The sequence below is a fragment of the Mycobacterium paraseoulense genome, assembly GCF_010731655.1.
GTDB classification, from domain to species: Bacteria; Actinomycetota; Actinomycetes; order Mycobacteriales; family Mycobacteriaceae; genus Mycobacterium; species Mycobacterium paraseoulense.
Genome location: NZ_AP022619.1, coordinates 4,747,862 through 4,804,744, shown reverse-complemented (window position 1 = coordinate 4,804,744; position 56,883 = coordinate 4,747,862). Strand labels below are relative to the sequence as shown.

56 protein-coding genes (2 of these 56 only partly in view) are annotated in these 56,883 nt (G+C 68.7%); 17 read left to right on the top strand and 39 right to left on the bottom strand.

Annotated elements, in window-relative coordinates; all coding sequences use genetic code 11:
- The 5 genes in view from G6N51_RS22365 to hemL are tightly spaced (at most 47 nt apart) and all read right to left on the bottom strand, a layout consistent with a single transcriptional unit that may run on beyond the window.
- Window positions 1–1,445 carry the 5' portion of a cytochrome c biogenesis protein ResB gene (locus G6N51_RS22365; RefSeq protein ID WP_083172251.1) on the bottom strand. Its footprint begins 136 nt before the window's first position, so only the first 1,445 of its 1,581 coding nucleotides appear in the window; the start codon lies at window positions 1,443–1,445; its stop codon lies off the left edge, out of view.
- Between the two features lie 47 nt (window positions 1,446–1,492).
- On the bottom strand, window positions 1,493–2,272 hold the full coding sequence (locus G6N51_RS22360; RefSeq protein WP_083172254.1) for a cytochrome c biogenesis CcdA family protein: 780 nt from the start codon (window positions 2,270–2,272) through the stop codon (window positions 1,493–1,495).
- Window positions 2,269–2,862 (bottom strand): TlpA disulfide reductase family protein, encoded by a 594-nt coding sequence (locus G6N51_RS22355; protein WP_276056064.1) that lies wholly within the window; start codon window positions 2,860–2,862, stop codon window positions 2,269–2,271. The genes G6N51_RS22360 and G6N51_RS22355 overlap by 4 nt, the downstream gene beginning before the upstream one ends.
- Entirely contained in the window at window positions 2,859–3,467 is a 609-nt protein-coding gene (locus tag G6N51_RS22350; RefSeq protein WP_083172257.1) for a histidine phosphatase family protein, read from the bottom strand. Before G6N51_RS22350 ends, G6N51_RS22355 begins: the two co-directional genes overlap by 4 nt.
- Window positions 3,467–4,798, bottom strand: a complete 1,332-nt coding sequence (gene hemL / locus G6N51_RS22345) for a glutamate-1-semialdehyde 2,1-aminomutase (RefSeq protein WP_083172259.1) — start codon at window positions 4,796–4,798, stop codon at window positions 3,467–3,469. Before hemL ends, G6N51_RS22350 begins: the two co-directional genes overlap by 1 nt.
- A gap of 201 nt (window positions 4,799–4,999) precedes the next feature.
- Between hemL and G6N51_RS22340 the strand changes: the two genes are divergently transcribed.
- Entirely contained in the window at window positions 5,000–5,395 is a 396-nt protein-coding gene (locus G6N51_RS22340) for a nitroreductase family deazaflavin-dependent oxidoreductase (protein WP_083172262.1), read from the top strand.
- 26 nt (window positions 5,396–5,421) lie between these two features.
- On the opposite strand, the gene G6N51_RS22335 is transcribed toward G6N51_RS22340, so the two are convergent.
- Window positions 5,422–6,606, bottom strand: a complete 1,185-nt coding sequence (locus tag G6N51_RS22335) for an FAD-binding domain (RefSeq protein ID WP_083172264.1) — start codon at window positions 6,604–6,606, stop codon at window positions 5,422–5,424.
- A gap of 110 nt (window positions 6,607–6,716) precedes the next feature.
- Between G6N51_RS22335 and G6N51_RS22330 the strand changes: the two genes are divergently transcribed.
- Window positions 6,717–7,274, top strand: coding sequence for a SpoIIAA family protein (locus tag G6N51_RS22330; protein ID WP_232078452.1), 558 nt, complete (start codon window positions 6,717–6,719; stop codon window positions 7,272–7,274).
- On the opposite strand, the gene G6N51_RS22325 is transcribed toward G6N51_RS22330, so the two are convergent.
- The 3 genes from G6N51_RS22325 to G6N51_RS22315 form a co-directional block, all read right to left on the bottom strand.
- Window positions 7,162–8,547, bottom strand: a complete 1,386-nt coding sequence (locus tag G6N51_RS22325) for an amino acid permease (protein WP_083172465.1) — start codon at window positions 8,545–8,547, stop codon at window positions 7,162–7,164. The two genes, G6N51_RS22330 and G6N51_RS22325, sit on opposite strands and share 113 nt — an antisense overlap.
- A 20-nt stretch (window positions 8,548–8,567) precedes the next feature.
- Window positions 8,568–9,308: a class I SAM-dependent methyltransferase gene (locus tag G6N51_RS22320; RefSeq protein WP_142274987.1), complete on the bottom strand. Its 741-nt coding sequence runs from the start codon at window positions 9,306–9,308 to the stop codon at window positions 8,568–8,570.
- A 207-nt stretch (window positions 9,309–9,515) separates the two neighbouring features.
- Window positions 9,516–10,670, bottom strand: a complete 1,155-nt coding sequence (locus tag G6N51_RS22315) for an LLM class flavin-dependent oxidoreductase (RefSeq protein ID WP_083172269.1) — start codon at window positions 10,668–10,670, stop codon at window positions 9,516–9,518.
- 412 nt (window positions 10,671–11,082) lie between these two features.
- On the opposite strand from G6N51_RS22315, the gene G6N51_RS22310 reads away from it, so the two are divergent.
- Window positions 11,083–11,949, top strand: a complete 867-nt coding sequence (locus G6N51_RS22310; RefSeq protein ID WP_276056065.1) for an alpha/beta hydrolase — start codon at window positions 11,083–11,085, stop codon at window positions 11,947–11,949.
- Between the two features lie 407 nt (window positions 11,950–12,356).
- Window positions 12,357–15,674 (top strand): helix-turn-helix transcriptional regulator, encoded by a 3,318-nt coding sequence (locus G6N51_RS22305; RefSeq protein WP_083172274.1) that lies wholly within the window; start codon window positions 12,357–12,359, stop codon window positions 15,672–15,674.
- Here G6N51_RS22305 and G6N51_RS22300 read toward each other — a convergent pair.
- Together G6N51_RS22300 and G6N51_RS22295 are read right to left on the bottom strand one after the other, a co-directional pair.
- A complete protein-coding gene (locus tag G6N51_RS22300; protein ID WP_083172469.1) occupies window positions 15,671–16,357 on the bottom strand; it encodes an Rv0518 family GDSL lipase in 687 nt (228 codons plus the stop codon). The genes G6N51_RS22305 and G6N51_RS22300 overlap by 4 nt on opposite strands.
- 91 nt (window positions 16,358–16,448) lie before the next feature.
- Entirely contained in the window at window positions 16,449–17,687 is a 1,239-nt protein-coding gene (locus G6N51_RS22295) for an acyltransferase family protein (protein WP_083172277.1), read from the bottom strand.
- Between the two features lie 314 nt (window positions 17,688–18,001).
- On the opposite strand from G6N51_RS22295, the gene G6N51_RS22290 reads away from it, so the two are divergent.
- On the top strand, window positions 18,002–18,433 hold the full coding sequence (locus G6N51_RS22290) for an STAS domain-containing protein (protein ID WP_083172279.1): 432 nt from the start codon (window positions 18,002–18,004) through the stop codon (window positions 18,431–18,433).
- Here the strand turns inward: G6N51_RS22290 and G6N51_RS22285 are convergent.
- From G6N51_RS22285 to G6N51_RS22255, 7 genes are all read right to left on the bottom strand, one after another.
- Window positions 18,420–18,683 carry a hypothetical protein gene (locus tag G6N51_RS22285; RefSeq protein ID WP_083172281.1) on the bottom strand — a complete coding sequence of 88 codons (264 nt, stop codon included), beginning with the start codon at window positions 18,681–18,683 and terminating at the stop codon, window positions 18,420–18,422. The two genes, G6N51_RS22290 and G6N51_RS22285, sit on opposite strands and share 14 nt — an antisense overlap.
- Window positions 18,680–19,192: a DUF3093 domain-containing protein gene (locus G6N51_RS22280; RefSeq protein ID WP_083172283.1), complete on the bottom strand. Its 513-nt coding sequence runs from the start codon at window positions 19,190–19,192 to the stop codon at window positions 18,680–18,682. Before G6N51_RS22280 ends, G6N51_RS22285 begins: the two co-directional genes overlap by 4 nt.
- Window positions 19,193–19,247: 55 nt before the next feature.
- Complete coding sequence (gene hemB, locus G6N51_RS22275; RefSeq protein ID WP_083172286.1) at window positions 19,248–20,228, bottom strand: porphobilinogen synthase; 981 nt, start codon at window positions 20,226–20,228, stop codon at window positions 19,248–19,250.
- Between the two features lie 60 nt (window positions 20,229–20,288).
- A complete protein-coding gene (locus tag G6N51_RS22270; protein ID WP_083172288.1) occupies window positions 20,289–21,947 on the bottom strand; it encodes a bifunctional uroporphyrinogen-III C-methyltransferase/uroporphyrinogen-III synthase in 1,659 nt (552 codons plus the stop codon).
- Between the two features lie 23 nt (window positions 21,948–21,970).
- Window positions 21,971–22,915, bottom strand: coding sequence for a hydroxymethylbilane synthase (hemC, locus tag G6N51_RS22265; protein ID WP_083172471.1), 945 nt, complete (start codon window positions 22,913–22,915; stop codon window positions 21,971–21,973).
- Window positions 22,916–22,928: 13 nt separating this feature from the next.
- On the bottom strand, window positions 22,929–24,299 hold the full coding sequence (locus G6N51_RS22260) for a glutamyl-tRNA reductase (RefSeq protein ID WP_083172291.1): 1,371 nt from the start codon (window positions 24,297–24,299) through the stop codon (window positions 22,929–22,931).
- A gap of 102 nt (window positions 24,300–24,401) precedes the next feature.
- Window positions 24,402–24,671 carry a glutaredoxin family protein gene (locus G6N51_RS22255; protein WP_083172294.1) on the bottom strand — a complete coding sequence of 90 codons (270 nt, stop codon included), beginning with the start codon at window positions 24,669–24,671 and terminating at the stop codon, window positions 24,402–24,404.
- 59 nt (window positions 24,672–24,730) lie between these two features.
- Between G6N51_RS22255 and G6N51_RS22250 the strand changes: the two genes are divergently transcribed.
- From G6N51_RS22250 to G6N51_RS22220, 7 genes are all read left to right on the top strand, one after another.
- Window positions 24,731–25,039: a WXG100 family type VII secretion target gene (locus tag G6N51_RS22250; protein ID WP_083172296.1), complete on the top strand. Its 309-nt coding sequence runs from the start codon at window positions 24,731–24,733 to the stop codon at window positions 25,037–25,039.
- Entirely contained in the window at window positions 25,032–25,322 is a 291-nt protein-coding gene (locus tag G6N51_RS22245; protein WP_083172473.1) for a WXG100 family type VII secretion target, read from the top strand. Before G6N51_RS22250 ends, G6N51_RS22245 begins: the two co-directional genes overlap by 8 nt.
- Window positions 25,323–25,326: 4 nt before the next feature.
- Window positions 25,327–27,882 (top strand): glycohydrolase toxin TNT-related protein, encoded by a 2,556-nt coding sequence (locus G6N51_RS22240; protein ID WP_083172299.1) that lies wholly within the window; start codon window positions 25,327–25,329, stop codon window positions 27,880–27,882.
- Window positions 27,883–27,908: 26 nt separating this feature from the next.
- On the top strand, window positions 27,909–28,589 hold the full coding sequence (locus G6N51_RS22235; RefSeq protein ID WP_232078450.1) for a hypothetical protein: 681 nt from the start codon (window positions 27,909–27,911) through the stop codon (window positions 28,587–28,589).
- Between the two features lie 237 nt (window positions 28,590–28,826).
- Window positions 28,827–29,735, top strand: a complete 909-nt coding sequence (locus G6N51_RS22230) for an HAD family hydrolase (protein ID WP_083172305.1) — start codon at window positions 28,827–28,829, stop codon at window positions 29,733–29,735.
- 44 nt (window positions 29,736–29,779) lie between these two features.
- Window positions 29,780–30,289, top strand: coding sequence for an FAS1-like dehydratase domain-containing protein (locus tag G6N51_RS22225; RefSeq protein ID WP_083172307.1), 510 nt, complete (start codon window positions 29,780–29,782; stop codon window positions 30,287–30,289).
- A 10-nt stretch (window positions 30,290–30,299) separates the two neighbouring features.
- Window positions 30,300–31,229, top strand: a complete 930-nt coding sequence (locus tag G6N51_RS22220) for a cyclopropane mycolic acid synthase family methyltransferase (RefSeq protein ID WP_083172309.1) — start codon at window positions 30,300–30,302, stop codon at window positions 31,227–31,229.
- A gap of 100 nt (window positions 31,230–31,329) precedes the next feature.
- Here the strand turns inward: G6N51_RS22220 and G6N51_RS22215 are convergent, their stop codons facing one another.
- The 9 genes from G6N51_RS22215 to G6N51_RS22175 all read right to left on the bottom strand — a co-directional run bounded on the left by G6N51_RS22215 (window position 31,330) and on the right by G6N51_RS22175 (window position 38,840).
- Window positions 31,330–32,418, bottom strand: coding sequence for a lysophospholipid acyltransferase family protein (locus G6N51_RS22215; protein ID WP_142274988.1), 1,089 nt, complete (start codon window positions 32,416–32,418; stop codon window positions 31,330–31,332).
- Complete coding sequence (locus G6N51_RS22210; protein ID WP_083172313.1) at window positions 32,400–33,527, bottom strand: SDR family oxidoreductase; 1,128 nt, start codon at window positions 33,525–33,527, stop codon at window positions 32,400–32,402. The genes G6N51_RS22215 and G6N51_RS22210 overlap by 19 nt, the downstream gene beginning before the upstream one ends.
- 50 nt (window positions 33,528–33,577) lie before the next feature.
- A complete protein-coding gene (locus tag G6N51_RS22205; RefSeq protein WP_003402602.1) occupies window positions 33,578–33,679 on the bottom strand; it encodes a 30S ribosomal protein bS22 in 102 nt (33 codons plus the stop codon).
- A 157-nt stretch (window positions 33,680–33,836) separates the two neighbouring features.
- The gene (locus G6N51_RS22200; protein WP_046185670.1) at window positions 33,837–34,091 is read right to left on the bottom strand and encodes a cell division/environmental response transcriptional regulator; all 255 of its coding nucleotides are present in this window, start codon (window positions 34,089–34,091) and stop codon (window positions 33,837–33,839) included.
- 139 nt (window positions 34,092–34,230) lie between these two features.
- The gene (proC, locus tag G6N51_RS22195) at window positions 34,231–35,106 is read right to left on the bottom strand and encodes a pyrroline-5-carboxylate reductase (protein WP_174814336.1); all 876 of its coding nucleotides are present in this window, start codon (window positions 35,104–35,106) and stop codon (window positions 34,231–34,233) included.
- Window positions 35,107–35,133: 27 nt separating this feature from the next.
- A complete protein-coding gene (locus G6N51_RS22190) occupies window positions 35,134–35,976 on the bottom strand; it encodes a thioesterase family protein (RefSeq protein WP_083172318.1) in 843 nt (280 codons plus the stop codon).
- Between the two features lie 15 nt (window positions 35,977–35,991).
- Entirely contained in the window at window positions 35,992–36,834 is an 843-nt protein-coding gene (locus G6N51_RS22185) for a sugar phosphate isomerase/epimerase family protein (RefSeq protein WP_083172321.1), read from the bottom strand.
- A gap of 24 nt (window positions 36,835–36,858) precedes the next feature.
- Complete coding sequence (locus G6N51_RS22180; protein WP_083172323.1) at window positions 36,859–37,827, bottom strand: hypothetical protein; 969 nt, start codon at window positions 37,825–37,827, stop codon at window positions 36,859–36,861.
- Window positions 37,824–38,840 (bottom strand): Ppx/GppA phosphatase family protein, encoded by a 1,017-nt coding sequence (locus G6N51_RS22175; RefSeq protein ID WP_083172326.1) that lies wholly within the window; start codon window positions 38,838–38,840, stop codon window positions 37,824–37,826. Before G6N51_RS22175 ends, G6N51_RS22180 begins: the two co-directional genes overlap by 4 nt.
- A 128-nt stretch (window positions 38,841–38,968) precedes the next feature.
- On the opposite strand from G6N51_RS22175, the gene G6N51_RS22170 reads away from it, so the two are divergent.
- On the top strand, window positions 38,969–39,754 hold the full coding sequence (locus G6N51_RS22170; protein WP_083172329.1) for a hypothetical protein: 786 nt from the start codon (window positions 38,969–38,971) through the stop codon (window positions 39,752–39,754).
- 6 nt (window positions 39,755–39,760) lie between these two features.
- On the opposite strand, the gene G6N51_RS22165 is transcribed toward G6N51_RS22170, so the two are convergent.
- Window positions 39,761–40,483 (bottom strand): FadR/GntR family transcriptional regulator, encoded by a 723-nt coding sequence (locus tag G6N51_RS22165; RefSeq protein WP_083172331.1) that lies wholly within the window; start codon window positions 40,481–40,483, stop codon window positions 39,761–39,763.
- A 42-nt stretch (window positions 40,484–40,525) separates the two neighbouring features.
- Here G6N51_RS22165 and G6N51_RS22160 point away from each other — a divergent pair, with 42 nt between their 5' ends.
- The 3 genes from G6N51_RS22160 to G6N51_RS22150 are packed head-to-tail and all read left to right on the top strand — an operon-like array spanning window position 40,526 to window position 43,685.
- Window positions 40,526–41,488 carry a hypothetical protein gene (locus G6N51_RS22160; protein WP_083172334.1) on the top strand — a complete coding sequence of 321 codons (963 nt, stop codon included), beginning with the start codon at window positions 40,526–40,528 and terminating at the stop codon, window positions 41,486–41,488.
- Entirely contained in the window at window positions 41,485–41,814 is a 330-nt protein-coding gene (locus tag G6N51_RS22155) for a hypothetical protein (protein ID WP_083172337.1), read from the top strand. The genes G6N51_RS22160 and G6N51_RS22155 overlap by 4 nt, the downstream gene beginning before the upstream one ends.
- Window positions 41,811–43,685, top strand: a complete 1,875-nt coding sequence (locus tag G6N51_RS22150) for a GMC family oxidoreductase (RefSeq protein ID WP_083172340.1) — start codon at window positions 41,811–41,813, stop codon at window positions 43,683–43,685. The genes G6N51_RS22155 and G6N51_RS22150 overlap by 4 nt, the downstream gene beginning before the upstream one ends.
- Here the strand turns inward: G6N51_RS22150 and G6N51_RS29715 are convergent.
- The 10 genes from G6N51_RS29715 to G6N51_RS22095 form a co-directional block, all read right to left on the bottom strand.
- Entirely contained in the window at window positions 43,627–43,902 is a 276-nt protein-coding gene (locus G6N51_RS29715) for a PPE family protein, SVP subgroup (protein ID WP_408632575.1), read from the bottom strand. The genes G6N51_RS22150 and G6N51_RS29715 overlap by 59 nt on opposite strands.
- A gap of 17 nt (window positions 43,903–43,919) precedes the next feature.
- The gene (locus G6N51_RS29490; RefSeq protein ID WP_083172345.1) at window positions 43,920–45,155 is read right to left on the bottom strand and encodes a PPE family protein; all 1,236 of its coding nucleotides are present in this window, start codon (window positions 45,153–45,155) and stop codon (window positions 43,920–43,922) included.
- Between the two features lie 160 nt (window positions 45,156–45,315).
- On the bottom strand, window positions 45,316–48,273 hold the full coding sequence (locus tag G6N51_RS22135) for an MMPL/RND family transporter (protein ID WP_083172348.1): 2,958 nt from the start codon (window positions 48,271–48,273) through the stop codon (window positions 45,316–45,318).
- Window positions 48,270–48,692, bottom strand: coding sequence for an MmpS family transport accessory protein (locus tag G6N51_RS22130; RefSeq protein WP_083172350.1), 423 nt, complete (start codon window positions 48,690–48,692; stop codon window positions 48,270–48,272). The genes G6N51_RS22135 and G6N51_RS22130 overlap by 4 nt, the downstream gene beginning before the upstream one ends.
- 902 nt (window positions 48,693–49,594) lie before the next feature.
- Window positions 49,595–50,278: a two-component sensory transduction protein RegX gene (regX, locus tag G6N51_RS22120; protein WP_007167631.1), complete on the bottom strand. Its 684-nt coding sequence runs from the start codon at window positions 50,276–50,278 to the stop codon at window positions 49,595–49,597.
- A gap of 49 nt (window positions 50,279–50,327) precedes the next feature.
- Window positions 50,328–51,548: a sensor histidine kinase gene (locus G6N51_RS22115; protein ID WP_142274990.1), complete on the bottom strand. Its 1,221-nt coding sequence runs from the start codon at window positions 51,546–51,548 to the stop codon at window positions 50,328–50,330.
- Window positions 51,549–51,701: 153 nt separating this feature from the next.
- On the bottom strand, window positions 51,702–52,451 hold the full coding sequence (locus G6N51_RS22110; protein WP_163750797.1) for a phosphoglyceromutase: 750 nt from the start codon (window positions 52,449–52,451) through the stop codon (window positions 51,702–51,704).
- 30 nt (window positions 52,452–52,481) lie between these two features.
- Window positions 52,482–53,000: a type III secretion system chaperone family protein gene (locus G6N51_RS22105; protein WP_083172362.1), complete on the bottom strand. Its 519-nt coding sequence runs from the start codon at window positions 52,998–53,000 to the stop codon at window positions 52,482–52,484.
- A 46-nt stretch (window positions 53,001–53,046) separates the two neighbouring features.
- Window positions 53,047–54,348, bottom strand: a complete 1,302-nt coding sequence (gene mshA / locus G6N51_RS22100; RefSeq protein WP_232078448.1) for a D-inositol-3-phosphate glycosyltransferase — start codon at window positions 54,346–54,348, stop codon at window positions 53,047–53,049.
- Between the two features lie 29 nt (window positions 54,349–54,377).
- Window positions 54,378–55,628 carry an ROK family transcriptional regulator gene (locus G6N51_RS22095; RefSeq protein ID WP_174814413.1) on the bottom strand — a complete coding sequence of 417 codons (1,251 nt, stop codon included), beginning with the start codon at window positions 55,626–55,628 and terminating at the stop codon, window positions 54,378–54,380.
- A 241-nt stretch (window positions 55,629–55,869) separates the two neighbouring features.
- Here G6N51_RS22095 and G6N51_RS22090 point away from each other — a divergent pair, with 241 nt between their 5' ends.
- A complete protein-coding gene (locus tag G6N51_RS22090) occupies window positions 55,870–56,619 on the top strand; it encodes an SDR family NAD(P)-dependent oxidoreductase (RefSeq protein WP_083172369.1) in 750 nt (249 codons plus the stop codon).
- Here the strand turns inward: G6N51_RS22090 and G6N51_RS22085 are convergent.
- Window positions 56,616–56,883, bottom strand: the 3' portion of a protein-coding gene (locus G6N51_RS22085) for a L,D-transpeptidase (RefSeq protein ID WP_083172371.1). Its footprint extends 1,055 nt past the window's final position; only the last 268 of its 1,323 coding nucleotides appear in the window; its start codon lies off the right edge, out of view; it ends in the stop codon at window positions 56,616–56,618. The two genes, G6N51_RS22090 and G6N51_RS22085, sit on opposite strands and share 4 nt — an antisense overlap.

The following is a 56,883-nucleotide window of genomic DNA, read 5'->3' as shown; positions in this document are numbered from 1 at the left end:
CCACCCAGTTCGACGTTCACCGTACCGGCCGCCTCGCCGCCGGCCTCAGCGAGCCTGACCCACACCCGGCGCCGGCGCACCAGCAGCGATACCAGCAGCCCGGCCATCATCGTGATGGCGAAGATCAGCACCCAGCTCTGCCCGGGGTCGTGGGAGACCTGCAGGTTGACGAACGGCACGGCGCCGTCGAAGCGGACGACGGTGCCCGCCGCCGGGCCCCGATCGATGCGGACTTCCTGACCCGCGCGCAGGTTGACGCGCTTCTCCCTGGTCAGCCGGCCCTGCTGGATCAGCCGGGGATCCAGCGTGAACAGCGATTGGGGCCGCCCGGTGTCCAGCCCGGTGTCGCCGCGGTAGATGTCGACGGCCACCGCGGGGGCGTTCAGGGCCGGGAAGCGCGACGACAACAGCGTGCCGTCGAGCTGCTCGGTGGGCGCGAGCAGGCCCTGGATCGCGATCTCGTGCTGGCGGCGCTCGGCGGCGCCTGCGTAGCTGCCGGCGGGCGGGTCGATGCGCACCACCCCGGACGAGAGCAGGGTCTGCGGGTTGTCGGGTCGCCATTGCACGGTCGACGTGCGCGTCTGCCCGTCCGGGAAGGTCACGGTGAAGGTGGGCGCGTAGCCGTGGCCCTGCAGGTAAACCCGGTCCCCGCCGACGCGCAGCGGGTGGTTGACCTCCAGCAGATAATGCCGCCAGCTGTTGGCCGCCAGGTCGTGCCCGGCCTGATAGTCGATGTCGGCGGCGAACGAGGTGGCCTGCCCCGAGGGCAGGTAGTGCGCCTGGAAGTCGTTGACGCGGACGCAGATGGGATTCAGCGACGTGCCGTCGACGGTGTTGCCCGCGCGGAACGAGTCGAACGCGGCCGGCGAGGCCGAGCAGAAACCCGGGCCGGAGTCGGCGATGACGATGACGTTGCCCTCGTAGCCGAACAGCTTGCCGACGGCCACCGCGACCAGCAGGCCAAGCAGCGAGAAGTGGAAGACGATGTTGCCGAATTCGCGCAGGTAACCCTTCTCGGCGGACACCTCGACGGCCTCGCCCTCGTGCCGGATGGCCGTCCGCCAGCCCCGCAGCCTGCCGGTGATCGTGTTGGCCAGCGCGTTCAGCTCGTCGGCCCCGGCTTGGATCTGCGCGCGGGCGTGCTTGGGCAGCCGGGCCAGGTTGCGCGGCGCGGCCACCGGGGTGGCGCGCAGGCTCCGCGCGTGCTCGATCATCCGCGGGGTCAGGCAGCCGACCAGCGAAACGAACAACAGCACGTAGATGGCGGTGAACCAGAAGCTGGAGAACACGTTGAACGCCTGCAGCCGATCCAGCCACGGCCCGATGACCGGGTGGGCCTTCAGGTAGTCGTCGACCTTGCCGGCGTTGAGGCTGCGCTGCGGCAGCAAGGCGCCGGGTATGGCGCCCAGCGCGAGCAGGAACAGCAGCACCAGCGCGGTGCCCATCGAGGTCAACGCGCGCCAGGTGTTGCGGCCCCAGGCCAGGACTTGCCTCAAATCGGCAGCCTCACGTCGGACACGAAGGCGTCGCGCAGCCAGGAGACGAAGTCGTTCCACACCCCGGTCACCAGCAGGGCACCGACCGCGATGAGCAGCGCGCCGCCGAAGACCTGGATGGCCCGGGTGTGGCGGCGCAGCCAGCCGAGGGCGCCCACGGCGCCCGCCGAGCCGAAGGCCAGCAGCACGAACGGGATGCCCAGACCCAGGCAGTACGCGATCACCAGGACGATCCCGCGGGCCACGCTCGCGCCGTCGGTGGCCGAGGCCACGGTGATCACGCCGGCCAACGTCGGCCCCAGGCACGGGGTCCAGCCCAGGGCGAACACCGCGCCCAGCAGCGGCGCCCCGGCGACCGTGGTCAGCTGCCGCGGGCTGAACCGGGCCTGCCGCTGCAGGGTGGGGATGAGGCCGACGAAGACCAGCCCCATGACGATCGTCAGCACGCCACCGGCCCGCTGCAGCAGCAGCTGGTTGGTGATCAGCGTGGTCGTCATCCCGAGAACCGCGACGGTGCCCAGCACGAACACCGTGGTGAACCCGGCGACGAACAGCGCCGCCGAGCCGGCGACCCGCCAGCGCGCCGAGGGTGGAGCCTTGATCGCGCCCGGTGGCGGCTGCTCGTCCACGCCGACGACGGCCGCCAGGTACGACAGGTAGCCGGGGACCAGCGGCACCACGCACGGCGAGGCGAACGACACCAGCCCCGCCAGCAGGCAGACGGCGAGGGCCACCAGAAGCGGTCCGGCGGCGGCGATCTGGGTGAACCCGGTCACTCGCGGGCCACCTTCTGCACCACGGGCTGCAGGTCGGCGGCCAGCAGTTCGCGCAGGAACACCGCCGCCACCCGGTGTTCGCGGTCCAGGACGAGCGTGGACGGGATCACGGTGGTGGGGTACTTGCCGCCGAACGCGATCAGCGTGCGCATCGCCGGGTCGTAGATGGAGGGAAACGTGACGTGGCGGTCGTTGACGAAGTCCAACGCGGCCTGCCGGTTGGCGTCGCGCACGTCGATGCCGAGAAAAGAGACCCCGGCGTCGCGGGTGGCGTCGTACACCTGCTGCAGCTGGCTGACCTCGGCCCGGCACGGGCCGCACCACTGCCCCCAGATGTTGATGACCACGACGCGGCCCGCGAAGATCCGGTCGTCCAGCGACAGCGGGTGCGCGGGGTCCGCCAGGTCCGGCCCGGAGAGCGCGCCGGGGTGACCGCGGCTCGAGGGCGGGTTGTAGTAGATATCGGTCTTCCCGCCGGGCGAGACGAATTCGAAGGTGCCGCCCTGAGCGACCGCGTCCCGGCCGGAGGAACAGCCGGCAAGCAGGGTCGTCAGCACGACCCCGGCCGCCACCAGTCGCGGGGGGATCAAGGCGCCGCCGGTTCGGCGTACTCGACGGTGACCAGCCGGTCGCCCTCGTACACCAGGGTCGTGATCGAGCACAGCCCGCATTCCCGTCGGCGCGGGTCGTGCCACAGCCGCTTGCCGGTCAGGTGCAGCCGCAGCGTCCACACCGGCAGCTGATGGCTGACGCACACCACCTCGCCGCCGGCTGCCCGGGCGCGGGCCTTGTCCACCGCGGTGGTCATCCGCGCCGCGATCTCGGCGTACGGCTCGCCCCACGACGGGGTGAACGGGTTGCGCAGCTGCCACCAGAACCGCGGGTCGCGCCAGGCGCCGTCGCCCGGGCCGACGCGGCGGCCCTCGAAGAAGTTCGCCGACTCGATCAGGTCATGGTCGGTGTCCACGGCCACGTCGTGCTTGGCGGCGATGGGTGCGGCGGTTTCCTGGGCCCGCTGCAGCGGGGAGGCGACCACCGCGACGATGTCCCGGCCGGCCAGCGCATCGGCGACCGCGGCCGCCTGATCACGGCCCCGGTCGGACAGGTGGAATCCGGGCAGCCGGCCGTAGAGGACGCCGCTGGGGTTGTACACCTCGCCGTGGCGCACGACGTGGACGCGTGTTTGCTCGGCCATCAGGGCTTGTCCTCTCCGGCGGATGCGCGGGCCGCGTTGGGCAGGGCGTCGGCGATCCGGTCGAATGCCGCGTCGTCCAGCGCCGCCGAGACGAACCAGGCCTCGAAGGCGCTGCACGGCGGGTAGACGCCCGCGTCGAGCAGGGCGTGGAAGAACGGCGGGTAGCGCCACGTCTGGCTGGCCCGCGCGGACGCGAAGTCGGTCACCATCGCGTCGGAGAAAAACACGCTGAGCATGTTGCCCGCCCGCGAAACCTGATGCGGCACACCGGCACTGGTCAACGCCTCGGCCAGCAGGCCGGCCAGCCGGTCGGCGTTGGCGTCCAGGGCGGCGTAGACGGCCGCGTCCGCGGCGCGCAGCGTCGCCAGGCCGGCGGCCACGGCGACCGGATTGCCCGACAACGTGCCGGCCTGATACACCGGCCCCAGCGGCGCCAGCCGCTCCATCACCTCGGCGCGCCCGCCGAACGCGGCGGCGGGCAGCCCGCCGCTCATCACCTTGCCGAAGGTGAACAGGTCGGCGGCGACGGGATCGATTCCGTACCAACCACTTCGGCTTACCCGGAACCCGGTCATCACCTCGTCGACGATCAACAGGGCACCGTGCTCGGCGGTGATCGCGCGCAGCGCCGCGTTGTAGCCGGCCGCGGGTGGGACGACGCCCATGTTGCCGGGGCTGGCTTCGGTGATGACCGCGGCGATCTGTTCGCCGAATTCGGCGAAGGTCTGCCGCACCGCGTCGGTGTCGTTGTACGGCAGGACGATGGTGTCGGCCGCCGCCGCGCCCGTCACCCCGGGCGAGGACGGCAGGCCGAGCGTCGCCACCCCGGACCCCGCGTCGGCCAGCAGCGCGTCGACGTGGCCGTGGTAGCAGCCGGAGAACTTGACGATCTTGGGCCTGCCGGTGAACCCGCGGGCAAGCCGGATCGCGCTCATCGTGGCCTCGGTGCCGGAGTTGACCAGCCGGACCCGTTCGACGGGCGCCACCCGACTGATGATCTCGGCGGCCAGCTGGCTCTCCGCCGGGGTGGGCGCCCCGAACGACAGGCCGGACGCGGCGGCGGTGGCGACGGCTTCGACGACGGCGGGGTGCGCGTGCCCCAGGATCATCGGGCCCCAGGAGCAGACCAGGTCGGCGTAGCGGTTGCCGTCGGCGTCGGTGAGCCAGCACCCGTGCGCCTCGGTGATGAAGCGCGGCGTCCCGCCCACCGCGGTGAACGCCCGCACCGGCGAGTTCACCCCGCCGGGGATGACGGCGCACGCGTCCTCGAACAGCCGGGCCGACGCCGCCGTCGTCGCGGCGTGCGCGGTCGCCCGGTCACTGCTACCCATGACAACCAGTGTCCCAGCCTCCGCGTCCGGTTCAACTACAGGGTGTAGCAGGAGGGCCAGCCATCGCCTTGCCGGTCGGCTACCCTCGCGGCGCGCTGGTCCGCTTCGTTACCTGGCGAGTCGCCCCCGTTAAGCCACTGGACCCGGTTGTCGCGAAAAGTTGGGTTGATGCCGGGCGGCGCGGGCGAGTTGGATAACGGTATGCAGATGCCGCAGGGACTGGCCCGGTTCAACCGCCACGTCACCAATCCGATTCAGCGGCTGTGGGCCGGCTGGCTGCCGCCGTTCGCGATCGTCGAGCACGTCGGCCGCCGCTCGGGCACGCCGTACCGCACGCCGGTGAATGTGTTCAGCACCGAGGTCGACGGTAAGCCCGGGGTGGCGATCCTGCTGACCTACGGCCCGGACCGGGACTGGCTGAAGAACCTGACCGCCGCGGGCGGCGGCCGGATGCGCCGCAACGGCAAGAGCTTCGGCCTCGCCGACCCGAGGGTGGTCTCCAACGCCGAAGCGGCGGAGCACGTAAGCCCCGGCGTGCGAGGGATTTTCGCCAGGCTGCCATTCGAGCAGGCGGTGCTGCTCACCAAGACAGAGTGAACCGGGCGGTAGGCGCGACGGCGAAGTCACCCGACGTACTCGGGCAACGCGATGTCATCGCGGAATTCGCGCCGGACGATCCAGTCGGCCAGCGGCGTAATGTTCAGCAGTCTGGACGCCTGATTGCGGGTCCACAGGCCGAGCGCCGTCCTTGGCGCGAACATGGCGCCGAATCCGCGCGCCGACCGCTGCCTGGCCTCCACGATCGGACGCAACCGTTGCTCGTACCGACGAAATGCATCCTGATGATCCGCTCCCGCGGCACTGATCTCACCCGCCAGGATGTAGGCCTGCACCATCGCCAGACCCGCACCCTCGCCCGCCAGCAGCGAGACCGCCGCCGCGGCATCGCCGATCAGCACGACCCGGCCATTCGACCAGCGGTCGAGGATGATTTGGCTCGCGCGGTCGAAGTACACATCGGCGGCCGCGTCGACATGGCGCAGGATCTCCCGGCATTCCCAGCCGGCGTCGCCGAATACCTGCCGCAGGGCGGTCTTGGCCTGCGACACATCCTGTGGATCCGGACCGCTCATCCGGTCAGCGGTGAAAATGAAGAAGAGCAGGGTCTTTTCGCCGCGCATCGCGAATCGCGCGATCATGCGCCCAGGCATCGTGTAAGCGAGGTAGACGAGTTCATCACGCGGCTGGTAGCCGTCGGCTTCCAACGCGGCGACCCGGTAGCCGAGGTCGGTCTCACATCGAGACTCCTGGCCAAAGACCAGATTCCGCACCGGCGAATGGATACCCCCGGCACCCACGAGCAGGTCGAATTGTCGTGATTGGCCGCTCTCGAGCGTGACCCGCACACCGGAGTCATGCTGGGTGACGGCCGAGACACTCTCTCCGAAAAGGGTTTCGACATGGTGGTCGATCAAGCCGTAGATCGCCGCCGCCAGGTCCCCACGGGACACCGTGACGAACCGGCCATCGAGGTTGCGCCGAAACGATTCGGTCGAAAATCCGCCCAACCGTCGCGAATTCTCGTTCACGAGTCGCACTTCCTGCACGACATATCCTGCGGCCTGCAATTCGTCGGCAAGGCCCATGCGTTCGGCGACGGCATAACCGCCACCCCAGAAGTCCACGACGTAGCCGCCCGTGCGGAGCCGTGGCGCCTTCTCGATCAGTGTCGGCTCGTGGCCGTACCGCCATAGCCAGTAGGCAAGTGTGGGCCCGGCGATGCCGGCACCGACGATGGCGATTTTCATGCGCACCCTTCCAGCCGACGGCGTTGCGGCAATAATATTACTATGCAATAGTTGCTATGGACAATGATTGATCCCGGGAGGGGTTCGTCGTGCTGAAGGAACTTTCTGGCATGCCAGCCGGCATTCAGGCGCTGGAGGCCGACGGCACGGTCACGGCAGCAGATTACGAGCGGGTCTTCGCGCCGCTGGTCGATCGGGCGCGGCGAACCGGAACTCGGCTGCGGCTGCTCTACGAGTTCGGCCCGGGATTCCACCGCATCACACCGGGAGCGTTGTGGGCGGACGCGCGACTCGGGTGGGACTACGTGCGATTGCTCGACGGCTGCGCCGTGGTGACTGACATCGGCTGGGTTCGGGCACCCAGCGGTGCAATCGGCAAGTGGATGCCGGTGCCGGTGCGGTTGTACGCCAACGCCGAACGCGACGACGCCGTCGCCTGGCTGACTCTGCTACCCGCGCCCGCCGAGGTGTCCGCCCTCGACATGGCCGAGGCCTTCTTCGGCGGAACGGGCGCTGCCCTGCTCAGCCTTGGCAAGCTCGCCGTCTCCACCGGCGTCAAGAGTCGACGCCACGGCGCCCGCGAAACGCAATACGCTCCAACGGTATTCGGCTGCGGGCTCGGGCGGCGAAGTACACCCCGACCACCACCGCCCACGACAGCAGGCTGAGCCACAGCTGGCTGCGCGCCGAGCGGTCGAACGCCATCTGCACCAGCACGGCGGTGATTCCGGCGAGGGTGAGGATGGACAACACCGGGAAGAACCACATTTTCACCCGCAGCTTTTCGGCGGGGGTGCGACGGCGCAGGACGATCTGCGACGCCGCGATCAGCCAGTAGACGAACAAGATGATGGCGCCCGATGAGTTGAGCAGGAAGAGGAACACGGTGTTGGGCGCGACGCGCGCCATGACGACGCAGCCGAAACCCACCGCCGAGGAGCACAGGATGGCGATGTGCGGAACGCCACGTCCGCTCAGCCTGATCAACCGCATCGGGGCCTGGCCCCGGTCGGCGAGCACGAACAGCATGCGCGACGCGGTATACAGCCCGGAGTTCAGGCACGACAGCACCGCGGTGAGCACCACGGCGTTCATCACCTGATCGGCACCGCGCAGCCCCAGGTGGCTCAGCGCGGCCACATACGGCGAGGCGCCGAGTTCAACTGAGTCCCAGGGCAATACGACTACCAGCAGGAAGACCGAACCGACAAAGAAGACGCCGATCCGCGCGACCACGGACCTCGTCGCCTTCTGGACCGCGAGTTGCGGGTCCCGGCTTTCCGCGGCGGCCACGGTGACGATCTCGGCGCCGACCATCGAGAAGATCACCACCACGATGGCGGCGAAGACGGCCCCGGCGCCCTTGGGCAGGAATCCACCGTGCGACGTCAGGTTCGCCAAGCCCCCGGCATGGCCCGGCACCACGCCCAGGACGAACGCGGTGCCCACGACCAGGAAGATCACGATGGTCGCGACTTTGATTCCGGCGAACCAGAATTCGAATTCGCCGAACGACGAGACCGAGAACAGGTTGGTCAGCGTCATCAAGACCATCAGGCACAGCGACAGCAGCCACAGCGGCGCGTGGAACCAGTAGTTGAGGACTTTCCCGCCCGCGACCGCCTCAAAGCCGACCACGATCACCCAGAAGTACCAGTACAGCCAGGCGACCGAAAACCCCGCCCAGCCGCCCAGGGCTTTGGCCGCGTAATCGGCGAACGATCCGGTCGACGGATCCGCGGCCGCCATTTCACCCAGCATGCGCATCACGAGCACGATCAGCAGCCCGCACAGCGCGTACGTCAGGAATGCCGCCGGGCCGGTGTCTTTGATCACCACACCGGAGCCGACGAACAAGCCGGCGCCGATGACGCCGCCCAGCGCGATCATGCTGAGTTGGCGCTGCGACAGCCCTTGGCGTAATTGCGGAGTGCTGCCCATGCCGACCTTGCCGCCGGCCTTCAGTCCAGGCGGGTGGCCACCACGGACCACACCGGGAGGTGCACCCGGTGGTCTTCCAGCAGTGGGTCGATGACGCCCAGCCGGTGCACCAGCGGCCGCATCCGCTGCAGAATCTCGCCCTGCTCCTCGGACGCGAACGTCTTCATGGCGTCGAACGTCTCCTTGAGGAAGCGGGCCTGGTAGGTCGTGCCGCCGAGGTAGTCGATGCGCCATCCGTTGGCACCGAACACTCGCTCGAAGTTGTCGGCGGGTATGGCGGTCCACTGCAGGCCGTTGACGTTGTGGGGGCTGAACTCGAACATGTACAGGCGCGCGCCCGGCTTGGTGGCCCGGTGCAGCGCCTGCGCGTACCTCGTCTGGATGACCCCGTCGTTGAGGAAGACGTGATAGAAGGCGCTGTCCACCACCGTGTCGAACCGGCCTTCGAACCCTTCCAGCTTGGTGGCATCGGCGACCTGGAAATCGACCTGGACTCCGGCCCGCTGGGCATTGCGCTTGGCGCGCTCGATGGCCGAGGGCGAGTCGTCGATCCCGGTGGCCGAATACCCATGCGCCGCAAAGTGAATCGCGTGATAGCCGGGGCCCGTACCCGGATCGAGGACCTCGCCGCGGATGGCTCCGTACGCCACCAACTGCTGCACCGCCGGCTGCGGCCCGCCGATGTCCCAGGGGATCCTCCCATCGGGATGCGCCGCCTCGTCGTACAGCGGCTCGAAACCGGCGACGTTCGCGTCACTCATTGGCTACTCGCTTCCTCGCGGCTCCCCGACGGGAACGACAATAGTGCGAAGTCGGCTCAAAGATGTAGGTCTTGCTCGCGGATCAGCGCCGTGGCGGGCACGCCGACGATGGCGGTCCGAGCGGGGATCTCTCCCTGGGAAAGAACACCTTGTTGAACACCGGCCCCGCCGCGGTCGCTACGGCGTTGCCGCGGGGCGGCCATGGCCTCAGTGGGCCGAGGCGACCGCGAACGGCGTCGCGGATGCCGGATGCGACTGGCGGTTGGGCCGGTTAGGATGGCGCCACAAGCCCTTTCGCTCCAGCAACGGCAGCACGCCCTCGCCGAACCAGTAGGCCTCTTCCAGGTGCGGATATCCCGACAGGATGAAGTGGGTGATGCCGAGCTTGGCGTATTCGGCCAGCCGTTCGGCGACCTCGGCGTGCGATCCGACCAGGGCGGTGCCCGCGCCCCCGCGGACCAGGCCCACGCCGGCCCACAGGTTGGGGCCCACCAGCAGCCGGCCGCTGTTGCCGCCGTGCAAGTCCAGCATGCGGCGCTGGCCCTCGGATTCGCTGCGGGCCAGGCTGGCTTGCACCCGCTCGACGTCTTCCGGGTCGACGGCGGCCAGCAATCGGTCGGCCTCGGCCCACGCCTGCTCGGAGGTGTCGCGGCTGATCACATGAATCCGCAAGCCGTACTGCAGGATTCGGCCGGCGTCCACGGCCAGCCCACGGATCCAGTCGAGCTTCCGCGCCACCGGGCCGACGGGCTCCCCCCAGGTGAGGTAGACGTCGCAGTGCTGGGCCGCGACCGGGCCGGCCGGTGCCGACGAGCCGCCGAAGAACACCGCGGGCACCGGATCGGGCGGGTTGTTCAGCCGCGCGCCCTCGACGCGAATGTGCTCCCCGGCGAAGGTGACCGGCTCCGGGGACGTCCACAGTTGGCGCACCACGTGCAGGAACTCGGCGGTGCGCGCGTACCGCGCCTCCTTGCCCAGGAAATCGCCGTAGGCCCGTTGCTCGTGCGGTTCGCCGCCTGTGACGACGTTGAGCAGCAGCCGCCCGCTCGAGTGGCGCTGGAAGGTCCCGGCCATCTGGGCGGCCAGGGAGGGGCTCAGCAGCCCGGGCCGGAAGGCGACCAGAAACTTCAGCGTCTCGGTGGCCTCGACCAGCATCGCCGTCGTCAACCAGGCGTCCTCACACCACAATCCGGTGGGGGTGAGCACCGCCTCGAAGCCGTTGTCTTCGGCGGCCGCGCAGATCTGATGCAGGTACTTCAGGGTGGCGGGCCGGTCGCCCGACATCGGCGTGCCATGTCCGCCGGCCACCAGGTTCCGGGAATCGCCGTAGGTCGGCAGAAACCAATGGAACGCCAGAGTCATCCTCAATCCTCTTTCAATCCACGACGCGAAGCGCGAAAGCTCCATCCTGCGGAACTGCCGCCGTGCGCGCGAGGGTTGGAACCGTCGAGATTGCATCCCCGCCCGGCGGCCGCGGCGCTATGGCGGGCGGGCGGTGGGCGGGGCGAGGCGATGTCCCCGCCGACACGCCGTTCATCGGGTGGAATCATGTTGCAGCGCAAGGGATAGCTTCACCTTTTCCGCGGTGCGATCACACCCGTCGCCGGCTGCGCCGGCGGCCCTAGCACGATGCCGCCCGGCCCGCCCCCGGGCGCTGATCCGGTGCAGCGCAGATAACCGGTTCATGACCAATGGATCACGCCAGATCACACAATGCTTCCATTTCGGCGTGGCTCGGGCGGGAATGCCCGGTCAGCGCGGCATTATTGCGATCATGCCTGACCTGACACGCCGGGCGGTGCTGCGGATGGGAGCCGGCACCGGCCTGGGAGCCGCTGGCGTGTTCGCCTTGAGTGCCCTGCTCGACCCGGTCAGACCGCTAGCCGCGACGCTGCCGCAAGCGCCCGCGCCGTTCGAGCCCTCGGCGGCGAGCAGCAACTTGCCGACCAAGCTCACCGGTTCGTTCGTCTCCGCGGCCCGCGGCGGGGTGAAGACGAACTATGTGATCGCGTTGCCGCCGGGCCAAACCGGGACGCTACGCCCGGTGATCGCCCTGCACGGCAAGGACGGCGACGCGAACATGATGCTCGACTGCGGCGTCGAGAAGGGCCTGGCCCAGCTGGTCAAGGAGGGCAAGCCGCCGTTCGCGGTCGTCGGTGTCGACGGTGGCAGCGATTCCTACTGGCACAAACGGGCCGACGGCACCGACTCGGGCGCCATGGTGCTCGACGAGCTGCTGCCGATGCTTTCGTCGATGGGTTTCGACACGTCCCGGGTGGGCTTCATGGGCTGGTCGATGGGCGGATACGGGGCGCTGCACCTGGGCGCCAAGCTGGGGCCGGCGCGGACCGCGGGCATCTGCGCCATCAGCCCGGCGTTGTACAGCTCGTTCGCCGAAAGCGCACCCAAGGCCTTCGACAGCTATGACGACTGGACGCAGAACAGCGTGCTGGGCGTGCCGGCGTTGTCGCAAATTCCGTTGCGCGTGGATTGCGGCACCTTCGACCGGTTCTATTTCGCCACCCGGCAATTCGTCAATCAGCTCAAAACGCCGCCGGCGGGCGGCTTCTCGATGGGCGGACACGACATCGGTTACTGGCGGGCCCAGTTGCCCGGCGAGCTCGCCTGGATGGCGACCTAGCGGGCAACGATGACCGTCCGGCCGAGCCAACTCCCCACCCGCCCAGAGCAGCGGGGGGCGAAGCGGACCGGATTTCGGCCCGACATCGAGGGTCTGCGGTCCTCCCGCTTCATCACCGGGCGCTGGCGGGTGGGTGAACGGCGATGAACCTCTGGTGCGCGACGAACGTCATATCAGTGAAGGGTTTTGGGAGGTTGTGGCAATGACTCCGCTGCTGCTGGTCTGCATTGCAGCCGCCGCTCCGGTCGCCGGGTTCGGCTTGCTGAACTTGCAAGCTCGACTCGAGCGATGGGACTACGAGCGGCACGCCGAGGACTGATCCACCCTTCCGCCGGGGTCGTAAATGCGCGTCTCGGCGCCCCGAGTCTGCGCGCTTTCGCTGATGTATTGCCGCTCACCGCGGTCGCATGCTGGCTAACATGATCGAGATCGACGCGTCGGCGGACGCGCCGCTGCTGGACTGGAGCGAGCAGAGCGTGAGCGAGCTGCCCACTGGGACCGTGACGTTGCTGCTTGCCGACGTGGAGGGCTCCACGCGGCTGTGGGAGACCCAGTCCGACACCATGACGGCGGCGCTCGAGCAGCTGAACCAAACCGTCAACAGTCTGGTCGCCGCCCACGGCGGGGTTCGGCCCGTCGAGCAGGGCGAGGGCGACAGCTTCGTCGTCGCCTTCGCCCGCGCCAGCGACGCCGTCGCCTGCGGGCTTCAACTCCAACTGGCCGTGCCGGCGCCGATCCGCATCCGCGTCGGGCTGCACACCGGCGAGGTGCAGTTGCGCGATGCCGGCAACTACGCCGGGCCCACGATCAATCGGACGGCGCGACTGCGCGACCTCGCGCACGGCGGGCAGACCGTCCTTTCCGGCGCGACGGAACAGTTGGTCGTCGACCGGCTACCGGCCGACGCCTGGCTGACGGACCTGGGCCTCCACCCGTTGCGGGACTTGCCGCGACCGGAACGCGTGGTGCAACTCAACCATCCCGGCCTGCGTAACGACTTCCCGCCCCTTCGCACGGCGAATGATGTTGCCAATGCCCGCCTTCCGGTCCAATTGACCAGCTTCGTGGGGCGTGGCAGCCAGATCAACGACATCGGCCAGATCTTGCGGGACAACAGGCTGGTGACCCTGACCGGCGCGGGCGGTGTCGGGAAGACGCGGTTGGCGGTGGAGGTCGCCTCGCACGTCGGCAACGAATTCCCCGGCGGGGTCTGGTTTGTCGATCTCGCCCCGGTCACCAATCCCCTGGTCGTGCCCGTCACACTGGCGCGCACCCTGGGGCTCGCCGATCAGCCCGGCCGCTCCACCATGGAGACGGTGGCGAAGTTCGTCCGGGACCGCACGATGCTGCTGGTGCTCGACAACTGCGAGCACCTGCTGGACGCCAGCGCGGCCCTCGTCGTCGCGCTGCTCGACGCGGGGCCGGACGTCACGGTCCTGGCGACCAGCCGGGAGCCGATCGGCATGGCCGGCGAACTGACCTGGCGCGTGCCGTCGCTGACGATGGACGACGAGGCCCTCGAGCTGTTCGCCGACCGCGCCCGCCGCACGCGGCCGGATTTCCAACTCACCGAGGCCAATTCGTCCACCGTCGCCGAGATCTGCCGACGGTTGGACGGCATGCCGCTGGCGATCGAACTCGCCGCCGCCCGAACCCGCACGCTGTCGCTGACCCAGATCGTCGACGGGCTGCACCACAACTTCCGCCTGCTGGCCGGGGGCGCGCGGACCGCGGTCCGCCGCCAGCAGACCCTGCGCGCCTCCATCGACTGGTCCCACGCCATGCTCACCGAGCCTGAACACATCCTGTTCCGCCGGCTGGCGGTGTTCATGGGCGGGTTCGACCTGGACGCCGCGCACGCCGTCGGCGCCGACACCGACGCGGAGCACTTTCAGCTCATCGACCTGCTCGGACTGCTCGTGGACAAGTCGTTGATCGTCACCGAGGAAGTCGACGGCATGATGCGCTACCGCCTGCTGGAGACCGTCCGCCAGTACGGCCTGGAAAAGCTGGCCGAGTCGGGCGAAGCCGAGGCCGTGCGCATTCGTCACCGCGATCACTACACCGCCGCCGCGGTGGCGTTGGAGGCGCGGATGCGCGGCGACGGGACGCCGTTGGTGCCGTGGGCCGAACTCGAGATGGCCAACCTGCGGGCGGCGCACGCCTGGAGTTGCGACGCCGGCGAGTTCGAGCCGGCATTGCGGCTCGTCTCCGCGCTGCAACGGCTGTGGGTGACGCGTGCGCGTTTCCGCGAAGGCTTGGCCGGGTTCGACGCCATCTTCAGCGACGAGCGGTACCGCGACGACCAGGTCGCCGCCGAGGTGTGGATACGAGCGGTCGCCGACGCCGGGCTGCTGGCGGTCTGGTACTCGGTTCCGGCCACCCTGGAGCGCGCCGAAGAGGCGTTGGCCGCCGCTCGGCAGGTCGGTGATCAGCGCCTCGTCGCCCATTGCCTGATGACCTGCTGCATGCTGGCGTTCAACGACACCGAGTTCACCGCGCCGCTTTTCGCCGAGGCGGCCGACCTGGCCCGCGCCTCCGGCGACCTTTCGGCGCTCTACCACGTGCGCGCCTATGAGTGCTTCGCAACCAACGTCATCGGCGATCCGGCCGCCTCGCAGGCGGCCGGCGAGGAGGGGCGCGACCTTGCCGAGAAGCTCGGCGACAGCTTCATGTCGCGGTACAGCCGAGTGTTCCTCGCCGGCGCGCTGGCTTATCAGGGCAAGCTGGCCGAGGCGCTGCGGGTGGCCCGCGCGCTGGTCGAGGAGGCACGGGCGGCACAGGATCTCCCGATGGAAACGTTCGGGCTGATGGTGCTGGCGCAGACGATGACGTTCACCGGTGACGCCGACGCCGGCCGCGCCGCCGCGCAAGCCGCCCTCGAAAAGGGTGCCGCCATGGGCGGGTTCCACGAGGACACCGCCTACGTGTCCCTGGCCAACGCCGAGCTGGCACGCGGGGACGTCGCGGCGGCCAAACAGGCCTGCGAGGCGGCCCTGCAGCACACCTCTGCGCTGAAAGAACTGTTCGTGTGGAGCCTGGTGCCAATGACCTACGCGATCAAGGGTTGCGGTGACCTGGTCGCCGCCCGTCGCTGGGCGGACGACGCCGTCGCGGCCGTTCCGGGGAGCCATCGAGTGATGGCGCTGACGGCGCGTGCGGGCGTCGCCGTCGCACAGGGTGAACCGCAGCAGGCCGAACGCGACCTGCACGAGGCCGTCGAAGTCGCCGAGCGCACGGGCGGATACCTGCACCTGCCCGACACCCTCGAACGCCTCGCCGGACTGGCCGCCGACACCAACCCCGAGCACGCGGCCCGGCTGTTCGGCGCGGCCGACGGCATGCGACGCCGGCACGGCGACGTGCGCTTCGCCGCCTTCCAAGCCGACTATGAAGCGTCGCTGCATCGACTGCGGGAAGGGTTGGCGGGCAACGCTTTCGATGCCGCGTGGGCGGAGGGCGACGCGCTGTCCACCGCCGAGGCCATCAACTACGCGCGGCGGGGCCGCGGTGCGCGCGGGCGACCGGCCAGCGGCTGGGAGGCCCTGACGCCGACCGAGCTAGACGTCGTGCGGCTCGTCAGCGAAGGGTTGCCCAACAAGGACATTGCCGCGCGGATGTTCATCTCCGCGCGCACCGTCCAATCTCATCTGACGCACGTCTACGCCAAACTCGCCGTGTCGTCGCGGGTGCAGCTCGCTCAGGAAGCCGCCCGCCACGCCTAGGTCGACAGCTGTGTGCGGATGAGCGGTGCGATCTTGTCCGCCAGGTATTGATGCCCCGCATCGTTGGGGTGCACGCCGTCGGCGCCGATCAGGTCGGGCCTGCCGACGAACCAGTGTTCGGCGATCGGGTCCACCCACGTCGCCCCCGCGGCCGCGGCGGCCGCCCCGACCGCGTCGCGCACCTGCAGCATGGGAAGGGGCACATCGGCGGTCGGCCACGGCGGGCCGATCACCAGGAACCGGGCAGACGGCGCCAAACGGCGCGCCAGATCGAATGTGCTGCGGGCCTTTTCGGCGATGACACCCGGATCGATGGTCTCGTCGTTACGGGAGCCGAAGAAGACCACCAGCGCATCGTCGCCCTGCACGGCCCTGGCCGTCAGATCCTCGAACACGCTGCCGTGGTCGCCCGGCATGCCATAGCCGGCCCTGCCCTCGGCCGCGACGTCGGCCGAGATCCGTTCGCCCCGCACGGCGAGCTCTTCCCAGGCACGGGAGGTCCACGACCTCGGGCCCACCCCACCCTCGCCGGTGCCGGTCGTGTAGGAGTCCCCGACGACCGCCACGTGGTTCAACCGGAAATCCAGGGTCAGGGTGTCGTAGGTACGCACCTGAGCCGGGTATGCGATGCCGATACCCACCAAAAACGTCAGACCGATGACAAACGTGGCCAGACGACTCACCACTACCTCCCCCGTCAACGGCATCGTCATGTGCCACCGCGTTTTCATCGATTATCCGTCGGCCGGCCCAGGCCTGGCCCTAAGACAACCGTCACACCGCGCGAACCGAAACCGCTTCCAGCGAGCGGTCGATCGGATGAACCTTGCCGCTCGGCGACTCGTCGGGTTCGCTTCTGGCCGCGACGGCTTTGACATCGACCATCCTGCGCATCCAGCGTCGGGCGGGCTCTTCGACGAAGTGATACATCACGACGGAGATCACCACGGCGATCGCAAGCAGCCCAAGGACATTCCACTTCCAGGGATTGTCCTGCGGCCGCAACTCGAACTGCTCCACGGACCATCCCCACGCGGTGTGCACCAGCTCGTGAACCATGTACAGGCAGAACGAGATCTGCCCCCCGTACACCATCAGTCTGGTTGAGAGCACCCTCGGCAGGCTGCCGACGCCGATCGCGAGCGTGATCACCAACGGAATGAAAAGGATGTCGACCACCCCACCGCTGTCGTTCTCCACGACACCGGAGATGGGGTGCGCGTCGAACCAATAGAGGACACCCACCATGGCGGCCAGCAGGAGCAGTGACACATACCCGGCGGCGCGGCGGCCGCGATCGGTCAGCCGCAACCGGCGCACCGCGGCGCAGGCCAGCGCGCCGGCGGCGAACTGCGTGACGATCCGCGGCAACCAGCTCCACGGCGTGTAGAAGTGGCCACTGGCCAGCAACATCACCACGGGCGGCAACGCCGCAGCGAACGCCAGCACCATCAGGCTGCGCGCCCGCGTCGCCTGTTTCATCCGCAGAATCACCAGGACCAGCAGGCCGAAGAGCAGGTAGGCCAGCCATTCGGCACTGATCGACCAGGCCGGCCCGTCCCAACTGGAGTCGTCGAAGAACGGGACGAACCACAACTGCACCAGCAGGACCTGGCGCACATAGCTGATCGCGGTGAGCTGACCGGCGTCGGGCGACGGCACGTGACCGACGTGCAGGGTGAAGATCACCCACAGGGCGGCGAGGTGCAGGGTGACCAGGTACACCGGCCACACCCTGGCCAGCCGCAGCCAGAGGAAATGCAGGGTCGCACGCGTGGACCATGACCGGCCCATCCGGTCGAGGTAGTTCCAGGTCAGGACGAATCCACTGAGGATGAAGAACAGGTCGACGCCCTGGGCTCCGCAGTTGAGCACCGGCGCGAGGGCGTCGCGGAAATCGGGCCCCACGTCGCCAAGCATCGGCCGGAAGTGGAACAGCACGACCCACAGCGCGGCGACGATGCGCAGTCCCGTCAGGGCCTTGATCTCTCCCCTGATCTCTGCGCCGCGCACGATGCTCTTTCCGCCTGGACTCTGCTGTTCCGTTCGCCTACCAACTCGGCCGACCGGGCGATTTCACCAGCCCCCGCCTCGCAACCGGTAGCCATGGCAGCCTAGCAGCGCAATCGCCGCGACGCGCGGACGGTTGTGGTGTGGCACGCGGTCTTTCGCCGGAAATCGGCGCCCTGCGGCCTTTGCTCGAAGTCGTCCGAAACCGTGGTGAGAATCGCTTCTTAGCGAAACGTTAGGTGTGGCTTTCAGCCCCCTTAACCTTGGGGTTTAGCGTCAGAAGGCATAGCGAGCGGCACGGAGAATGAGGGGTGCCCATGACGATCGCCGATGTGCTGACACGAGAGCAGAACGGCATCTTCCACTGCGGCGGCGCCCGGGTGCGCGCTTATCGCCGTCAGCTGGCGACCGTGGTGACCATCCGGGGTGAAATCGACGCCTTCAATGCCGAGCAACTCGGCGAGCACATTCGTCGTTTCATCCTCGGCGAGGACCATGTGGTGCTCGACATGGGCGACGTGAGCCAATTCGCTGAGGCGGGCATTTCGCTCTTGGAAACTTTCGACGAGGATTGCCGCGCCGCGGGGGTGCAGTGGACCCTGGTCGCGAGCCCGGCGGTCACCGAATCCTTGGGCGTCGGCGGGACGGAATTGTCGGGCACCCGCTCGGTGCACGAGGCGCTGCACGACGTGGCCGACTCCATCGCCAGGCGTCGCCGGCTCGCCTTGTCGCTGCTCAGGACGTCCTGACGCGCCGCTCCCGGCGCCGCCTGGCGATCCCGACCACCGCGAGCACCCCGGCGCTCGACAGCAGCAGCAGGGTGAGCAACAGCAGCTGGGGGTCGTACACCGTCGAGGTGGTGTACGGCTGCCCGTCGGCGATGGGCGCCACCCCGACCGTGTGATGCGAGCGCGACCAACTCACGCCCGCGCCGACGAGCGCCGCGCAGGCCAGGCCGACTTCGACCAGGGCACGGGTGCTGCCGTATCGGGCGCTCACGGTGCGGACCCGGCGTCGTCGTCACGATCGGCGTCGGTGACATCGGCCGGTTCGACCCGCTCCTGAACCAGCGGAGTCAGCGCCGCGCGGAGCTCACGATGCCGGCGGGCCCACGCTTGTGCGGTGCGATCTCCGGTGAGCTTGAGGCCGATGCCGATCCGCCCGCGGGGCACACCGACCAATTCGCCGAGCGCCCGGGATGACTGCCACCGCGCCAGCTCCTTCCCGGACGCTTCGTGGTGTTCCGGTTCCGGGTACACCTTGAGGATCTCGCGCACCAGGATGGTCTCCGTGCCTTGCCGCAGGGCGTCCTCGGTCAGCTCGACCGAGACGTGGATCCGTGCCGCCTTGACCTGCAACCCGACGAAACCCGACACCAGCACCAAGAAGATCACCGGAATGAGGAAGGACACCGGGGCGCCGCTCCAGACCTCGATCAGGATCATCGCGCCCGCCGCGACCGGGCCCCATGACACCCACCACCAGCTGGAGCCGGGCTCGTAGAACAACCGCCTCGGTTCGGCGCCCCTCGCTGCAGTCTCGGAATTCAACGCAAGCCCCATCTCACGAAAGCCAACCGGCCGCGTCCGCGGCCCAATAGGTCAGCACGATATCGGCGCCCGCGCGGCGGATGCTGGTCAACGATTCCAGGGCCGCCGCTCGCTCGTCGATCCAATTGTTCGCGGCCGCAGCGCAAATCATCGCGTACTCACCCGAGACCTGATAGGCGGCCACCGGTACCGGTGAGATGTCGGCCGCCGCGGCGACCACGTCGAGGTAACTCATCGCGGGTTTGACCATGATGATGTCCGCGCCCTCGTCGAGGTCCAGGCGGATCTCGCGAAGCGCCTCGCGGAAGTTGCCCGACTCCTGCTGGTAGCTGCGCCGGTCCCCGGACAGGCTGGAACTGACCGCCTCCCGGAAGGGTCCGTAGAACGCCGAGGCGAACTTCGCGGCGTAGGCCAGGATCGCCACGTCGGTGTGGCCCGCGGCGTCCAGGCCGTCGCGGATGGCGGCCACCTGGCCGTCCATCATTCCGCTCGGCCCGACCACGTGCGCGCCCGAGTCCGCCTGCGCCACAGCCAATTTCACGTACCTGACCACAGTGGCGTCGTTGTCCACCCGGCCTCTGGCATCCAGGACACCGCAGTGGCCGTGGTCGGTGAACTCGTCGAGGCAGGTGTCGGCCATCAACACCGTGGCGTCGCCGAGGTCCTTGACCAGGTCCCGCAGGGCGAGATTGAGGATGCCGTCGGGGTCGGCGCCGGCCGACCCGGTCGCGTCCTTGTCCTCGTCACGTGGCACGCCGAAGAGCATCAGCCCGCCCACCCCGGCGGCGACGGCATCGGCGGCGGCGCTGCGCAGCGAATCGCGGGTGTGCTGCACGACGCCGGGCATCGAGGCGATCGGCCGGGGTTCGTCGATGCCGTCGGCGACGAACATCGGCAGGACCAGATGCCTTGGCTCCAAAGAGGTTTGCGCCACCAAACGACGCAACGCGGGAGTGCTGCGGAGCCGGCGCGGACGCTGCCGCGGGTAGGCCATCACAGGCTCCCGTGGCGACCCACTGCGCCCGGCTCCGCCGCGCTTGTGATCGCCACCGGCCTAGCGCCTGCGGCTCTTCTTACGCGGCGGTGGCAGCGCGCCCTCGGCGCGCAACCGCGCGGCGTGCTCGGCCAGGGCGTCCACCAGCGGACCGACGGCGGCGGTCTCGGGCTGCACGTCCACCCGCAGGCCGAACTCGGCGGCGGTCTCGGCGGTCTTGGGGCCGATGCAGGCGATGATCGTCCGCGCGTGCGGCTTGCCGGCGATGCCGACCAGGTTGCGCACCGTGGAGCTGGACGTGAAGCACACGGCGTCGAAGCCGCCGGTCTTGATCATCTCCCGCGTCTCCGCCGGCGGCGGGGCGGCGCGCACCGTGCGGTAGGCGGTGACGTCCTCGATCTCCCAGCCCCGTTCGCGCAGCCCCTCGGCCAGCGTCTCGGTGGCGATGTCGGCCCGCGGCAGCAGGACACGGTTCACCGGGTCGAAAATGCTGTCATAGGGCGGGAAGTCGTCCAGCAGGCCCAGCGACGACTGCTCGCCGGCCGGCACCAGCTCGGGGCTGATCCCGAACGCCCGGACCCGGTCGGCCGTCGACTCGCCGACACAGGCGATCTTCACGCCCGAGAACGCGCGGGCGTCCAGGCCGAACTCGCCGAACTTCTCCCACACCGCGCGCACCGCGTTGGTGGAGGTGAACACCACCCACTGGAAGCGGCCGTCGACCAAGCCCTTGACGGCCCGCTCCATCTGTGCGGGGCTGCGCGGGGGCTCGACGGCGATGGTCGGAACCTCGATCGGCAGCGCACCGTAGGCCGTCAGCCGGTCGCTCATCTCGCCGGCCTGGTCCTTGGTGCGGGGCACCAACACGGTCCAGCCGTACAGCGCACGGCTCTCCCACCAATTCAGCTTCGCCCGGCTGGCCACCGTCTTGCCGATGGTCACCACCAGCGGCCCGGTCAACGGGCCCGCCGGGTCCGTCCCGCCCAGCACGGCCGAGTCGGTCAAGCCGCCCAGCGTGGTTTCGATCGACCGCTGCTGGCAGGTGGTGCCGTGCGCGGTCACCACGCACGGGGTGGTCTCGGCCAGCCCGTGATCGATGAGGGCGCGCGCCGCGTCGGCCAGGTGCGACGTGGTGGCCTGCAGGATCAGCGGGCCGGGCGCCGCGGCCAGCGCGTCCCAATCCACCTGCGGGTCGCGGACGTCGGCGACGGTGTGCGACGAACCCAGCGGCAGCCCCGCATAGGTGGGCACGGCGCCCGTGGGAGCCAGGCCGGGCACGATCTCGATGTGCAGGTGGCTTCGCGCGACGGCGTTCACCTCGGTGATGACCGCGTCCACCGTCAGCGGGTCGCCGGCCACCAGCCGCACCACGTCGGCGCCGGCACGGGCCTCGGCGGTCAGCGTCTTGGCCACCTCGGCGGGCTCGCCCAGCGCCGGGCGGATGTCCGGACCGGCCGATATCACCGCGGGTTGCTCCGCACCGCCGGCGGCCCCGCCGTTCCCGGTCGCCGCGTCGGCGGGCGCCGCCGGGCCGGAAACCGGCGGCAGGTCCTTGCCGATCAGCGCCAGCACCGGCTCCGGCACGTCGGGGTCGGTGAACACCAGGGCGGCGTTCGCCAATACCGTGGCGGCCCGGGTGGTCAACAGTCCCGGATCACCGGGACCGGAACCCACGTACGTGATGCGTCCGGGTCTCGGCTTACGCCCTCGCGTCGTCATTGTCGCTCCCACGTCGTTCGAAATTAATTTCCCCGTGCCGGGTCCTGCCGCGCCTCGGCCATGAGTTCACGGGCGCCGAGTTCGAACAACTCCGCGGCGACCGAAACCCCCAGCTCTCGCGCCCGATCGGCGGCGCCGATGCCGGACGCGCGGATCACGTCGGACCCATCCAGCGCCGCCACGCACCCGCGCAGCGACAGCTCTTCGAAGACGCGGCCGTCCTCATCGATGGACTCGACCACCTCCGCGATCGCGCCCACCGGTGCGGAACAGCCCGCCTCCAGTTCGGCCAACAGGGCTCGCTCCGCGGTGACCGACGCACGCGTGTCGGCGTCGTCCAACTCCGCCAGCACTGCCGCCAACCCATCACCGGCGCGGCATTCGACGGCGAGCGCGCCCTGAGCCGGTGCTGGCAACATCTGCACCGGCTCTAGCGTCTCGGTGACATCGTCGAGGCGACCGAGCCGGGCCAGTCCGGCCCGCGCCACCACGATCGCGTCGAGATCACCATTGCTTACCCTGTTCAACCTGGTATCTAGGTTGCCTCGTAGGGGGCGGATTTCCAAACCGAGACCCAATGCTCTAAGCTGCGCCGCCCGCCGCGGGGACGACGTCCCCACCAGCGAACCGGGTGGCAACTCCGCGAGCACCAGCCCGTCGCGCGCCACCACCACGTCGCGGGGGTCGTTGCGGGGCGGTATCGCCGCCACCGTGAACCGCGGGTCTTCCGCCGTGGGCAAATCCTTGTGGGAGTGCACCGCGGCGTCCACGCGGCCGTCGCTCATGGCTTCGCGCAGCGCGGTGGTGAAGGCGCCGACCCCCAGGGTCTCGATGGGCGCCGACGAGCGGTCGCCGGCGGTGGTGACGATCACCAACTCCGCCGGATGACCGTTGGCGATCAAGGCGTCCCTGACGACGCCGGCCTGGGTGGTGGCCAAGAGGCTGCCCCGGGTGCCTATCCGGATCACGTTCGGCAATCGGCTACTCGACCGACGTTTCCGAAGTTCCCGCGTCGAATCCCGTTGATATGACGGGCAATTCGCCTGCGGCGACGGCGTCGACGGCGGTCTGGTCGAGTTCGAAGAGTTCGCGCAACGCCTCGGCGTAGCTGTCCCCGCCGGGGGCGCTGGCCAGTTGCTTGATCCGCACGGTGGGGGCGTGCAGCAGCTTGTCCACCACCCGGCGCACGGTGCGCGCCACCTCCTCGCGCTGGGCGCTCTCCAGGCCGGGCAGCCGGTTGTCCAGGCGCAGCAGCTCCGCCTCCACCACGTCGGCCGCGCGCTGACGCAGCGCGGTCACGGTCGGGGTGACCTCCGCCATCCGCTGCCCCGCCAGGTAGGCGGCGACCTCGGCCGCCACGATGTGGCGCGCGGCGTGGACGTCGGACGCCGCGGCGTGCGCCGACGGCTCGTGCTGCACGCGGTCCACGTCGACGACCCACACACCGGGCAGACCGGCGACGGCCGGGTCCACGTCACGCGGCATGCCCAGGTCGCAGATCACCAGCGGACGGGCCGTCTCGTCGCGGCGCGCGGCGGCCAGCGCGTGGTGCACGTCGGCCAGCGTGACCACCGGGCTCACCGCGCCCGTACAGCTGACCATGACGTCGGCGTCGGCCACCGCGTCGGCCAAGCGGTCGAGTGGCATGGCGTCGGCCCGCACACCGGCCTCACGGATCTTGCGGACCAACCGCTGCGCCCTCGACGACGACCGGTTCAAAACGTGCACATGCCCGATGCCGGCCCGGGTCAGGTGGGCCGCCGCCAGGGCGCCCATCGCGCCGGCGCCGACCAGCACGGCGGCCTTGTCGTCCAGGCCGCCCAGCCGGCGTTCGGCCATGCTCAAAGCGACCGACACCACCGAGGCGCCGGCCGCGTCGATGGCGGTCTCCGAATGCACCCGCTTCCCCACCGACAGCGCCCGCTGGGCCAGCTCGTGCAGCACCCGGCCGACGGTGCGATTGGTTTCGGCGGTGGCGTACGCGCGACGCACCTGGCCCAGGACCTGCTGCTCACCGATCACCGCGGAGTCCAGGCCGCTGGCCACCGCGAACAAATGCTCGACGGCGGCCTCGCTGTAACGGACGTACGCGTATTTGGTCAGGTCCCCCATCGACATTCCGGAGTGATCCGACAACACCTGCCCGATTGCGGCCAGCCCGCCGTGGAACGCGTCCACCACCGCGTAGACCTCGACCCGGTTGCATGTCGACAGCACCATCGCCTCGGTTACCAGCGGCGACTGCAACACCCGGTCGACGATCTTGCCCTGATCGGACTCGTCGATGGTGAGTTGTTCCAGGACGGAGACCGGCGCACTGCGGTGCGAAACCCCGAAAAGCAAGACGCTCACGGCAGCATCACCTGGCCAGCTCCCTTGCTTCCTCCAGTAATTGAACTGGTTTCCAAGGTAATCGTTGAACAGGTGGGCTACCAAATAATGGCCCGGTCGTCCTCATCGAGCGAGATCCGCACGCAGCCGGGCCTCGTCGAGGTCCCAGTAGCTGTGCTCGCGGCCGTCGAGCAGGATCACCGGCAGCCGGTCGCCGAACTCGGCCCGCAGCGCCGGGTTGCCGGCCGCCGCAGCGGTGTCGACGTCGGTCGTCGACAGGTCGAAGCCCAGCTCGGGCGCCAGTTCCGTCAGCCGGTCATGGACCCGCTCGCAGATGGTGCAGCCGTCGCGGGTCAGCAGCTCGACCCGTGGTCGGCCGGTCGCTTCAGTCATGGGCTCCAGTGTCGCATCGGTGACTTGTGAGCCCACCTACCAGGCGTTATGTTCCGGTTATGGCCGACGAGACGCTGCGCGTCGATCCGGTGGTGATGCAAAGCCACGCCGCCTCCATCGGTGGCGCGGCCCAGCACCTTTCGGCCGAGCTGGGCGCGCTTGACGATCAAGTGGGCCAGCTGTTGGGCGGCTGGCAGGGCGCGGCGGGGACGGCGTATGCCTCGGCGTGGGAGCTGTGGCATCGGGGCGCTCGCGAGGTGCAACAGGGCTTGTCGCTGTTGGCGCATCTGGTGGGCCAGGCGGGCGAGGGCTATCAGAGCAACGAGGCAGGGTCCGCCCAGGCGGAACGGGCGGTGCGTGGTGGCTGAGGCGTTTCGGGTCGACCCCCAGGGGTTGGCCGATGTGGTGCAGCGGATGGCGGCGTTTCAACGCTACGCCGAAGACATGATCACCGAAATCGATTCTCGTGTAGCGCGTTTGCACACCACCTGGACGGGCCAGGCCGCGACCGCCCATGCTGAGGCGCATCGGCACTGGGTGCGCGGCGAGGCGATGATGCGCGAGGCGTTGGCGCAACTCGAAAAGGCAGCCACGACAGCGCACGGCAACTACACCGGGGCGATGTCGACGAATCTCGGTATGTGGTCGTGAGCGGATGGCGCCGCTGGCGTGTGACCCGGTAGCCCTGGACCGCGCCGGTGCCACGGTGCTCGCCACCGGTGAGTCCCTGGGATCCGTGATCTCGTCCCTGACCGCGGCGTTGGCCGGCAGCGCCGGCATGGCCGGTGACGATCCGGTGGGCGCAGCGCTGGGCCGCAAATATGACGGTGCAGCGGCCAAGCTGCTCGAGGCGATGGCCGGCACCCGCAGTGGGCTGTGCAGCATCGGCGACGGGGTGCGGGTGTCGGCACACAACTACGCCCTGGCCGAGGCGATGTCGGATGTCACGGGCCAGGCCGCGGGCCTGCCGACTCCGCAGGTGACCGCGCCGCTGACCGTCGGGGCGAAGCCGCCGTCGGCGGTGGGCGCCGGCAGCAGCGCCCCGGCGGGTTGGAGCTGGGTGGCCCCGTACATCGGAATGATCTGGCCCACCGGCGATTCGGCGAAACTGCGCGCCGCCGCGGCGGCGTGGACGACCGCGGGCGTCAACTTCATGACCACCGAGATCGCGGCGGGCGGCGGCACCATGGCCGCCATTGGCGCCCAGCAGATACCGGAGGCCGCCGCAATCAACAAGGCGTTGGCGGATGCCTCCGACGCCACGATCAACGTCGCACGCCAGTGCCAGGAGATTGCCGCACAGCTCACCGGCTACGCCGCCAAGATCGACCGCGTACATGCGGCGATCCTGGATCTGTTGTCGCGCATCTGTGACCCCATGACCGGGATCAAAGAGGTCTGGGAGTGGCTCACCGACGAAGACGAAGACGAGATCAAGAGGATCGCCGACGACATCCGCACGGTGATCGGCAACTTCGCCCAGGAAGCCGAGACGCTGGGCAATCAGATCAACGCCGCCATGACGGCGGCCGTCGCGACGGCCGAAGCCATGGGCCGGTGGACGGGAAAGGAATGGGACCACTTCCTGCACGGCACCTCGGTGGGCAGAGTCCTCAACCACGTGGGCCAGAGCCTGAAGGGTGTCGGAGTGGAGGGCTACGGGTTCCTCGAGGATTTGCAGAAATTCAGCCTGAACCGGCTCCAAACCGATCCGGTGGGCTTCGCCAAAGACGGCGCCGACATGGTTGCCGGGGAATTGCCCCTGGTGGGTTTGGGCCCCGACGGTGGGCCCGGCGTCGTCGAGTCCTGGAAAGCGCTGGGTAAGCAGGTCACCCACTGGGACGAGTGGGCCGAGCACCCCGACGAAGCGTTCGGGAAGACGCTCTTCGACCTCGGAACTTTGGCGCTGCCCGGCGGGCCGCTGTCAAAGCTCGGCAAGCTCGGGCGCGGCCTCGGCGATGTGGTGAGAGGAGCGCGGACGCCGCGCCTGCCGGACGGCGTGAAACCGCCCCCGGTCAAACCCCCGGCCGAATCACCCCCGGCCGCGCCAAAGCCGCCGGAATCGGGACAACCCGCACCCCCGGGCAAGCCGGAACCAGGCAAGCCCGCGCCTCCCGCCGCCGGCAAGCCCGCACCCGGGCCCGCTGACGGCCCCCTCCCACACAGCCCGACGGAATCGAAGCCACCGGTCGGCGAGGGACCTCGCAGCGGCGAACCGAAACCAGCCGGGGTGCCCTCAGAACCCGGGGGCAGGCCACCGGTGCCCGCGCCGGCCGAACAGACGCCGCTGCCCCACTCGAAACCGGCTGAGCCGGCGCCGGCCCACGCGCCGCCTCCTCCCGGCGGCGAACCGGCCGCGCCGGCTCCCGGCGCGGGCCTCCCATCGCCACCGGAGCCGCACCTGCCGGCCCCGCCGTCCGTGCCCATGGGCGGGGCGCCCGCCGAAGTACCTCCCGGCCTGGGTGAGGTACCCCACGGCGGGGAACCGGGTGGGCACCCGCCGGAGATTCACGGCGGCGCCCCCCACGATGGCGGCCCGCTGCCCGGGGATGGCGGATCGACACATCCGCCTGGCGAGGGCGGACCGCATGATGCCGACAGCCGCGGACAACACGACGGCATACCTTCGGACGATCCGGCCGATAGCCATGTACCGCACACGACGCCGTCGGATTTGCCGCCTTGGCGACAAGCCCAGCTAACGCTTGCCGAATCGCCGGAAAGGCTCGTGCAGGATCTAATAGAACACGGCTGCCCGCGGGATCTTGCTGAATCAGCGTTGCGGAGCCCCTACTCGGGAATGTCCACCCAGGACATTTTGGATAACTTCTGGAACCATGCTGAAGGGACTTGGAAGTGGCCGCCGGAGAATGGCTTCGCCGATGGAAAATGGGAAACCGCCCGAAGCATTCCAAAGAATATGTGGTTGGATAGAATCGGAGAGGTCAGCAACCAAAGAGGCGATTTTATGGGAGCGGTCGGCGACAGTTACCCCGAGCGTGGCCTGGCCCCAGGCTCATCTGGGGATTATAATCGATTCCAGGGCACAGGCAAGGAATTGCCTGCAGACTGGGAGGTCAGGTACGGAAATGTCGCGGAGGCATTCGGTCAGCCCGGCGGAGGAATCCAGTGGGTAGTCTATGACACTAAGAATAAAATAACTGTGCTGATTGATACCTTGCTTGAAGACGGTTATCTGCGCCGACCGTAGGCGGCCGACGAGGAGGAACCTCCCTAATGAACACGCAATTTGGCGGCACAGCCGCTTCCGAAGAATTCGCAGAGCTAGCGTCCTATTACGACCTTTGGCGCAGGCTTGCGAACTCAGTAGGCAGAGGCCCATACGAAGAGCCCGACTGGCATGAGGGCAGTTTGTACCTCCGTTCAGATTATTGGGACAAGATAAGAGAATGGCCCCAATGGGCCGAATTTGGCGATTGGTCCGCTTGGGTTATTGCGCCGATGCGTGGAGGTTGCTTCCGCGTGTTACGGTCGTTGAAGCACGAACGCGCCGCCCAGCGATCCGAAGAAATTACCGCTATATTTTCGCGTTTTGTTGATGCAGGAAAATACGTGATCTTGCGGATGGGAGACAGCCTTCGCAGCGGCCTCCGACTGAATACGCTATTTATTCAATGGGACGATCGGGGCCTCAACCAGCAATTAGAAGTCGGCCCGGCAGGCCCAGACGTAATAGACTTGTTGTGTACAGAGATGCCCTCCCTCGATAAGGAGTCCGTCGGACGGTATCTCAAGCGTTACACGCTCAAGGGCGACCTCGACTCGTTTGCATATACGTTCCCTTCGGAAGAACCGAGGATGGAGGTCCTTGCTTTGTCATTCGAAGAGCTAACTGCAGCGCTACTCGACGGCATGCCTAAAAGCATCACTTCGATGGCCGGGTTCGGTGAAAGTTAGACGTCCAATTAGACAGGAGAGAATGGACTCCCGTCGGAATGATTCATCGTCAACGTCTCGCGGACTCAGCGATCAAGACCACCCAGCCCGCCGAACGTGACGCTAGCTTCACGCTCGGCGCGCAACGTGAAGCTAACGTCACACTCGGCATGAACCACTCCCCGCCCCCTCCGGATAGGGTTGAACACCGGGACCCACTGGGTCGCCAGGCAACACAGCGATCTAGGAGGTTTGGCGATGACTTCCTCTGGCCCGGTCAACGGAGACGCCAGTCGGGTTGACCTGGAGTCGCTCACCGCCGACGCCAGCGCGGCTCGCGCGCTGGAAGGTCTGCGGGCCGAAACCGCCGCCGACGAGGATCGCCCGCAGCCGCCGATCGACCTGACCGCGGCCGCCTTCTTCGATGTGGACAACACGCTGGTGCAGGGCTCCTCGGCCGTGCACTTCGGCCGCGGGCTGGCGGCGCGCAACTACTTCACCTATCGCGATGTCCTGGGCTTCATCTACGCCCAGGCCAAATTCCAGATCCTCGGCAAGGAGAACAGCAACGACGTCGCCGCCGGCCGGCGCAAAGCGCTCGCTTTCATCGAGGGCCGATCGGTCGAGGAGCTGGTGGCCCTGGGCGAAGAGATCTACGACGAGATCATCGCCGACAAGATTTGGCCCGGCACCCGCGAGCTCACCCAGATGCATCTCGACGCCGGCCAGCAGGTATGGCTGATCACCGCAACGCCCTACGAACTCGCGGCGACCATCGCCAGGCGGCTCGGCCTGACCGGCGCCCTGGGCACCGTCGCCGAATCCGTCGACGGCGTATTCACCGGCCGGCTCGTCGGCGACATCCTGCACGGGACCGGAAAGGCGCACGCGGTGCGGTCGTTGGCGATCCGGGAGGGGCTCAACCTCAAACGCTGTACCGCCTACTCGGACAGCTTCAACGACGTGCCCATGCTGTCGCTGGTGGGCACCGCCGTCGCCATCAACCCCGACGCCCGGCTGCGCACCCTGGCCCGCGAACGCGGCTGGGAGATCCGTGACTTTCGCACCGCCCGCAAGGCCGCGCGGATCGGGGTGCCCTCGGCGTTGGCGCTGGGAGCGGCCGGCGGCGCACTGGCCGCGGTGGCATCCCGGCGACAATCGCGCTGATAGGCTGCGCCGCTGAGACTATTCGAGCGGAGAGCGACAGCGGCATGACGACCCCCAAAGAGGCCGAAGGACTCATCGGCAGCCACTACCGGGCACCGGATTATTTCCTGGTCGGACGTGAGAAGATCCGGGAGTTCGCGCTCTCGGTCAAGGACGACCATCCGACGCACTTCAGCGAGGAGGAAGCCGCCGCCGCCGGGCATGACTCACTGGTGGCCCCGCTGACCTTCCTTGCCATCGCCGGACGGCGCGTGCAGCTGGAGATCTTCACCAAGTTCAGCATTCCGATCAACATCGCCCGGGTGATCCACCGCGACCAGAAGTTCAAATTCCACCGGCCGATTGTGGCCGGCGATAAGCTGTATTTCGACACCTATCTCGACTCGGTGATCGAATCTCATGGCACCGTGCTCGCGGAGATCCGCAGCGAAGTCACCGACGCCGATGGGGAGCCGCTTATCACCAGCGTCGTTACGATGCTCGGGGAAGCCACAACTCAAGCTGACACTGACGCAACAGTGGCCGCGATTGCATCCATATCAGCCGGAAAGTAGGGTCGAATCAATGACTTCACAGGGGGAATCGGGTAGCACCCAGCTGAAGCCGCCGGTCGAGGCGGTCCGATCCCATTACGACAAATCGAACGAGTTCTTCAAGCTGTGGCTTGACCCGTCGATGACCTACAGCTGCGGCTACTTCGACGAGAATCCGGACCCGCAGAATCTGACCAAGACGCTGGAAGAGGCGCAGTACGCGAAGCGCAAGCTCGCGCTGGACAAGCTCAACCTCGAGCCCGGCATGACGCTGCTCGACATCGGCTCCGGCTGGGGCTCGACCATGCGGCACGCGGTGGCCGAGTACGACGTCAACGTCATCGGCCTGACGCTCAGCGAGAACCAATACGCCCACTGCGTGGCAGAGTTCGAGAAGATGGACAGCCCCCGCCGCAAGGAGGTGCGGATCCAGGGCTGGGAGGAATTTCCCGGCGACGTACCGATCGACCGCATCGTGTCGCTGGGCGCGTTTGAGCACTTCGCCGACGGAGCGGGCGACGCCGGATACGAGCGTTACGCCACCTTCTTCAAGAAGTACTACGACTTGCTGCCCGACGACGGCCGCATGCTGCTGCACTCGATCGTCGTGCCCTCCGCCGAAGAAGGCAGGGCGATGGGCTTGCAGGTGAACATGACCCTGCTGCGGTTCATCAGCTTCATCTTGAAGGAGATCTACCCGGGCGGAAAGTTGCCCCAGGTCGACCTGGTCGACAAGTACTCGACTGACGCGGGCTTCAAGATCGAGCGACATCACTTCATCGGCAAGAATTACGTCCCGACGCTGACCGCCTGGGGGGACGCCCTCGAGGCGCACAAGGAAGAGGCGATTGCCCTGAAGGGGCAGGAGACCTACGACATCTACTTGAAGTACTTGCGGGGCTGCTCGGACCTGTTCCGCGACGGCTACACCAACGTCTGCCAGTTCACGCTGGTCAAGTAATTCGCCCGAGAACGCCCCGGAAGCCATTGGCTCCGGGGCGTTTTCGCGTCAATAGAATGGGCCGGATCGCGAAGCGATCGGAGCCAGAAAACGAAGGATTTCAGCCGAAGAAGATGTTGCGACGGCCCGCGAGCAACCTGTACAGCGTCTGCTGGATGGTCTCGCGGACCTGATCGGTCACCTCGAAGGTGACCATCGGGTCGTCGGCGTCCGAGGCGGCGTAGTCGTTGGTGTAGATCGGCTCGCCGAACGCGATGCGCCATTTCGACGGCAGCGGCACCAGGCCGGCCGGGCCGGCCAGCGGGAACAGCGGCGTGATCGGGAAGTAGGGCAGGCCGAACAGCCGGGCCAGCAACTTCACGTCGGTCAGCATCGGGTAGATCTCTTCGGACCCGATGATCGAGCATGGGATGATCGGCGCCTTGGTGCGCAGCGCCGCCGTCACGAAGCCGCCGCGACCGAATCGCTGCAGCCGGTAGCGGTCCTCGAAACGCTTGCCCAAGCCCTTGTAGCCCTCGGGGAACACGGCGGTCAGCTCGCCGGCGGCCAGCAGCCGGTGCGCGTCCGTCGTGCAGGCCATGGTGTGGCCGGCCTTGCGGGCGGCTTCGCCCACGACGGGCAGGTCGAACACCATGTCGGCGGCCAGTAACCGCAGGTCGCGCTGCGCAGGATGCTCGTCGTGGACCGCGACCGAGAGCATCAAGCCGTCGAACGGCAACACCCCGGCGTGGTTGGCCACCACCAGCGCGGCCCCGTCGCTGGGCAGGTTTTCGACACCGCTGACCTCCACCCGGAACCACGACCGGAAGAAGAACCTCAGCAACGGCCGGACGATCGCGCTGTTGAAATGCGGGTCGAAGCCGAACTCGTCGACGGTGTAGTCACCCGTGATCCGCTGCCGCAGGAATCCGGCGACCGCGGCGACGCGTTGGGCCAGTTCGTTGAGCGGGGCCTCCGCCGAGCCCGCGGCCGTGGCGCGACGGTGCTCATCGATTTCGCGGACGACGGCGGCGATCTGTTCGGCCGACGCCCCGCCGTGGGGGTCCCCGAGCAACGACGGATGCTGGCGAGATGCCTCCGCGCGCTGATCGGCCCTCCGTCGCGCTCCTACCCGGCCCCGATTCGTGTGCAGTGGAATGACATTGGCTCTGGATTCACCCGCCACGATACCTACCTGACCCCACCCCATGGAACTGGATTTCGGCTACCCCAGCGCTGAGCTAAAGATATGGCGCGACCTTCCAAGGAGCGTACCCGATGCGGGTCGATAATGGGAGTCATGCCGCGACCACGGACGTAGTCGTCGAAAGCCTCGGCCGTCGTCCATTTCGGCTGGTAGCCGAGCTCTGAACGCATCCGGGTGGTGTCCATGACGCGGCCGTAACTCAGGTAGGCGAACTGATCGCGGCTGATCTCGTTATAGCGATTGGCCCGCCTCAGCGAATCCAGCGCCCAGACACCAAAACCGGGAACCGGCAAGGGAATTCGCCCCGCCCGGCGGATCGCCTGCGACAGCATGATGATCCCGTCGGCGCCGATGTTGAACGTGCCGGCCTTGCCCGCCATCGCCGCGCGCTCCAGTGCGCCCAACGCATCTTGCTCGTGCAGCAACTGCAGCCGCGCGTCGCGGCCGAACATCGTGGGCACCAACGGCCCGGCCAGGTACCGCGAGAGTGTCGTGTCCATCGCCGGGCCGATCATGTTGGCCAACCGCAGGATCGTCACGGCGATATCGGGCCGGCGCCGTCCCAGGCCGCGCGCGTAGCCCTCGATGTCCAGGCTGTCCTTGGCGAAGCCGCCGCGCAGCGGCCGGCGGCTGGTGCTGTCCTCGGTGAACATCACCGGGTCGTGCGCGCTGGACCCGTACACCTCGGACGTCGACTTGAGCACGACGCGGCGCACCGACGGCGCCTTCTGGCAGGCCGCGAACAGCTGCATCGCGCCCATGACGTTGATTTCCTTCAACGCCGCGGTGCCCCCGGACCGCGGGGCGTACGACGCCGCCGCCGCATGCACCACAGTGTCGACGTCGCCGTTACGAATCACCTTGGCGATGAAGGGATTTCGGATGTCGGCCCGAACGAACTCGGCGCGGCCCATCCGGCGCAGCATGTCCTTGCTGGGCGCGATCGCGTCCACCGCGATGACCCCTTTGATCATCGGGTTCTGCGCCAGCCGAGCGGTCAGGTAGCCGCCCAGGAACCGGCACGCACCGGTAACCAGCACGATTTTGGGATAATGCACCGTGGTGCTCGCGGTGTCGCCGGTTCCGGCGCCTTCCCCACTGGACTGATCCACCCAAACAGCCTATCGACCGGGAGAGACCGCAGCGTGACGCCGCGGGGGCCCTACTTGCCGAGTTTTCTGCGCTGCACCCGGGTGCGGCGCAACAACTTGCGGTGCTTCTTCTTCGACATGCGCTTGCGCCGCTTCTTGATTACTGAACCCATGAACTCCGCTATCTGACCCGTGACCTGCTTGCAGGATTGACCCGGACACTTTACCCGGCGGGGCGCACCGAACACCAAACCGGCGTCACGACCGCCGGGTAGCCGCGAAGCGCATGGCTGGCCGGCTGCGCGCGCTCAGCGCGCGGCCGGATTCGGGTCAGCCCGCGTCGAAGTAAGACGTCTCGAGCATGTCGTGCACCGCCTTGGCATGCACGCGGAACGACCGCCCGACCCTTACCGCAGGCAGCTCGCCGTTGTGCACCAGCCGGTACACCGTCATCTTCGAGACCCGCATCAACGCCGCGACCTCGGCGACGGTCAAGAATTGTGTCCTGCCCTGCTGACCTTCGCCGGAACCGGTGTCCCGCTTACCAGCAGAATCTCGCGCCGATGGCCCGTTCGTAGACGTCATCGCAACCCAATCGTGTCAGGCCCGCGCAATGCCAGCGGCTTCCCCTCCGCTGGCCCCACACGTGCATACAAAGAGGAGAATAGCGGGACTAATGGGGTTACTGGTACTGGTGGGGGACAATCAGTTCAAAATTCTTGGATTACTCCGATGTAATTCTTAGCTGCTCAGAGCGTGTTTTCGCGGCCTGAATGGCCGCGTCGACGGCCGCCCGCAGGCCGCCCCTTTCCAGCTCACGAAGGCCGGCGGCGGTGGTGCCACCAGGCGAAGTGATGGTCGCCCGCAGCTGGGTCGGGGCGGCGTCGACGCGCAATCCCGGCGCCTCCCCCTCGCCCGGCCGCCGCTCGGCGTCCATCCGTTCCAGCAGCATGGCCGCCGACCCGGCCATCGTCTGCGCCGTCAGGTCGGTCGCCACCTCCCGGCTCAGACCCGCGGCCACGCCCGCGTCCACCAGGGCCTCGACCATCAGGAAGAAATACGCCGGTCCAGACCCCGAGAGCGCGGTCACGGCGTCCATTTGGGCTTCCGGCACGGTCAGCACACCGCCGACGGAGTCGAACAGGGCCGAGACGCCCTCGAGCTGCGGGGCGGTGACGAACCGGCCCTTGGCCAGCGCGGTCACCCCCGCACCGACCAATGCCGCCGCGTTGGGCATCGCCCGGACCACGGGCGTGCCGGCGGGCAGCTTCGACTCGAAGTACGAGATGCTGATCCCCGCCGCGACCGTGACGAACACCTGCTCGGCGGTGTCGCTCTCGGACGCGCCCGCCGCCCGGGCCAGCTCGGCCATCACCGGCTCGACGTCGCCGGGTTTCACCGCGACCACGACGAAGGACGCGTTCTCCACCGCATCGGCCACCGAGGTGATCAGCACGGAATAGGTGGCGGCCAGATACTCGGCGCGCTCGGGCACCCGTTCGGCCACCACCAGGTCTTTGACCTGACGGCCCGCGCGCAGCAGACCCGACAGCAGCGCCTCCCCGATGCTGCCGCCACCGACGATCGCGATTCTTGCCATGCCCGACAGCATCGCAGACAGCGGCGGCTACCCGGCGGCAGGGACCAACGCCAGTTGGCGGGCTTGCACCACGAGGCGGCCCAGGCTGTCGACGACGGTGTGGTCCTCGTCGAACCAGTCATGCCCGATCTCGGTGCACGTCGCGATGATTCGCAACCACCCGTCGGCGGGCAGGCCGCGCAGGAACGCGGTCAGCTGGACGGTGGGAGCCCAGCCCGTGCGTTCGACGGCGAAGGTCACCGGCGCCGACAGATCCCCGCACATGAGCGCGAACAGCGCATCGGGGGCCACGCCGCGGGGGCGCGCCCACATCTGGATCACCGGTGGGCCGCCGTCGGCGGACGTTCCCAGGGTCGAGAGGACGGGTCGCACGTCGCAGCCCTCGCCCAGGTGCACCAGGCCGGCCAGCGGGTGGCCGGGCCCGATCGGCGCGATGTCGTCGGGTGGCTCGGGCGCCATCAGCTCCACCACCGGATTGGCCGACAGCAGCGGCTTGGCGGCGCCGTCGGGTGGAAAGTGCTCCGGCTGACCCAGATTGACCACGGCGTGCACCGCGGTGCGGTCGCCCTGGGTGAGCTCGACATCGACGACGCTGATCCGGCGGCCGCGCTTGCGGATCGAGGTCACCAGCCGCATCGGACCCGGATCGGGTGCCCACAGGAAGCTCGCCGACACCGCGACAGGTTGCTGGACCGGTTCCAGGCCGGTCGACTCCCCGTCGCAGGCGCTGCGGGCGGCCTTGGCGCACAGCGCCAGCATCGCGCCGCCGTGCACCTTGGGGCCGATGGTCCAGTGCTTGTCGAGTTCGCCCGCAAAGACGCCGGGGTCAACCTCCCGCAAGGCCATTGCGGTGGTGAATAGCGCGTTCATGGTCTCCTGGATTTGTCAGCGCAGCAGGTGCGTGCGGGCGAACTGCAAGGATTCGGCGAGCATGCTCTCGCGCTCGTTGGCGCTGCGCGCGCTGGACGTCGACACCTCCAGAATGACGTGGCCGGCGAAGTGGCTGCCGGCCAGCATCTGGCACACCTCGGCGGTCGGTTGCGTGCCGCGTCCGGGCACCAGGTGCTCATCGGCGGGGAGGCCGCTGCCGTCGCACAGGTGCAGGTGGACCAGCCCACCGCCCATCCGCTGCGCCATGTCCAGCGAGTCGCTGCCGGCGGTCGCGGTGTGGGACAGGTCGAGCGTGTAGTGCGCGTGGTTGCCGTCCAGCGGGTCGTAGGAGGGCGCGAACGCCGATATCGCCGGGCCCGGACCGCCGCCACGCCGGCGCATCCGCTCCAGCGACTGGCCCGACCCGAAGAACCGGTCCGCCCGGAACGGGAACATGTTCTCGACTGCGATCAGCACGTCGCTGGACGCCTCCAGCTCGGCGACCTGGTCGCTGAATCCCTCGGCGTAGCGACGCTGCCAGCGAAACGGCGGGTGCACGACGACGGTCTGCGCGCCGAGCTGTTCGGCGGCCCGCACGCTGCGGTCCAGCTTGGGAATCGGGTTGGCGCCCCACACCCGCTGGGAGATCAGCAGGCAGGGCGCATGCACGGACAACACCGGTACGCGATAGCGCCGGGACAGCTTCTGCACGGCGTCGATGTCCTGGCTGACCGACTCGGCCCACACCATCAGCTCGACCCCGTCGTAGCCGAGCCGGGCCGCATACTCGAACGCGGCCTCGGCCCGCAACGGGTAAACCGAAGCCGTGGAGAGTCCGACTTTGATAGCTGGGCGCAACGGTCTATATGGTTCCGGGTCCGCCTAGCCTGACTGCAACGACAGCGCCAACGGGCCCAGGGTGATCAGCGCCCCCACCGCCACGGCGATCAGCGTGCTGGCGATGTCCTCGGTCTTGCGCACCACCCGGACGCCGACCACCAGGCCGAGGATCACCAGCACCGAGAGCACCAAGGCCACGATGCTGTTCCAGCGCCACAGCTGGTCGAAGGCGACGAACAATCCGGCGCCGAAAGCGACCGCCAGGATCGACTGGAATACGACCAAGCTGCCGCGCCACAGCGCCTCGAACCGGCCGGCCGCCGGGTGGACGTCGGTGGCCGCGGCCTCGTCCTCGCGGTGTTCCTCGTCCGGCCGGGCGGCCCAGCCGCTCGCCGGGGCGAATCCGGCGGCCAGCGGATCTGCGTCCTCGTCGGCCTCGTCGGTTTCGGTCTGCAGGTAGGACCGCACGTAGGCGGAGTCCTCCAGCGCGGGTTCGGCGTCGCGCACCTCCGAATCCATCACGTCGACCGGGAGGTCGGTGTAGTGGTCCAGCGGGTCGGGGTTCATCCCCTCGGCACCGGATTGGCCGGTGCCGTTGGTCTCCCCCGCCTCGAGATGGCTCAGGGGCCGCGGGTAAGCGCTGCGCTCCGGCCCGGGTGCCTTCTTGGGCTGCGGTGGCGACTTGGGCCAGCGCGGCTCGGGCTGCGACCAGAACGCGGCGGCGGGCCTGTCCTCGGTTTGCTGCTCGGGCGCGGCCTGCTCGGCGACACGTTCCTCGGCGGCCGGTTCCGCGCCCCGCTGTGCGGCCGTGCGCGGGTCCTCGTCGTCGTCGCGGATGACGGGGATCTCGCCGGTCAGCTCGGCGACGGTCACCGCGTCGCTATCGCCGCGCCGCCGGCGCCGCCGCCGCGTCACGGCCGGGGCGCCGATCGTTCCATTCCTGGCCAGAAGTTCGGCCACCGAAATCGGCCGAGTGCCGGGGCTCTCGGTCTCGGAGTGTGGTCCGGTCATCCTTTGTCGCCTCTCGATCGGTTGCCGTCCCGATCACCTGCCTGCCCTCCAGCATCGCGCACGGATCGCTTCATAAGGGGCGTTCCGTCGGCTTCGCTGTCGAGTTTGCGCAAGATGAGACCTTCCCGTAACGCCCACGGGCAGATATCCACCTGTTCAATCGACAGCGCTCGCATACTCGCCTCCGCCACCAGCGCACCCGCCACGATCTGCGGCGCCCGCTCGGCGCTCACCCCCTCCAGTTCTGCCCGGTCGGCGGTCGTCATCCTAGAGATGAAAGATATGAGTTGCCTGAGGCCGTTTGCTGTGAGCGTCCTTTTCGCCCGCGGTCCGGCGGCCGAGGGCGCCGCGCCGGTGAGCCGCGCCAACGAGCGGAACGTCTTCGACGTCGCCACCGCCAGGTCGGGTGGGCCGGCTTCGAGCACCGTTACTGCCGAGTCGGCCAGCTCGGCGTCCAGCCAGTCGCGCAGCATGCCGACCCGGCGGCGGCCGGGCGGATCGTCGGGCAGCCATTCGCGGGTCAGCCGGCCGGCGCCCAGCGGCAGCGACAGGGCCACCTCCGGCTCCTCGTCGACGCCGCTGGACATCTCCAGCGAGCCCCCGCCGATGTCGAGGTTGATGATCCGCCCGGCGCTCCACCCGTACCACCGGCGCACGGCCAGGAAGGTCAGCCGCGACTCGTCGACCCCGCTCAGCGCCTCCAGCTCGACGCCGGTCTCCTTGCGGACCCGGGTGAGCACGTCGTCGGAGTTCACCGCGTCGCGCAGGGCGGACGTCGCAAACGCCATCAGCTCGGCGCAGCCGGAGCTGTCCGCGATCTTGGCGAACTCGTCGATCGTGGAGATCAGCTTCTCCGCACCGCGCTTGGTGATCTTGCCGGAGCTGTCGATCGACTCGGCCAGACGCAGCGTGGCCTTCGTTGAACTCATGGGCGTGGGGTGCCCGCCACGGTGCGCATCAACCACCAGCAGGTGAACCGTGTTGCTGCCCACGTCGAGCACGCCCAATCGCACGGAAAACAACCTAGTCGGACATGGGCGGGCCCCGCGTTGCGGCCCGCGCAGGAGCTTGCCGACGTCGCGCGGTCGGGCCCCGAGTGTCAGCGGCTCGGAGAGCCGGAATCGTCGTCTAACGTGGACCCGTGGCGAATTCCTACCCCGAGCCGGGACACGAGGTCGAGCTGGACTTCGCCCGTGAGTGGGTGGAGTTCTACGACCCCGACAATTCCGAGCACCTGATCGCGGCCGACCTCACCTGGTTGCTGTCCCGGTGGACGTGTGTGTTCGGCACGCCCGCCTGCCACGGCACGGTGGCCGGCCGCCCGGACGACGGATGTTGTTCGCACGGGGCGTTCTTGTCCGACGACGACGACCGCGCCCGCCTCGACGACGCCGTGAAGCAGCTGACCGACGAGGACTGGCAGTTCCGCGAAAAGGGCTTGGGCCGCAAGGGGTATCTGGAACTCGACGAGCATGACGGGACACCTCAGTACCGGACCCGCAAACACAAGGAAGCCTGCATCTTCTTGAACCGGCCGGGCTTTCCCGCCGGCGTCGGATGCGCGCTGCACAGCAAGGCCCTCAAGCTGGGCGTCGCGCCGCTGACCATGAAGCCCGACGTGTGCTGGCAGTTGCCGATCCGGCGCAGCCAGGAATGGGTGACGCGGCCCGACGGCACCGAAATCCTGAAAACCACTGTCACCGAATACGATCGGCGCGGCTGGGGCTCCGGCGGCGCCGACCTGCACTGGTATTGCACCGGCGACCCGGGTGCCCACGTCGGCGCCAAGCAGGTGTGGGAGAGCATGGCCGACGAGCTCACCGAGCTGCTCGGCGCCAAGGCGTATGCCGAGCTGGCCGCGATGTGCAAGCGGCGCAGCAAGTTGGGCCTCGTCGCGGTGCACCCGGCGACCCGCCTCGCCGACTAGCCCTCGTCACGTCGCGCGCTTCTTGTTGTACGACAAGACCATTCGCTGCGCGCTCGCGCGCAGGTAGTCCTCGACCGCGGCGGCGGCCGCGGCCTCGTCTCCCGCCAGCACGGCGTCGGTGATCGCACCGAGCCCGGCGACCACCGGCGCGGGGTCGTCGTAGGCGGCGGTGAGCTCGTGCTCGCGGCCGCCGAAGGCGTGCTCGACCCAGCGGTACAGCAGCACCAGCGCCCGGTTGCCGCTCTGCTGGATGAGCACCCGGAAGTAGGCGAGGTCGGCGGCCTGGCGCTCCGCCGGACCGTCGGCCTCCCCGACCGCGGCCAATGCCGCTTGCAGGGCCGCGGCGTTCTCGGGGGCGCCGCGGCGCGCCGCGGACCGCCCGATCAGCGGTCCAAGCGCGGCCCGGATCTCGAAGAGCTCCACCAGGAACTCGGGCCCCAGCTTGCGGACCAGCGCCTCGACCACGGCCGGGTGGGTGAGCGCCTGCGGGTCCGCGACCACGTTGCCGCTGCCATGGCGGGCCTCGATCAGACCCATCTGTTGCAGCCGGGCCAGGCCCTGGCGCAGCGACGTGCGGTTGACACCGAGTTGCTCGGCCAGTTCACGCTCGGGCGGCAGGGCCGAGCCCGGCGGGAACGCGCCGTCGAGGATGGCGTCGGTGATCGACGCGGCGATCTGTTCATCGACGCGTTGACGATCGACGGGACGCAGCGGACTTGACTGGTTCATTGGTTCAACCAATATAGTGGACGGACCCACCGGAGGTGAGCAATGGACGAGGACACGCGGTCGGCGGCGACACCACGCTGGCGCGGCAAGGCGGGCCGCCTGGAAGTCTGGTACGCCACGCTGTCGGATCCCCGGACGCGCGCCGGGCTGTGGGTGCACTGCGAGACGGTGGCCCCGGTCACCGGCACCGACCAGGCCTACGCGCACGGCTGGGCCACCTGGTTCGCACCCGACGGCCCGCCCCGCACCGAGCGGTTCGGGCCCGTGCCCACCCAGCCCGCGACCGGCCCCTGGTGGTTCGACGCCGAGGGCGTACGGGTCGGGGACAAACAGCTCAGCGGACGCGCCGGGTCGCTGTCCTGGGATCTGTCCTGGACGGACACGGGCGCTCCGCTCTGGACGTTTCCCCGCGCGGCCTGGGACCGCGAGCTGCTGCCGGGTGCCCAAGTCGTCATCGCCCCCACCGCCGACTTCACCGGCTCGCTCACCATCAACGACGCCGCCGCGCCCATCGAGGGGTGGCGCGGCGGCGTCGCCCACATCTACGGGCACGGCAACGCCAAACGCTGGGGCTGGGTCCACGCCGACCTCGGCAACGGCGACGTCCTCGAGGCGGTCACCGCCGTCTCGCACAAGCCGGGCCTGCGCAGGCTGGCCCCGATGGCCTTCGTACGCTTCCGGATCGATGGAAAGGATTGGCCCGCAAGCCCTTTGACAGGGCTCCTGCCGTCGCTGCGGATGCGGACGACGCTCGGCGTGGCCCACTGGCAGCTGGAGGGGCGCATCGACGGTCGCCGAGTGCTCATCCGGATCGATCAGCCGGCGGAGAAGTGCGTGAGCCTGGGCTACACCGACCCCGACGGCGGCAAAGCGGTGTGCACCAACACCGAACAAGCCGACGTCCACGTCGAGATCGACGATCGGCGGTGGTCGGTGCTCGGACATGCCGAGGTCGGCCTGCGCGGCCCCGAGGCACCCGACCTCAACGAAAGGATTCCGACATGAGCTTTCTCCTCGACCCGCCACTGCTGGTCGCCGCGGGGGCGCTGATCGAACGGCAGGTGCCGCCGGATCGTCGCGATGTCGCCGAGGCCGCCACCCTGGGCGTCTTCTTCGGCGGATCGTTCGGGCTCTACAACAACGTGCCCGGGCTCGGCGTCCTGTGGCGGCCCTTCCGCGCCCGCAACGGCCGCGACTTCATGTGGAACAGTGGCGTCTTCGGCGTACAAACCGAACAGCTCGACTGGCCCATGCATGCCGCCGCCGGGGCCATCTTCGCCACCTACCCGTTCTTCATCAAGATGGGGCGCCGGCTCGGACGCCTGCTATGAGTCGGCTGGCCGAGCGGGCAACGGCGTCGTTCGGCACCGCGCTGCTGCCGCAGGAACACGGCGGCCCCCCGCCGGCTCAGCTGGTCGAGCGCATCGAGCGCTACCTCACCCAGCTTCCGGCGACGTCCCGGCTGGGCGTGCGGGCCGGGATGGTATCGGCAACTGCCGCAAGCTATCTCACCACCGGCCGGTCGCTGGCGCGGCTGAGCCCCGACCGACGCGCCCAGGTGCTGGGCCGGGTCGCTGCACTCAGCCCGGAGGCCGGCGCGGCCATCGAAGCCGTGAAGGCAATCGTGTTGCTGGCCAACGGCGCCGACGCCTACGCGCCGGAACTCTTCGCCCGCGCCAACCGGCACGACGTGGCGCGCCCCGACGCGGACCTGACCGTCACCGTTTCGGCCGATAGCCCGTCCCTCGTCACCGCCGACGCCGTGGTCATCGGTTCCGGCGCCGGTGGCGCGATGGCGGCCCGGACCCTGGCGCGTGCGGGTCTCGACGTCGTCGTGCTCGAGGAGGGACGACGGTGGACCGTCCAGGAATTCCGCACCACGCACCCGATCGACCGCTACGCCGGGTTGTACCGGGGCGCCGGGGCCACCGTCGCGCTGGGGCGCCCGGCGGTGGTGCTGCCGATCGGCCGGGCGGTCGGCGGCACCACGGTCGTCAACTCCGGCACCTGCTACCGGCCGCCGGCAGCCGTTCAGCGGCGCTGGCGCGACGAGTTCGGGCTTGCCCTGGCCGATCCCGGCCGGCTGGCCGAGCACCTCGACGACGTCGAACGCACGCTGCGGGTCGCCCCGGTGCCGCTGGAGATCATGGGCCGCAACGGACGGCTGCTGCTGGACGCCGCCGCCACCCTGGGCTGGGAGGCGGCGCCCATCCCGCGCAACGCGCCGGGCTGCGAAGGCTGTTGCCAGTGCGCGATCGGGTGCCCCCGCAACGCCAAGTTCGGCGTGCACCTCAACGCGCTGCCCGAGGCGTGCGACGCCGGCGCGCGGATCATCTCGCACGCGCGCGTCGAACGGGTGCTGCACGAGCACGGACGCGCCCGCGGGGTGCGCGTCCGCCGCCCGGACGGCACCACGCTCGACGTCCTGGCCGACACGGTCGTCGTGGCCGCGGGCGCCACCGAGACACCGACCCTCTTGCGGCGCAGTGGTTTTGGTGGGCACCCGCGACTCGGCCGAAACCTCGCCCTGCATCCGGCGACGGTGCTCGCCGGGCGCTTCGAGGACGACGTCGTCGCCTGGCACGGGGTGTTGCAAAGCGCCGCCGTTCACGAGCTGCACGAATCACACGGCGTGCTGATCGAAGCGACCTCGACGCCGCCCGGGATGGGCTCGATGGTCTTTCCCGGCTACGGTGCCGAGCTGCTCGGCTGGCTCGACCGGGCGCCCCAGGTGGCCACCTTCGGCGCCATGGTCGCCGACCGCGGTGTCGGGTCGGTGTCGTCCGCACGCAGCGAAACGGTCATCCGCTACCCCATCGACCGGGCCGACATCGCCAAGCTCATGGTCGCCATCGAGGCCATGGGCCGGCTGCTGTTCGCCGCGGGCGCCGTCGAGGTGCTCACCGGTCTGCCCCAGGCCAAGACGGTCACGTCGCTGCCCGCGCTGCGGGATGCGCTGCGCCGCAGCAACCCGAGAAGCCTGCACCTGGCCGCCTTTCACCCGACGGGCACGGCGGCCGCGGGCACCGACGATCAGCTCTGCCCGGTCGACGAGACCGGACGGCTGCGCGGTGTGGACGGCGTGTGGGTCGCCGACGCCTCGATCCTGCCGAGCTGCCCGGAGGTCAACCCGCAGGTGTCGATCATGGCCCTGGCGCTCGGTGTGGCCGACGCGGTGATGGACGCCCGGCGCGTCCGGTGATCGTTGCCATCAGGGCCCGCTGGAACGTGCGCCCCGGCGCGGCGGTATCCGGCGGGGAAGGCGAATCCGACTCGACCTTCGTGTCTGTCATCGTCCAGCACGGCGGCACCGACAGCGGACCGAGCGAGGCCGCCCCGCCGACTCCTGCGGACGGCGCGCCCACACCGGACGCGGGGTGAAACGGCCATGCCGGCCGAGGATTGTTGTGCGCCTGCATGTTTCCCACCGCTTCGCTCAACCGGCACTCGCCAGGTCGGCGCCGGTAACGGTCTGAACCCATTCCAGGAGGCCGTCCACATTGAGCTGGGGCTGAATTCCGGCCGTTCCCGCCAGACCCGGCGAGGCCAGCCCGCCTAATGCGGCAGCCAGTGCGCTCGGCGAGCTTGGCAGCGGGGTGACCGTGGCGATGCTGACGGTGCCGAAAACGTTGGTGATGGACGCGCCTGCGGGGCCGGCGATAGCGGTGGCGGTGTTGGCGAAGGTCTGGACGGCGACCTGTTCCGTGCCGACGACGGGGAGTGTGGCCGAGCCGTTGACGAGCGCGACCAGAACCTCCTGGAAGGATCCGGGGGTGAGGACGAGGGGGCTGGACCCTGCGGTGACGTCGACGCCGCCCGGGATCAGCACACCACCCTCGGAACAGTCGATGATCGTGTGAATTGTGCTGCCGGGGTTGACGATAACGGAGCCGAAGCTGATCAGGTTGGTGCCGGAGCCCGTGATCGTGATCGAGCCGCTGTTGAGGTACATGCCCGTGTTGGCGCCGACGGTGATCGTGCTGCCCGGCGGGGCGACGACGGTTTCACCGGGAGCGACGGGCGTGACCGCGTTGGCGGTGGTCGAGCTGACCGTGTGGACCGTGGCATTGGTCGAGGCCAGCTGCTGTGTGGTGGCGTTGCCGGTGACCTGCGCCACCGTCTGGGCCTGCGCGGCCTGCCCGGACGGGTTGGTGGTCTGCGGCGGTTCGTCGAACGGGGCCAGGGTGCTGGCGGTCTCACACGCGGCGGCATAGCCATACATCGCCGTGGCGTCTTGGACCCACATCTGCATGTATTGCGCTTCGGTGGCCGCGATCGCCGGGGTGTTCTGCCCGAAGAAGTTGGTCGCGATCAGCGCCAGCAACTGCGCCCGGTTGGCCGCGATCACCGGCGGCGGCACCGTCATCGCAAACGCCGCCTCGTACGCCGCCGCGGCCGCGTAGGCCTGGGCGCCGGTCTGCGCGGCCTGCGCAGCGGAAGCGGACAGCCACTCCACATAGGGTGTGGCCGCGGCCGTCATCAGCAGCGAGGAGGGGCCGGACCACGCCTGGCCGGTCAGCCCCGCCAGCTCGGCCGCACAGCCGGTGGCGGTGGACTCCAGCTGGGCGGCCAACGCGTCCCAGCCTGCGGCGGCCGCCAGCATCGGCCCTGACCCGGGGCCCGCGTACATCAATCCGGAGTTGACCTCCGGGGGCAGCGACGCGAAGTCCATGTCGTCAGTCCTCTCCGCGGCAAGCCGGGGTGATTTCAACAGCCAGAGAATATTTTTCAACGGCGATAGAATAACGCCGGGCGTGGTCGAGCACCAGCGATTGACGTAAACGCCGCGTGACGGCGAGCCGCGTCCCGACTCGGCCCCGTGGTCGCGAGGGTTAGCCGGTTGGCGTCGCGTGCCGCGTCTGGGGATCCGGCGAAACCGCGTGCCGCGGCTGGTACAGCAGCGCACGAACCAGCGGGCGCGGCCCAACCGATCGAAGCATCTGGCTGGCCGGCCGGATCCGTACCCGCTTCGGCCACCAGAACCAGCGTCCCATCACCGTCATGATCGACGGCGTGATGAGCGATCGGACGACGAAGGTGTCGAACAACAGGCCGATGCCGATCGTCGTGCCGAATTGGCCGATCGCCCGCAGATCGCTGGTGATCATCGTGGCCATGGTGACGGCGAACACGAGACCGGCCGCGGTCACCACGGGGCCGGTGAGACCCATCCCTCGGATGAGTCCCGTTTTCAGGCCGGCCCCGATCTCCTCTTCGATTCGGGACACCAGCATCAAGTTGTAGTCCGACCCCACCGCCAAAAGTACGATCAGTGCGAATTCGGTTGCGACCCAGTGCAACTGGAAATTAAGAAGATGCTGCCAGATCAGCGTCGAGAACCCGAAGGCGGCCCCCAGCGACATCACGATCGTGCCGACGATGACGCCCGCAGCGACCAGGGCACGGGTGACGATCACCATGATGATGAAGATGAGCACGATCGAGGCCACTGCGGCGATCAGCAGGTCGTACTTGGCGCCGTTGGCGATGTCGGAAAACGTTGCGGCCGTGCCGCCGAGGTAGATGTCGGCGTTTTGCAGTGAGGTGAGTTTCAGTGCCTCCTTGGCCGCATTGCGCTCCTTGTCGACCGAGGAGATTCCCTCCGTCGTCGCCGGATCCACCGCGTGAGTGATGATGAAGCGGGCAGCCTTGCCGTCCGGCGACACCATCAGGCTCAACCCCAGTTGGAAGTCCGGGTTCTGGAAGATTTCGGGCGGCAGGTAGAACAGGCTCTCGATCTGAGAGTCGTTGAAGGACTTGCCCATCACGGCGTTCGTGTCGGTCAGTCGGTCGAACTGATCGACCAGGTTGTCGAACGTGCTGTAGATGGTCAGAGTCGTATCGCGGATCGCCTTTGTGACGGCGATATTCTCCGGGATGATCGCCAGCAATTCGCGCGTCGCCGTAGCCGTGTGGTTGAGGTCGCTGGTGAGGGCGTGGAATTTCTCGGCCAGTTTATCGAAACCGTCGAGGGCGTCGAACAGGCTTCGTAGCGACCAGCAAATGGGGATGTCGTAGCAGTGCCGCTCCCAGTAGAAGTAACTGCGAATCGGTCTCCAGAAGTCGTCGAAATCCGCTATGTGGTCCCGGATTTCGTCGGTGATGGCCGCGGTCTCCCCCGTGGTTTTCGCGCTGTCGTCCGCGGCGTCCGCGAGTTTCTGGGTCACCGCGTACTGGCGCTCCAACAGGGTGATCTGGGTGTCGAGGAAGCCGGTGATCTTCTTGATGTCGGCAATGCGGTCCTTGAGGTAATTCAGGTTGCTGCGGATCGGCGCGGTCTGCACACTGAGCTGGAACGGAACGGACCCGTCTTGAATCGGCGGCCCAAGGGGTCTGGTGATGCTCTGCACCCGTTCGATGCCGGGCACGCGGAAGATGGCTCCGGCAATCTTGTCCAGGACCAACATGTCGGTCGGATTGCGCAGATCGTGGTCCGATTCGATCATCAGGAGATCCGGGTTCAGCCGGGCCTGGGTGAAGTGTCGATCGGCCGCGTCGTACGCCTGAACCGAGGACGCACTCTTCGGTAGGTAGTACAAGTCGTTATAACGCGGGTTGAAGCCCGACAATCCCAGGGCGCCGACGATCGCCAGGATGACGGAGGTGGCGAGGATGGGTGCCGGCCAGCGCACGATGGCCGTCGCCAGGCGGCGCCACCGGGTGTAGTTGAACTTTCGCTTCGGATCGAACAGACCGAAGCCGCTCGCGAACGCGATCAGCGCCGGTGTCAGGGTCACGCCCGCGGCCACCACGACCAGCAGACCGATTGCGCACGGATACGCCAGCGAACTGAAGTAGGGCAGCCGAGTGAAATGCAGACAGGCCAGCGCCCCGACGATCGTCAAACCCGAACCCAGAACGACCTTGGTGACCCCGGCGAAGGTGTCGTAGTAGGCGGCTTCGCGGTCCAGCCCCCGCTCGCGACCCTCCTGGTAGCGGCCCACCATGAAGATCGCGTAGTCGGTCCCGGCCGCGATGGCCAGCGCCGTCAGCAGGTTGACGGCAAACGTCGACAGCCCCATGATGCCGGTGTCGCCCAGCAGCGCGACCACGCCCCGGCCGGTGGCCAGTCCGACGAACAGGATCACCATCGTCAGCAGCACGGTGCCGATGGACCGATAGACGAACATCAGCATGATCGCGATGATGATGACGGTGATGATCGTCATTTTGAACAGGCTCGCGTTACCGACCACGATCGTGTCGTCGGTCAGGGCTCCCTGACCCGCGACGTAGGCCTTCACCCCCGGCGGCGGCTTCGAGTCGTCGACGATCTTGCGAACCGCGTCAACCGACTTGTCGCCGACGGCCCCGCCCTGGTCGCCGCGCAGGTTGACCTGGACGTAGGCGGACTTGTGGTCGTAGCTCTCGACACCGGAGGCCGTGAACCGCTGACCCCAGAAGTCCAGCGCATGCTCGACGTGCTCGGTGTCCTGCTTCAGCTTTCTGACCAGATCGTCGTAATAGCGGTGGGCGTCCTGGCCGAGAGGTTTGTCACCGACGAGGGTCACCAGGACGAGGTTGTCGGAGTCGTACTCCTTGAATTTCTCCCCGATGTGCTTCATCCCGGTCACCGAGGGCGCGTCGGATGGCGAGAGCGGCACCGAGACGTCCTCGGCAACCTTCTCCAACTGCGGGACGAAGACGTTCACGCCGACCGCGATCAGCAGCCAGATCAGGACGATCGGCAGCGCGAGGACGCGGATGGTGCGGGCCACTCGCGGTTTGCGCTCGACGTCGGTGCGCGCCGCGACGGGGATTTCGTCGGTGTCGCTGGTGTCGTCGGTCACGCGGATTTGTCCAAGCAGGAGACCTGCGCATCGCGGGTGTTGACCTGTTGTTGATCCACCAATTTGCCATCGACGGTGATCCGGCAGCCGATGGATGGGCCGTCACCTTGGGCGACGACGTAGGCGAAGATGCCGGGCATCTCGGCGACAATCGTCTGCGACCACGGCAACGTGGTGAAGTTGGCCTTCTGCGGTTGTGCGTCCGCATCCATCCAGTTGACGACGCCGGTCGTCCCCGGCGGTCCCAGGATCTCGTAGACGGCGGTCTTGGCCGCGTACGGCGGGGTGGCGTCCCGCGGATCGGGCTTGGGTAGGCCAGGTCCCGGGAAGACGCCGTTGAGGCGGTCCACCGCAACGCCGCCGATGATCACTGCGACGACCACCACGAGCGGAACCCAGGCCCGCTTGAGAAGCGTCAAGACCGTTCTCCCCGATCACGATTGCCCGACGGGGCTGATGTTAAGACACTCCGTGTGTTCAGGCATTTCGTCGCGTGCGCCACGGCTAACCCGAACGCCCCGGCTGCCGAATTAATTCCTGCGGTGCGTCGTCGTGTCGCATCCGCGTCGCCGCCCTGGCCGTGACCGCTCCGTTCGTCGTTCCCCACCTGATCCACTTGCTCTGCGGCACCAGGGTGGCCCGCTCGCGGGTGGACTGGCCGAAGCGACGATCAATAGAGCGGTGCGCACGACCGCTTGCAGCGATGAAAACCCCTAAGCCGGTTGCGCGGGAAACATTCTGCGCGCCAGGCCCTTTGGCTGCGTTGCGCTGGTTTACCGCCTATTGACCTGTTGCGCCCTCGATTTCATCGAGATGACCGTACCGGCCGTGTCGCAAGTGCGCCGACGCGATAACGGACGGCAACTGAGTTAGTTTCAGAAAGTAATTCGCTGGCGCCGGCCATTTCGCGTTCGATTTTCGCGCTGGGCGTTTTGCGAGACGTCGATTGTCGCCGTCGATCTGAAACCAGCACCGATTCGGGGCCGCGGCGCGTACCCTGACCGACATGGCTACCAGGACCAGGGTCAGGACCTGTGTACATTGCGGCCACACGTTCGATCCCGACGCCCGCCGGCGCGACCTGTCCGATCCGGACTGGCTTCCGGCGGCATCAATTTATTGTTCGCATGAATGCAGTGACCGGTTCCACTGCGATATGACGCATTGCTGCTCTACCCACGCGAAAGCGAAGACTCATCACCCGGCCTCCAAGGCGGCGCGATAACCCGCGCTTCCACCCAGCCGGAGGGCGCGGTCGAAAGCGGTCAACGCATCCCGTGGGACGCCGACGCGATCGACCTGCGTCCCGTGGCCCGGAGGGCTAGCCTTCGAGCTTGTAGCCCAGCCCCCGCACGGTCACCAGGTGGACCGGGTTGGCCGGGTCGGCTTCGATCTTGGACCGCAACCGCTTGACGTGGACGTCGAGCGTCTTGGTGTCGCCCACGTAATCGGCGCCCCACACCCGATCGATCAACTGCCCGCGGGTCAGCACCCGACCGCTGTTGCGCATCAGGTACTCGAGCAGGTCGAATTCCTTGAGCGGCAAGGTGATCGTGTCGCCGTTGACCGAGACGACGTGTCGCTCGACATCCATCCGAACCGGTCCGGACTCGAGCACACCGTCGCTGATTTCGGAATCGTCGTCCCCGCCGCGGCGCAGCACCGCGCGGATCCGGGCGATCAACTCGCGCGCCGAATACGGCTTGGTCACATAGTCGTCGGCGCCGAGCTCGAGCCCGACGACCTTGTCGATCTCGCTGTCGCGCGCGGTCACCATGATCACCGGCACGCTGGAACGAGCACGCAGTTGCTTGCACACGTCGGTCCCCGACATGCCGGGCAGCATCAGGTCGAGCAACACGATGTCGGCGCCGCCTCGATCGAACTCGGCCAGCGCGGCTTGTCCATCGGTCACGACCGTGGCCTCGAAGCCCTCTTTGCGCAACAGGAATGCCAGCGGATCGGCCAGCGACTCCTCGTCCTCCACGATCAGCACACTGGTCATGCGCGCCACTCCTTCTCATCGCGATGCTCTGCATCGTCGTAAGCGCGGGTCATCGACTTAGTTCTTCCTCTCGTTGTGACCTGTTGGGTCGCGCCTCGCGACCCTGCGGTGGCTCGGGTTGGTCGTCATCGTCCTTGTAGGCCGGAATCGACAGCGTGAACGTCGATCCCGTCCCCGGCTTGCTCCACACCCCGATGCTGCCGTTGTGGTTGGCCGCGACGTGTTTGACGATGGCCAGGCCCAGCCCGCTGCCTCCAGTGGCGCGCGAGCGTGCCTTGTCCCCCCGGAAGAACCGCTCGAATACGCGCTCCTGGTCTTCCAGCGCGATCCCGATGCCGCGGTCGGTGACGGCGATCTCGATGTTGTCGCCGCGGCGGCGACGGCTGATCGAGACCGGCGAACCGGGCGGCGAATAGGCGATCGCATTGGACACCAGGTTGGCCAGCGCGGTGACCAGAAGCGTTTCGTCGCCGAGCACCCGCAGGCCACTGGGCGCATCCGTGCGAACCTCGATCTGCGCGTTGTCTGCGGCCACCTTGTGGCGTGAGATCGCTTCCGACACAACGGTATCGACGTCCACTTCGGTGACGTTGGGCAGCCGCTCAGCACCCTGCAGCCGAGACAGCTCGATCAGCTCGGCGACCATGTCCCCCAGCCGGTTGGCTTCGACGAGCACCTTTTCGGCAAAACGGCGGACCGTTTCGGGGTCGTCCGCCGACGCCAACAGGGCCTCGGCCAGCAGCGCCATGGCCCCAACCGGGGTCTTGAGCTCGTGGCTGACATTGGCCACGAAGTCGCGCCTGGTCGCTTCCATGCGCGCATAGTCGGACTGGTCGTGGGCGAACACCACGGCGAACCGGCGGTCTTCCTCGCTGAGCAGCCGGGCCTGACCGTGGACCGAGAGCCCGGACCGGCCCGCCGCCCGCTTGGCCGGCCGCAGGTCGAATTCGGCGTCGACGCCGCCAAGCGCCTGCTGGGCCGCCTCCCACGCCTGGTCGTCGAGCTGCCGGTCGCGCACCAGGCCCAGCTCCTTGGCCCGATCGTTGAGGTAGACGACGTCGCGGTGGGAATCCACCACCGCCACCCCCAGCGGCATCAGGGCGACGATGCGTTGCAGCATCTGCGCGACGGTGATTCCGGTCCACTCCGTGCTCTCTCGCTGCCGGCGCTGGGCCGCTTTCGGCGACAGCCGGTTCCCGGCTGCTACACCTATGGCCAGCCCCAGCACGGACAACACCCCGGCCAGCAACAGCGCCGAGAACACAGTCACATAGCAAATCCTACAAATCTTCCTGAACGCTGCCCTAGCGGAACGAGGCCAAAATCGGACAAGTCACACTTTCCGCTTCAGGTGTTCCACTTCCGTTCACGCGATGTTCGGCGAACAGGCCTATAAGAAGCGTCGATGACGCCGCGGCAGGCGTCACCCGCCCCCTTGGCTGGCAACCGCCGCGGCACCCGCGGCGGCCGCCTCCGGGTCCAGGTAGGTACCGCCCGGCAGCACCGGCCGCAGGTCGGAGTCCAGGTCGTAGCGCAGCGGAATCCCGGTGGGGATGTTCAGCCCGACGACGTCGTCGTCGGACATCTGGTCGAGGTACTTGACCAGGGCCCGCAACGAGTTGCCGTGCGCGACGATCAACACCGTCTTGCCGCTGCGCAGGTCCGGGACGATGACGTCGGTGAAGTACGGCAGGAACCGGACCACCACGTCGGCCAGGCATTCGGTCAGCGGGCCGCCGCCGATGTTGGCGTATCGCGGGTCGGTGTCCTGGCTGAACTGGCTGCCCTTCTCGATCGGCGGCGGCGGCGTGTCGTAGCTGCGCCGCCAGGTCATGAACTGCTCCTCGCCGTAGCGCTCCTTGGTCTCCGACTTGTTCAGGCCCTGCAGTGCGCCGTAGTGCCGTTCGTTGAGCCGCCAGCTGCGCCGCACCGGGATCCACAGCCGGTCGGCGGCGTCCAGCGCCAGGTGAGCGGTGGTGATCGCGCGGCGCAGCAGCGAGGTGTAGAGGACGTCGGGGAGCAGGCCCTGCTCGGCCAGCAGCTCGCCGCTGCGCACCGCTTCGGCCCGGCCCTTCTCGGTCAGCCCGACGTCCACCCAGCCGGTGAACAGGTTCAGGGCATTCCAGTCGCTCTCGCCGTGGCGCAGCAGCACCAGCGTGGCAGTGTCTCCCATGCCGGAAAGTCTCTCACGCGCCGGAGTGCGCTACTCGTCCCCGTCGTCGTCTTCATCGATCAGGTGAGCGAACGCCTGCAGGTTCTTCAGCGACTCGCCGCGGGACACCCGCCACTCCCATTCCTTCTGTATCGATGAGCGAAAGCCCAACTCCAGCAACGTATTAAAGTCCGTATCCACCGCTTCGAGCACCTGTCCCAGCACTCGATCGATCTCGTCGGCGTCCACCGACGCCAGCGACATCCGGCCCACCAGGTAGATGTCGCCGACCTTATCGAGCGTGTAGGCCACCCCATAGAGGCGGCGGTTGCGCTTGAGCAGGAAGCGGTAAACGCCCTCGTGATTCTCGTCGGGCTTGCGGCACACGAACGCCTCGATGCGCACCGAATGCTCGCCGATGCTCAGGATGGTGTTGGTCTTGAGCTTGCGCTCGCCGGGAAGCTCCACCACCAGGCCGGACCGGCCGCCGTGCGCCCCGTCGTGTTTGGAGTAGACCAGACCGCTGGCCCGCAGCGCGTCCTCGATCACGCGCTCGACGGCAACGCTCATGAGCGCCCCTCCTCAGCATCGCTCCGCTCATCGTCGCCGGCACGGGTCACGCGCCCACCCCCCGGCGCTCGGCGGTGTATTCGCTGATCGCGCGGCGATAGCTGGCCAGCAGCGCGTCCGTGGTGTTCTCCCAGGAGAAGGTGGCCGCGTGCGCGGCGGCCGCGCGGCTCATCGCCTCGGCCTTGGGCCCGCGCAGCCGCAGCACCCCGTCCAGGGCGTCGGCCCACTGGTCGACGTCGTGGCCGGACACCAGCGTGCCGGTGATCCCGTCGCGCACCGCCACCGGCAGGCCGCCGACCGCGGCGGCGACCACCGGCGTCCCGCACGCCTGCGCCTCGACGGCCACCAGGCCGAACGACTCCGAATAACTCGGAACGGCGACCAGGCTGGCGGCGCGGAACAAGGTGGCCAGGTCCGTGCGGGGCTGCGGCGGCAGGAACGTCACCCGCGCCGCGATGCCGAGCTCGTCGGCCAGCCGCCGCAGCCCGTCCGGGGACGCCATGCCGCTGCCCGACGGGCCGCCCGCCACCACGATGCGCACGCCCGGCAATTTCGCGGCGGCGCGCAGGACGATGTCGGGCGCCTTCAACGGCTGGATCCGCCCGACGAACGCGACGACGTCCTCGTCCAGCGGCAACCCCAGCGCGGCCCGCGCCGCCCGGCGGTCGCCCGGGCGGAATACCTCGAGATCCACCCCCGGGTGGACGACGTCGATCCGGGCCGGGTCGGCGCGGTGGATCGAAACCAGTTGCCTGGCTTCGTCTTCGGTGTTGACGATCAGCCGGTCCGCCTCGTCGACCACCTGCTGCTCGCCGATTGTGCGCAGTGGCGGCTCGGGCGCGTCGCCCGCGGCCAGGGCCGCGTTCTTGACCGCGGCGAGCGTGTGCGCGGTGTGCACCAGCGGCACCGCCCAGCGGTCGCGGGCCAGCCAGCCCACCTGTCCGGACAGCCAGTAATGCGAGTGCACGATGTCGTAGTAGCCCGGTTCGTGCGACGCTTCGGCGCGCAGCACCCCCGCGGCGAAGGCACACAGCTGCGTGGGCAGGTCGTATTTGTCCAGGCCCTCGAACGGGCCCGCCACCACGTTGCGCACCAGCACGCCGGGCGCCACCCGCGCGACGGGCGGGTCGGCGGACGCGGTGGCCCGGGTGAAGATCTCCACCTCGATGCCGCGCCGCGCCAGGTGCAGCGCGGTTTGGAGCACGTAGACGTTCATGCCCCCGGCGTCGCCGGTGCCCGGCTGGGCCAGCGGTGAGGTGTGCACCGCCAACACTGCGACGCGGCGCGGTTTCAGCCGGAAGACGTCATCGTGCCGCACCTTCTCATCTTTACAGGACGGCCGACTCACCAGCCCAACGCCCACGGCATGGCTTCGCGTTAAGCGGAAGACTCGTCGGCGCCGACCTCGCGCACCCGCGGGTTCAGCGCGCCCGCCCGCCGCATCGCACCGAGCGGGTCGGCGTACAGCCCGCCCAGCGACACGGTCCCCGCACCGGCCTCCTGCACCCGGTTGCCGAAGACCGTGACGCGAATGTCGCGCGGCGGCAGCACCGAGCGTTCGGCGAACGCCGCCTCGACGTGCTCCATCGCCTCGGGATACTCGGTGAAGGCCTGGCCTCCGACCACCAGTTCGTCGGGGTTGAGCATGTCGCGCAGCAACGCCACCGCCTCGCCGAGGACCCGGCCCCGCTCGTTGAGCAGGTCCTTGGCCTGCTCGTTGCCGGTCCGGGCCACCCGCAGCAGGTCGGTGATGCCGGCGGCCGAGGCGTTGGGGCCGCCCGGCGGGGCGAACGGCAGGATCCGCAACCGGCGGGCGGCGGCCAGCACCGCCTCGTCGCTGACGGTGGATTCCAGCTGGCCGGCGCCGCCGAGCAGCTCGGAACGGGCCGGCAGGGCCGCGATGGTGCCGGGGCCGCTGGCCGGGCAGTGCACCCGTCCGCCGATCACCAGCGCGTAGCCCACGGTCTCGCGGGCGTAGACGTAGAGACTGGTGGGCGAGCTGGGCAGGAATCGCCGCATGCCCAGCAGCAGCTCGGCCCCGGCCATGGCGTCGACGTGCGAGGCCACCGACACGGGCAGTCCCAGCGCGTCGGCGAGCACGGGGCCGACCGGCGCCTGCCGCCACCCCAGCCGCGGGTGGTCGACGTGGCCCGTGGCGCCGTCGACCGTGCCGCCGATAGCCACGCCGACCCACAACGGGCGGCGCCGATGCCAGCGCCGCAGGTAGCGCGCTGCGCTCTCGGCCAGGGCCGCCAGCGCGGGGCCGGCGGGACTGAGCGGTGTCGGTGTCTCGACGGTGTCCAGGGTGCGGCCGAACAGGTCGGCGGCCACGATGCTGGTGGTCCGGGCGCCGATGTGGATGCCCAGCGTCACGAACGGTTCGTGGTTGACCTCGACCGGCACCCGCGGGCGGCCGATCGCTCCGGAGACGGCGAGGTCGGCGCGTTCCCGCAGCAAGCCGGCGTCGAGCAGGGCGATGACCTGCCGGTTGACCGTCGCGATGCTCAGCGAGGTGACGCCCGCGATGACGTCCCGCCCGACGGGCCCGCGCAGTCGCACGGCCCGGAACACCGAGGCGGCCGCCGAGTCGGCGATATGCAGCGCCGGCGGCACGATCTGACGGCGCACCGAACGGTGGCCCTGGTAGCCGGCGCGGCTAGCTGAATGGTGAGCTTGGGTGAGGGTATTCGAGCGCACGAGCGTCCTTTGTCCGATTTTCGTTGGCCGTCACTGGCCACACCTGAAAGTCAGGAGCGGCAAAGTGCGCGACAACAACACGCACCCGCCGCGCAAAGACACGCGGTGGTGGTGCTGGACAGGGCGCTGAGGTGCACTCCGAAAATTTAGCACGTTCACTAAGGTTGTTTCGATGGCTGGAAATGTCAGGAATGAGCGCGTCGCGGTGGTCACGGGGGCCAGCTCCGGTATCGGCGAGGCGACCGCCCAGACCCTTGCTGCGCAGGGCTTTCACGTGGTCGCGGTGGCACGCCGGGCGGACCGGATCAACGCCCTGGCCAGGGAGATCGGCGGGACGGCCATTGTGGCCGACGTCACAGACGACGGGGAGATCGCTTCGCTGGCCGAGGAGTTGAGCCGGGTCGACGTGCTGGTCAACAACGCGGGCGGCGCGCGCGGGCTGGCGCCGGTCGCCGACGCCGACCTCGACCACTGGCGGTGGATGTGGGAAACCAACGTGCTGGGCACGCTGCGGGTCACCCGGGCGCTGCTGCCCAAGCTCATCGAATCCGGCGACGGCCTGATCGTCACGGTGACATCGGTTGCCGCACTTGAGGTGTACGACGGGGGCGCCGGATACACCGCGGCCAAACACGCCCAGGGCGCGCTGCACCGCACGCTGCGCGGGGAGCTGCTGGGCAAGCCGGTGCGGCTGACCGAGATCGCACCCGGCGCGGTGGAAACCGAGTTCTCGCTGGTTCGCTTCGACGGCGATCAACAGCGCGCCGACGCCGTCTACACCGGAATGACGCCGCTGGTTGCCGAGGACGTCGCCGAGGTGATCGGCTTCGTGGCCTCGCGGCCGTCCCGCGTCGACCTCGACCTGATCGTCATGAAGCCGCGCGACCAGGCGTCGGCCACCCGGTTCAACCGCCGGGGTTAGCCCCCGGGACTGGACGTGGTGGTGGTCGTCGTCGGCGTGCCGGACAGGCTCGGGGCGGTCGACGGGGTGACCGGCGCCGTCACCGGGATCTGGGTGGACGGCGGGCGTGCGGTGGGTGGCGGGAGCGCCGACATGGCGACCCAGGTGTCCCAGTCGACGGCCCAGTCCCAGATGTCGCCGTCGGAGTAGGACAGCTGAATCGAGCTCCCGGTCACCTCGACCGGGTCGCCGTAGATCGCCGACTGGAAGTACTGCTCCGCGTCG

Bases quoted from the DNA above. Each gene is read 5' to 3' on its own strand.
- G6N51_RS22350 (WP_083172257.1), bottom strand. From the start codon at position 3,467: ATGGCCGAGCAAACACGCGTCCACGTCGTGCGCCACGGCGAGGTGTAC.
- hemL (WP_083172259.1), bottom strand. From the start codon at position 4,798: ATGGGTAGCAGTGACCGGGCGACCGCGCACGCCGCGACGACGGCGGCG.
- G6N51_RS22340 (WP_083172262.1), top strand. From the start codon at position 5,000: ATGCAGATGCCGCAGGGACTGGCCCGGTTCAACCGCCACGTCACCAAT.
- G6N51_RS22335 (WP_083172264.1), bottom strand. From the start codon at position 6,606: ATGAAAATCGCCATCGTCGGTGCCGGCATCGCCGGGCCCACACTTGCC.
- G6N51_RS22330 (WP_232078452.1), top strand. From the start codon at position 6,717: ATGCCAGCCGGCATTCAGGCGCTGGAGGCCGACGGCACGGTCACGGCA.
- G6N51_RS22325 (WP_083172465.1), bottom strand. From the start codon at position 8,547: ATGGGCAGCACTCCGCAATTACGCCAAGGGCTGTCGCAGCGCCAACTC.
- G6N51_RS22320 (WP_142274987.1), bottom strand. From the start codon at position 9,308: ATGAGTGACGCGAACGTCGCCGGTTTCGAGCCGCTGTACGACGAGGCG.
- G6N51_RS22315 (WP_083172269.1), bottom strand. From the start codon at position 10,670: ATGACTCTGGCGTTCCATTGGTTTCTGCCGACCTACGGCGATTCCCGG.
- G6N51_RS22310 (WP_276056065.1), top strand. From the start codon at position 11,083: ATGCCTGACCTGACACGCCGGGCGGTGCTGCGGATGGGAGCCGGCACC.
- G6N51_RS22305 (WP_083172274.1), top strand. From the start codon at position 12,357: ATGCTGGCTAACATGATCGAGATCGACGCGTCGGCGGACGCGCCGCTG.
- G6N51_RS22290 (WP_083172279.1), top strand. From the start codon at position 18,002: ATGACGATCGCCGATGTGCTGACACGAGAGCAGAACGGCATCTTCCAC.
- hemB (WP_083172286.1), bottom strand. From the start codon at position 20,228: ATGGCCTACCCGCGGCAGCGTCCGCGCCGGCTCCGCAGCACTCCCGCG.
- G6N51_RS22270 (WP_083172288.1), bottom strand. From the start codon at position 21,947: ATGACGACGCGAGGGCGTAAGCCGAGACCCGGACGCATCACGTACGTG.
- G6N51_RS22255 (WP_083172294.1), bottom strand. From the start codon at position 24,671: ATGACTGAAGCGACCGGCCGACCACGGGTCGAGCTGCTGACCCGCGAC.
- G6N51_RS22250 (WP_083172296.1), top strand. From the start codon at position 24,731: ATGGCCGACGAGACGCTGCGCGTCGATCCGGTGGTGATGCAAAGCCAC.
- G6N51_RS22240 (WP_083172299.1), top strand. From the start codon at position 25,327: ATGGCGCCGCTGGCGTGTGACCCGGTAGCCCTGGACCGCGCCGGTGCC.
- G6N51_RS22235 (WP_232078450.1), top strand. From the start codon at position 27,909: ATGAACACGCAATTTGGCGGCACAGCCGCTTCCGAAGAATTCGCAGAG.
- G6N51_RS22230 (WP_083172305.1), top strand. From the start codon at position 28,827: ATGACTTCCTCTGGCCCGGTCAACGGAGACGCCAGTCGGGTTGACCTG.
- G6N51_RS22225 (WP_083172307.1), top strand. From the start codon at position 29,780: ATGACGACCCCCAAAGAGGCCGAAGGACTCATCGGCAGCCACTACCGG.
- G6N51_RS22220 (WP_083172309.1), top strand. From the start codon at position 30,300: ATGACTTCACAGGGGGAATCGGGTAGCACCCAGCTGAAGCCGCCGGTC.
- G6N51_RS22215 (WP_142274988.1), bottom strand. From the start codon at position 32,418: ATGGGGTGGGGTCAGGTAGGTATCGTGGCGGGTGAATCCAGAGCCAAT.
- G6N51_RS22205 (WP_003402602.1), bottom strand. From the start codon at position 33,679: ATGGGTTCAGTAATCAAGAAGCGGCGCAAGCGCATGTCGAAGAAGAAG.
- G6N51_RS22200 (WP_046185670.1), bottom strand. From the start codon at position 34,091: ATGACGTCTACGAACGGGCCATCGGCGCGAGATTCTGCTGGTAAGCGG.
- proC (WP_174814336.1), bottom strand. From the start codon at position 35,106: ATGGCAAGAATCGCGATCGTCGGTGGCGGCAGCATCGGGGAGGCGCTG.
- G6N51_RS22190 (WP_083172318.1), bottom strand. From the start codon at position 35,976: ATGAACGCGCTATTCACCACCGCAATGGCCTTGCGGGAGGTTGACCCC.
- G6N51_RS22180 (WP_083172323.1), bottom strand. From the start codon at position 37,827: ATGACCGGACCACACTCCGAGACCGAGAGCCCCGGCACTCGGCCGATT.
- G6N51_RS22165 (WP_083172331.1), bottom strand. From the start codon at position 40,483: ATGAACCAGTCAAGTCCGCTGCGTCCCGTCGATCGTCAACGCGTCGAT.
- G6N51_RS22160 (WP_083172334.1), top strand. From the start codon at position 40,526: ATGGACGAGGACACGCGGTCGGCGGCGACACCACGCTGGCGCGGCAAG.
- G6N51_RS22155 (WP_083172337.1), top strand. From the start codon at position 41,485: ATGAGCTTTCTCCTCGACCCGCCACTGCTGGTCGCCGCGGGGGCGCTG.
- G6N51_RS22150 (WP_083172340.1), top strand. From the start codon at position 41,811: ATGAGTCGGCTGGCCGAGCGGGCAACGGCGTCGTTCGGCACCGCGCTG.
- G6N51_RS29715 (WP_408632575.1), bottom strand. From the start codon at position 43,902: ATGCAGGCGCACAACAATCCTCGGCCGGCATGGCCGTTTCACCCCGCG.
- G6N51_RS29490 (WP_083172345.1), bottom strand. From the start codon at position 45,155: ATGGACTTCGCGTCGCTGCCCCCGGAGGTCAACTCCGGATTGATGTAC.
- regX (WP_007167631.1), bottom strand. From the start codon at position 50,278: ATGACCAGTGTGCTGATCGTGGAGGACGAGGAGTCGCTGGCCGATCCG.
- G6N51_RS22110 (WP_163750797.1), bottom strand. From the start codon at position 52,451: ATGGGAGACACTGCCACGCTGGTGCTGCTGCGCCACGGCGAGAGCGAC.
- G6N51_RS22105 (WP_083172362.1), bottom strand. From the start codon at position 53,000: ATGAGCGTTGCCGTCGAGCGCGTGATCGAGGACGCGCTGCGGGCCAGC.
- G6N51_RS22090 (WP_083172369.1), top strand. From the start codon at position 55,870: ATGGCTGGAAATGTCAGGAATGAGCGCGTCGCGGTGGTCACGGGGGCC.